The following is a 56026-nucleotide window of genomic DNA, read 5'->3' on the forward strand; positions in this document are numbered from 1 at the left end:
GTTCAGGTCCAGGCTAAGGCGCGTGTTGCTGAGCAGCTTGCCGCCCTGTTGATCGAAGCCGGTCACCGACGCGGTGAGTACGCCCTGGCTGCCGATGCTGCCGGCATCGCTGTTGGTCACCTGGCCGGCGACGAGATCGAGCGTGTCGGCGCTGCTCAGCGAACCGCTGCTGTTATCGAAGTCACCGGTCGTGACCGTGACCGCGCCTTTGCCGCTGAGCGTGCCCTTCTGCCGGTTATCCAGGCCGGTACTTTTCAGCACGAGGGCGCCATCGGTGACGATCCGCCCGCCCTGGTTATCGACCTTGCCAGTGCTGTCGAGGATGAGATCTGCAGCGCTGGACAGGCTGCCACCGGTATTGCTTAGTTGCGCAGTATTGACGGTCAGCGCGCCTTCGCTGCTGACTTTGCCGAGGTGGTTGGTGAAGTCGCCGCTGAGGTTCAGCAGCATGTCCTGCTGGCTGAGCAATTCACCGCTGCTGTTGTCCAGCGTACGACCTTGCAGCTTCAGCAGCGTGCCCGTGTCGATCAGGCCTTTGTTGCGGTTTAACAACTGATCGACCGTGAGCGTCAGTGCCTGGCTGGTGAAGACCTTGCCGCCATCGCTGTTATCGAGTTTTTTACCGGTCAGCAGCAGATCGCTGTTGGTGGAGATTTCGCCGCCACGGTTGTCCAGCTCAGCGACCGTCAGGGTCATCGCCTTGGTCGAACCGAGCAAGCCACCCTGGCGGTTGTCGAGGGTCTCGGCGCTCAGTTTGAGCATACCGGTGGCGATCAGTTTACCGTTCTGGTTGTTCAGGTTTTTGACCTGAACACTGGCATCGGACTTGCCGGCAATGCTGCCCTGCTGGTTGATCAGCGTATCAGCGGTCAGCGTCAGTTCACCGTCGGCGATGAGTGTGCCGGACTGGTTGTTCAAGGTCTTGTCGGTGGTCAGCACCAGGGGGCCACGACTGCTGATCAAGCCATCCTGGTTGTCGAGGCTCACGGAATGGCTGTCGAGTGCCGCCGCAGAAATAACACCTTTGAGGTTATTCAGGGCTTGAGCAATGCGCAGCGTCAGCCCTTGCTGGCTGATCAGCTTGCCGTTGCTGTTGTCCAGCTCATTGGCGCCGAGGGTGAATGCTTGCTGGCTGGAGATCTCGCCGCTCTGGTTGTTCACGCCATTGAGGTTTTTCAGCAGCAGCGTGCCGGGCGCGTTGATCAGACCGTTCTGGTTGTTCAATTGGCCGTGGTTCAAATCAAGGGTCAGGTCGGATTTGCTGAACAGCTCGCCACCCTGCTGATCCAGCCCGGTGACCGATACGTTCAACGCTTGCTGGCTAGCAATCCGGCCAGTGGCGTTGTTGACCTGAGCGGCCTTGAGCGTCAGAGACGCTTCACTGGTGAGTTTGCCGCTCAGGCTGTTATCGAAGTCACCGGTATCGACATGACTGGCGCCTTTGGCGCTGATCAAACCTTTCTGGCTGTTATCGAGGCTGGCGCTGGTCAGGGTCAAGGAGCTGTCGGTGTTGATCGAACCCGCCCGATTGAGCACCGCGCCACGACTGGTTACCGACAATACGCTGGCTGTGCTCAGGCTACCGGCGCTGTTGTCGAACCGGCCAAGATTGGCCGTCAGCGTGCCCTCGCTGCTGATAGTGCCCTGCGCGTTGATCAAGGCATCGTCGAGGGTAATCACCAGACCGTTGAGACTGTTGAAGCGACCGCCGCTGTTATCCAGGCTGCCGCCGGTCAGCGTGGTTGCGCCCTTGGCGTTGATCAGGCCTTGATTCAGGTTGATCAGTTTCGCCACGGCGAGGCCCAGCTCGGTGCCGGCCAGCAGCTTGCCGCTGTCGCTGTTGTCCAGGCGCTGGCCCTTGATGTTCAACAGCAGACTGCTGGAGATTTCGCCGTTGCGGTTGTCGATGTCGTCGACAATCAGGCTCAGCGCTTTTGTGGTGCCGACCAGACCGCCATTGCGGTTGTCGAGCGTCTTGCCGGTCAGGCTCAGATTGCCCTGAGCGACCAGCGCACCACCCTGCTGTTGCAGCAACCCGATGGCCGCAGTCAGATCACCTTGGCTGGAGATCCGACCTGCGGCGTTTTGCACTTCGCCCGCGTTGAGGCTGACTGGACCGACCGCACTGATGAGTCCGCCGCTGTTGTCCAGACGTGTACCGGCGTAAGCGATACCGGACTTGCCGGTGATCTGGCCTTTGTCGCGGTTGTCCAGGCGATCGACGTTGAGCGTCAGTTGCTGATCAGCCTGGATCACGCCTGTGCGGTTGTCTGCCGTATCGCTGCGCAGTGCCAGTGTGGTTTTGCCGATGACTTTGCCGTCGCGGTTGTCGAGGCTGCCGGCTTGCGCATCGATGGCGCCCTTGGCGGTGATCTCGCCTTTGTTGCGGTTGTCGAGTGCGCCGCGCAGACGCACGGCCAGGCTACCGTCGCTGACCAGCACACCGCCATCGCGGTTATCCAGGCTGGCCGCCTGCAGACTCACCCACTGGCCGGAGCCGAGCACGCCGTCACGGTTGTCCAGCGCGCCGCTGAGGTCGATATTCAGCCCCAGATCGCCGAGGATCTGACCGCTGCGGTTGTTCACCGTTGCCGCGTTGAGCCGGGTGACGCCGCTGCTGGAAAACTCGCCGTTGCTGTTGTCCAGCTGACCGAAACTACTGGTCAGATTGCCCGAGCTATGGATCACCCCTTGAGTGTTGAATAGCTGATTGGCGGTGACGTTCAGCGTCGCATTGCCGAGCACGCGGCCGCTGTTGCGGTTGTCCAGCGTGCCCGCCGTGATCGCCGTGGTTTGTCCGCTGAGGGTGCCGCCCTGGTTGCTCAGGGTTTGCGCAGTGCTGACAGTGAGACTGCGGCTGGCCACCAGACTCTTGCCAGTGTTGTCGAGGCCCTGCGCACTCAGGTTCAGATCACCGTTGCCGTTGCGCCCGCCGTCGGCGTTGACCCCGGCTTCGATGACACCGCCGTTGGTCAATTGCCCACCGGCACTCAGGGCAATACTGTCGCGGGCCGCGAGGGTTTGTCGGTTGGTCAGATTGCCCTGGGTCTGCACGTTCAATGCTGTGCCGGCATACACCGGCCCACGCGCATCGAGGCTGGCCGCCTTGACGTTGACCGCGCCAGTGGCCGAGGTATCAACCAGGCTCAATTGACCATTGGCATCAAGCTGAATATCGCCACCGCTGGCGATCAGTTTACCGTCGAGCCTCACTCCGACCCCGGCCTCGGTGCCGACCAGTTTGATCGCCCCGGCATACATGCCGCCCAGCGCCGAAGAGTCAATCGCCAGTTGCGGCTTGGCGCTGCCATCATCGGCGCGGGCCGTGGCGTTCAAGGTCTGCGCGTTGACGTCGTTGCGCCCGGCAACGATGGTCAGGTTCTGCGCCTGGAGCTCAGCGTTGATTTTGGCGCTACGGGTGATGATTTCGAAGCGGTCGACGTTGGTCGCGTTAAGGCCGGCGCCTTCGATGGCCACAGAACCCTGATCAACCTGAAAACGATCCAGCCGCCCCGCGCCATCCAGCACCGGTTTGCCGGTGGTCAGCGTCACGCGCGGCGCGTTGATGAAGCCGCAACCATTACAGGTGATGCCATACGGGTTGGCGACAATCACTCGCGCCGACTGCCCCGCCACCTCGGTGTAACCGCGCAACTGGCTCGGGTTGCCGCTGATGACTTCGTTGAGAATGGCTTGCGCCGAGCCGCTGTTTTTCAGGTTCGGGTTGCCGATGATGTGCCCGGCCAACTGGGTGTTCGAGGTTTGCGTCGAGCCGTTGTTGAGGATGACGCCCTGCGCGCCGACGTTGTAATCGTGGAACTGGTTATGCGACAGCCCGCTGCCGTTGGGCGTGGCGATGTTGATGATCGGCACACCGTTACCGGCACGATCCAGCGCGGTGTTCGGGTTGGCCACGACAATGCCGTCGGCCTGCGCCAACATCGGTTGCCAGAACATGACGTTCGCCAGCAGGAACGCCAGCCCGCGCTTGGGCATGCCCAGAAACGACTCACGGTTTTTTACGGCCGCAGAAGGCTGGCCTGCAAGGAAGGCGAACTGACGAACATCCATGTCGATGGTCTCGAAGAATTTGAATTAGATGAAAAAGTCGAGGCGGAAATAGATCGGCGCTTCGCGCTCGGTCAGCACGTCCGGGCGCTCGAGGGAATGCGCAAAGGTCACGCTGGCAGCCACGTGTTGACCACGGGCGAACAGTTCCAGCGAGTTGCTCGACATGCGCCCATGCTGCTCACCGTTGTAACGATCGCCACGAATCACGCCCTGGTCGTAACCGAGGCTGGTGCCGTATTCAGCGAACACCGGGCGCAGCCATTCGGCCGTGACCGGTCGGCTCCAGCGCAGGTCGTTGCGCCAGTAGCCGCCGCTGTCGCCGGACAGCGACTGATCCTTGTAGCCACGGATCGACGACAGCCCGCCGAGGCTGGTGCGTTGTGAACTGAACAGCACGTCCTCGCTGCGCTGGCCGGTCATCAGGCTGCTGAAGGTGAAGGATTCGCCCCACACTTTGAACGGTTGCAGGTAGCTCAGGGTCGCGGTGTATTTGCGGTAGCGTGCGTCCGGTTCGCCCGGGCCTGGATCGTGGCTGCCCTGCGCGTCGAACGCGCCGATGCCTTCCTGCATGCCAGCGTCGAAGTTGACGAAGGCGCTGCCGATGCGGCGACCGTGGTTGAAACCGAACTGCGCTTCGCTGATGCGGTTGCTGCTCAGCTTGAGCTTGCTGTCTTCGATGTAGTTGTTGGTGCGCAGGTAGGACAGCCCGGCGCTGAGCGAAGTCTTGCTCACCGAGTCGCGATGGATCACCCGCTCGGCGCGCAATTGATGGTTTTCGCTGTCGCCGGTCTGCTTGAAGTTGTAGCCGTTGGCGGCGATCTGCGAGCGGTAGTCGCTCTGGCTGTAGGTGTAGCTGAAGTTCCACCAGCCCCACGGCAGGTTGTAATTGAGCATGGCGTTGCTGGAGGTGTGCTGGTGATCGGTCATTGCGTCGTGACCGCCGCGCAGGCTCAACTGATCGGCCAGGCCCAGCGGGCTGTCCCAATCGAAAGTGGTGCCCCACTGCTGTTCACCGGTGCTGCGTTGGCCGTCGTTGCTGCGCGACAGTCCGGCCCGCCATGGCTTCTGCGGGTTATTGGTGACCAGCACTTCACTGCCGCCGACGTTCTTGCCCGGCGCCAGTTCCATCTTGGCCTGATTGGACGGCAGGCGATTGAGCTGATCGACCATCTGCTCGATCTCGCGCAGGTTGACCAGATCGCCGGACTTGCCGGGAAACGCCATCGCCAGTTCACGCTCCGAAAGCTTGCTGTTCTCGGCGCCTTTCATGCCTTCGAGCTTGCCTTCGACCACCAGCACTTTCAGATGCCCGCCAGACAGATCCTGCTGCGGCAGGTAGGCGCGGCTGGTGACCAGGCCTTTCTCGATGTAATGGTCGGTGATGACCTTGAGCAACTCGTTGAGTTGCGGCACCCCGAGGCACTGGTCGATGTAGGGCTTGAGCAAGCGGGTTTTGTCGCTGTCGGACAGACTGTCGGCGCCCTTGAGCTCGATGTCCTTGATCGGGAAACAGCGGGTGTCGGTGGGCGCCGCTGGTTGCGCCGGACCTGCCTCTTTGCCGGGCAGATTTTTCAGGTCTTCAAGACGCCGCTGCTGCTCTTCAAGCAGGCGATTCTGGCGATCGCGGATCAGGTCGGTTTCACCGGGAGTGGGTGCAGCGAAGGCAATCTGAAGTGGAGACAGGCACAGCAAAGCTGCGCACAACCTCGCCGCGAGGGCGGGTGGGTACATGTTCGATCCCTCGATACGGAATGACATCAAAATAGTGGCGCGATATTAGATGGCCATCATTTTGACGTCAAACAATCGTTTCAACCTTTTGTCGGGTTTGTATCAAGGAATTAACAAAGGAAGCAGGAGCCGCTAAGCCATGAAAAAAGGGGCGCATCCATTGGCCAGAATGGATGCACCCCTTTCTTGCGCAGACCGACTCAACCGCGAATACGGTGCTCGGTGAACTCGTAGTCTTCCTGGCAATCGCCCGAAGGGTCCTTCGCCACACTGACGTAATGCACCGTGTCGGCATCGATCAGCGTGTAGGTATAGATATCGGGCAGGGGCACGCCGGCGGTGCGCAACTCGTTCTTGCCATTGGCCGCCTTCCAGATACCGTGTTCGGTCTGGATCGGCTGGGTCTGCTGGGCATCCCGGAAGAAAGTAATGTTGAAGGTGCCGTCAGGCTTGAAGTTGTTTTTCCAGGACAGGAACTGGCATTTGCCGGTTTCCGACCGCACACCTTTCCATGAACCGATCAGGGATGGATCGTTGCCCGGTTTGTTGGCGGCACAGCCACCCAGTGTTGCAGCCAGGACGATGAGCGCCAGGCAGAGATTGCGTTTCACTTGGTATTTCCTTTCTTCAACTGAATTCGATGCATCGCGTATGCAAGGTCAACCTGCTACAGGAATGCGCTGCTGGGGTTGGGTAACGTCGTAGACGTGCTGCTCGCAGAGATCACCGGAGAACTGGAATTCCACCTGGTACACCTTGCCCTGCTGCGGAGTGAAGGTATTTTTCAGCGGCCCACAGGTATAAATGCCGGCGGTCACCCGGCTGCTCGAATACCCCGAGACCTCAAACGGCTTGCCTGCATCGGCCTGTGCTTCCAGTTGCGGAAAGCGTTTGACCGTGGCGCTGTTGGCCACTTCGTTGAGTTTGGCGATCCAGCCGAACACCTTGCCACGACCGGAATCCACAACGGTGCCGAGCACTTCCATGCGGCGGTCGGGATCATCGGCGCGGCGAATGGAAAACTCCACCGGATAGGTGCCGCCAGAAGATTTCATGATGACCTTGGCGTGCTGGGCGTCCACCACCACTTGGTCCTGATGCAACTGGATGCCGTCTTTCAGCAGACTGGGGGAAGAGTTACGCACATTGGAATGGCAGCCTGGCAGCGCGAGCAGCAGGGTCAACATAACGAGCACACGTTTATTCACGCGGAAATCTCTATTGAGCAAGCAGGACGGGGAATGACATCAAAACAACGCCGCGATATTAGATGGCCATCATTTTGACGTCAAACCTATGTTGCGCTCGCCTGTCAGTGTTCAACGCCTGTCTCCGTCGCCACCTCGTGCGGTGCAAGCAAGCGGCCATCAGCCGACATCAACTGCAGCTTGCGAATTGGCTGACGATCTTTTGCATCAACCATCACCGAGCCCGACTCACCCGGCGCATACAGATGCTCCCCGCCCCACTGCGACAGCGCAACGATCACCGTCTGCAAGGCCTTGCCGCGTTCGGTCAGCACGTATTCCTTATAGGCACCGCCATCGGCGGCCGGCACCGTTTGCAGGATCCCCTGCTCGACCAAGGCCTTGAGCCGGGCGCTGAGCATGTTCTTGGCGATGTCCAGATTCTTCTGAAAATCACTGAAGCGGCGGATGCCCTCCAGCGCATCGCGGATGATCAGCAACGACCACCAGTCACCGATCAAATCCAGCGTACGGGCGACCGGGCAGGCGTTGCCGTGCAGGCTTTTGCGCTTCACAGGGTGTATCTCCATCAAAACCGGCGTGTGGTTGCATCTTACAACTGTGACGCTGGAAAAGAACCACGCCACCCGCCATGGCAATTGAGCACTTGCGTACAAGTGACAGCCGCGATTTGCGCCGATAGTGATGGGCGGCCATTGCGGCATCCGGCCTTCCGAACGATCGCCCACAGCAAGGAGTTCCCATGAGCACATTCACTACCGATGACGGCACACAGATCTATTTCAAGGACTGGGGCAGCGGCAAACCCGTGTTGTTCAGCCATGGCTGGCCGCTGGATGCCGACATGTGGGAATACCAGATGGAATACCTGAGCAGTCGCGGCTACCGCACGATTGCCTTCGACCGCCGTGGTTTCGGGCGCTCCGATCAACCGTGGACCGGCTACGACTACGACACCTTTGCCGATGACATCGCGCAACTGATCAACCACCTCGACCTGCGCGATGTCACGCTGGTGGGCTTCTCCATGGGTGGCGGCGACGTCAGCCGTTACATCGCCCGCCACGGCAGCGAGCGCGTTGCCGGGCTGGTACTGCTCGGTGCGGTGACGCCGCTGTTCGGCAAGAAGGCCGACTACCCGCAGGGCGTCGACACCTCGGTGTTCGACGGGATCAAGGCCGGTCTGCTCAAGGATCGCGCGCAATTCATCGCTGATTTCGCCGCGCCGTTCTACGGCACCAATCAGGGCCAGAAAGTCTCCGACGGCGTGCTCACGCAAACCCTGAACGTCGCCCTGCTCGCCTCGCTGAAAGGCACCGTGGATTGCGTTACCGCGTTCTCCGAAACCGACTTCCGTCCGGACATGGCGAAGATCGACGTACCAACCTTGGTGATCCACGGCGACGGCGATCAGATCGTGCCGTTCGAAACCACCGGCAAACAGGCGGCGGCGCTGATCAAGGGCGCCGAACTGAAAGTCTATGCCGGTGCGCCCCACGGTTTTGCCATGACCCACGCCCAGGCGCTGAACGAAGACCTGCTGGGCTTTCTGAACCGCTAAAACGTCGCGCTGACCGAGTATTCACCCGGTCAGCGCACATTGCGATACAGCATCAGCCGCGCGCTCTCGTGCAGCCCCCGCGTCAGTTCCACCAGGCGCTGGAATTCCTCGGGGTTTTGCCCGGCGACGTTATCCAGCGGGGTCTTCGACGCCAGGTCATGCAGGGTCGGCGAGCTGCCGTCATGCTGCATTTGCAGGAGGAAATTCTTGGTCACCCCGCCAATCAACGGGAACGTCCCCTCGCGCAGCACCAGCGGCACTACGCGCTCACCTTCCGGCGCCGGTTGCTGGAAATCGCGGCCCATTGCGCCATTGCGGAACGGCACGCCGGCCATCCCGGCCACCGTCGGCAGCAGATCCGTCAGCCCCACCGCCTCCTCGATGACCTTCGGCGCAAGCATGCCCGGGGCGTGAATCAGCATCGGCACATGATTGCTTTCCAGGCCCAGTTGCTCGAACGCCGGCGGCATGTGCGGGATCTGGCTGATACGCGTGTTGTGGTCGCCGAAGAACACAAAAATCGTGTTGTCGTAATAGCCGCCAGCCTTGGCCAATTCCATCAATTTGCCGATATTGAAATCCAGCAGGCGCACCGCGTTGTACTGCTCGACGCTGCGCGAACCGGCGGCCTGCACCTGCTCCAGCGACAGGTTGCTGACCTCGAAACCGTCGTTGTCCTTGGGGATGGTGAATGGCCGATGGTTGCCCGAGGTTTGCACGTAGGCGAAGAACGGTCGGTCCTTCGGCAAGTCGCGCAGGATGCGGTCGCTCTCCTTGAACAGATCCAGATCGGAAATGCCCCACACGTCCACCAGCGGCGAACGCCAGTCACTTTCCTGATACAGGCGCACGCCGTCGATGCTCTGTTGGATCAGCGCATTGATATTGGCCCAGCCGGCGTTGCCGCCGATCATGTAGAGCTTCTGGTAATCGGTGAACGCGTTGATCAGCGTGTGCTGACGGGTGATCAGCGGATGACGGGTGGCTGTCTCGCGGCGCGTCACGTCGGGAACGCCGGTGATGCTCGCCCACACGGTTTTCGCAGTGCCGGTGACTGGCACATAGAAGTGTTTGAAGAACCAGCTTTGGGCCGCCAATTGATCGAGGTTTGGCGTCGGGTTCAACGGATTGCCGTAGGCGCCAACGGCGCTGGTGCCCAGCGATTCGAGCATGACGAACATCACGTTCGGCGTGCCCGGCAGCCGATACGGCTGCACGCCTTGCTGACGCTCGAAGTTGAGCGATTGCGGATCCGGTCGATCCACGCCCAGATAACGGGCAATCAGCGGATAGTGCTCGCGCACCTGCGCCTCATCGAATTGCGCCTGCCCGGTTTTCAGCGTGTCGTACAGGAACAGCACCGGGTTCAGACCGACCGCGGCGATCTGCGCGTTACCGGAAAAGAACGCATCGCTCCAGCGCAGCGGCACCGGGTTTTCCAGGTTGAGATTGTCGACCCGACCGAGCAACGCCAGCAGGACCGCAACCACGCCCAGCCCGGTGCCGAATGCCAGCGACGGACGCCGGATAACCTCGGGTTCACGGGCCAGCGTCAGCCGTTCCAGCTGCAAAAGTCCGTAGAACCAGACGCCCAGCACCGCCAGCCAGCCGAGGGCAATCCATAGCACCGGGTAGGTTTCCCAGACCATCTGCTGCGAAATCTGCGCATCCTCCAGATAACGCAGCACCGTGGCGTTGATCCGCACGCCGAGGTAGGCGTAATGACCGAAATCGATGATGTACAGAAGGCCGATAACGCCGAGCGCCAGCAGCCAGTAAATCCGCGCGACCCAGCGCAACCACGGCAACCGCGTGAGGTTCCAGCGCGGCACCCAGGCCAGCAGCGCCAATGGCAGGATCAGCAACACGGCGAGGCGCAGGTCGAAGCGCAAACCGATACCGAGGGTTTCGCGCAGCGCCGGGTTGTCGACGAACTCGCTGGGCGCGATCCCGGAAAACCCCAGCACGAACACCAGCCGGAGCACGGCAAACAACAAAAACGCCAAACCTGCCGCGCCCACGCCATAGCGCAGGCGTCGCGATTGCAACCAGCCCATCATTGACCTCAGTGTCGTTGGTTCAAATAGAAGATGTCGCGCCGGCCGGTGCGGCTCGCAGCAGACGCCTGACCTCACGGATGCACAGCGCTGCAGCGGCGATCAGGCAGTAACCCAGCAGCAGCGGATCGATCAGGTAATCCCAATAGTTTTCCGAGGCCTTGAGACGCAAGGCGAACGCCAGCGTGCCCAGCGCAAGCATCGACACTGCCAGCGTATTGCGCAGCCACAACAGCGCCAGTGCCAGCAGGCCGATACAGACGATCATCGGCCGTGGGTTGAAGCCCCAACGGTACGGATCGAAATACGTCAGGCCCATCGTCGCCGGGTACAGCAGCGCGGCCAGCACGGTAAACAGCACCAGCACCTGCACCCGTGCCGGCAATGTCTGCCGCTCGACCACGCCCAGTCGGACCAGACTGGCCCAGCCGAGCAACACCAGCGTGGTGATCGCCAGATCATCGGTGAAGCTACGCACGTACGCCGCCAAAGGCAGTTCGTTGATTGGCACGAAGCTGACCAGCGCCAGCAGCGGCAACAGCCACGGGCGCCAGCGTCGCGTGCATTGCAACGAGCCGAGCAGGACAAAACCCAGCAGGATGAATGTCAAATGGGCTTGCCAGAGCAACAGCATCACAGGCGCTCCTCGAGCCACGCTTCATTGAAGCTGACATGTTTGATGAAGGTGTTATTCCACGAATACACCAGGTGATAGAGGCCATCGCTGCCGCGACTGAAGTACGGATACTCGTACTCGAAATCACAGCCCTGCGGCTTGCACACCCGGTAATCCAGATTGCTCAGAAAGCGTTGCTCCAGCGGCAAGCGCCGGGCACCACTGGAAGCGCGAAAGCCTTCGCCGATGATCGCCTTGTAGGCTTCGGGGGCGAACGGCTGGCCGAGCGGATCGGGCGACTGATCGAGTTCGATCACGTTGCGCCAGTGGTTCAGATTGGCATCGGTGCCATAGAGGCTGAGCTTGAAGCGCCCGTCCTGCAGATCATTGAGCGCCACCAGCAGACCGTTGTCGCCGGTGCCGACTGCCGCGAGCGATGAATTGGGGTTGGCCGGTTCCAGCGGATACGGCTCGCTCCACGTCTGCCCGGCGTCCTCGGTGCGGCTGGCCAGCACTCGATGATGCGTGTCGCCGGCATAACGCAGCATGGCCACGGCACGTTTTCCGTCCAGCGGCACAATGGTCGGCTGCAACGAATGTTTGCCACGGCTGATGCGGAATTTATCGATCACCGCGCCGTCTGCGCTCAGGTACAGGTACTCGGCGAATTTGCCCATGAACTCGTGATACACCGGCAAACCGATCGAGCCGTCGGCATGGAACACCGGCGCGGCGCGCACCAGCGTACTGATGTTGAAAAACGGTGAAGTGATCAGCTGTCGCGGCGCCGACCAGTTGCGCCCGACATCATCCGAGACCATCACGTTGATCGCACTGGTGGCCCAGCCGCCCACGGATACCGAGACATAAAACATCCACAACCGTTGATCCGGCGCGAGGGCGATCACCGGATTGCCCAGTTTGCGGATGTAGCGGCGGGTGCCGTCGCGGGTCGATTCGCGGGTGGCCAACACCTGCTCGGCGCCCCACTCCGCGCTGTCGGCGTCATAGCGGGCGGTACGGATCTGCACGTCGGCGGCGCCTTCGCGGGAACCGGCGAACCACACCGCCATCAGGTCGCCGCCCGGCAGCGCGGTCACCGACGACGAGTGCACGAAATCATTCAGTTGCGAGGAGACGAAGCGACTGCTGTACAGCGGCTCCGGTGCCTGCAGCGAAGCATCGACGGGCGGCGCGGCCACGGCAAATGGCGCCAGCACATGAGCCGGATGACTGCGCCAGGCACCAAAGAAAACCAGGCTCACGGCCAGTCCGCCGAGGATAAGTTTCAAGCGATCGGGAAGCGCACGCATAGTGGACTCACGGCAAAAACAGGATGGAGGGCAATTGGCAAAACATCCCTGTCAGCGCGGCGGATCGTCCGGCAAGCGCCGTCGGCGTCCGGTGAGCATCGACAACGGCAAGTTGTCGCGCAGCAGAAAACTTTCGAACAGCGCGGCGGCGATGTGCAGGCAGACCAGCACCAGCAAGATGTCGGTAGCGGTTTCGTGCACCTGCAACGGCCAGTCGGCGCCCCACAAGGCATCGACCTCTTCCATGGCCCAGCCGCTCAAACCGGCGATGAACATCGCCAGCAACATCAACAGCATCACCAGCGCCCCCATCGGCGAATGCCCAAGACGATGCTCGGGCCGACCGGCAATCAACGAGCGCGCATGGGCGAACAGTCGCGTCGGCGTCGGCCAGAAATCCGCCCAGCGCGCACTGCGCGGCCCGACGAAGCCCCATACCAGCCGCACCAGCAGCCAGCCCATGGCGTAATAGCCGAGCCAGACGTGCCAGGCGTCACCGGCTTCATTGAAGAAGTAATTGGCGACGAAGACGCCCGCGATGGACAGATGAAACAGCCGCACCACGGGGTCCCACAGGCGCACGGACGTGCTCGGCATCAGCCCTTGATCTCGGTTTTCACCGCTTTGCCGCTGACCGGGTCGTGGTAGATCTCGACCTTGCGCTTGTCCTTGTCGAAACCGTAGATCTCGTAGCAGTTGCCGTCGGTGACCTTGAACTTGCTGATCTCGTAGCCCTGAGCCTTGAGCTGCTCCTGAAAGGCTTTCTGGTCTTGCCATTGCGAGCGTTCGGCGGTGGTGCATTGCGGGCCGGCGACGGCCAACGGACTGGCAACGATGAGGGACAACAGCAGAAGTTTGCGCATGGAAACACTCTCGCTCGATGAGGAAGGCCTCACTGTGCAAAAGCAACCTTAGTCGAAGCTTAGTTGGCAACGAGTCGTTACATCTTTCCCGTCGGGTCAGCTGCCACAGCTGGCTGCACAGCGGCATGATGCCGCCGGTCAACCGCCGTGTTTCCTCAAGAGAATCCGTTATGCGCCTACTGCTGGTCGAAGATGATCGCGCCCTCGGTCAAGGCATTCGCGTTGCCCTCGGCAGCGAAGGCTACACCCTCGACTGGTTGCAGGATGGGGTCAGCGCCCTGCACGCCCTGCGCAGTGAGAGCTTCGACTTGCTGCTGCTCGACCTCGGCCTGCCACGGCTCGACGGCCTCGCGCTGTTGCAACGCTTGCGTGGTGAACAACAGGACTTGCCGGTGCTGATCCTCACCGCCCGCGACGGCACTGCCGAACGCATTGCCGGACTGGATGCCGGCGCCGACGACTACCTGATCAAACCGTTCGATGTCGATGAACTGAAAGCGCGGATTCGCGCGTTGCTGCGCCGCAGCCAGGGCCGGGCGCAACCGGTGCTCGAGCATGCGGGAGTGTGTCTGGATCCGGTCACGCAGCAGGTCACCTGGCACGGCACCGACGTGGTGGTGACGCCGATGGAATATCAACTGCTGCATCAACTGCTGGCCCGCCCCGGCAAGGTCGTCACCCGCGAACGCCTATCGCGAGCGCTGTATGGCTGGCAGGATCGGGTCGAGAGCAACACCCTCGAAGTGCTGATCCACAACCTGCGCAAAAAACTCTCGAGCGATTTGATCCGCACCGTGCGCGGTGTCGGCTATGTGGTGGAGCTCAAACCATGATTTCCATACGCGCGCGGATTCTGGTGCCGGTGCTGATTCTGGTATTGATCGGCGACCTGCTGATCAGTTGGCTGGTGCTGCGCGACAGTCACCATGAAATCGAAGAGGTCTATGATGCCCAACTGGCACAAAGCGCGCGCCTGTTGCAAGGCGTGCTGGCCCAGCGCGCGCCCGGCGACAACGACTGGAGCCGGCTCTATCAGGCCTTCGATGAAGCCATGAGCCGGGTCGGCGACGGCGAGGCCGCGCACCCTTACGAAACCCGTCTGACCTTTCAGGTATGGCGCAGCGACGGGCAGTTGCTGGTGCGCTCGGCCGAAGCGCCGGAGCTTGCCGCACCGCCCACCACCCTCGGCTCCCATGACCTGATGGAGAACGGCCACGACTGGTGTGCGTTCCTGCTCAAGGATTCGCAACAAGGGCTGCTGATCTGGGTCGGCGAGCGCGACGACATCCGCCAGGATCTGATCGAGCGCATCGTCGGCCACACCGTCTGGCCGAGCCTGATTGGCGTACCGCTACTGGCTGCGTTGATCTGGCTGACCATCGGCTGGGGCCTGCAACCGTTGCGCGCCATGGCGCAGAGCATTCGCGGCCGTGACACCGAAACCCTGAAACCGCTGCACCTCAGCCCCCTGCCCCACGATCTGGAACCAATGCAGACCGCGCTCAATCGCCTGTTGCAGCAGATCGACAATCTGCTGGCGCGTGAGCGGCGCTTCATTGCCGACGCCGCGCACGAGTTGCGCACGCCGCTGGCGATCCTGCGGATCCACGCGCAAAACGCGCAACTGGCGGCGACCCCGCAACAACGCGAAGAAGCGCTGGAGTATCTGGTCAGCGCAGTGGATCGGGCGACGCGCATCGCCAGTCAGTTGCTGACCATGGCGCGCATCGAACCGCACCTGGCCAATCCCGAAACCCGCAGTGTGGAGCTGACCGAACTGGTGCGCGAAGAACTCGCCGAACTGGCACCGCTGGCCCTGGAAAAAGACGTCGAACTGATCCTCGACAGCGACCACCACTGCCCGGTCGACACCGACCCGGTGGCCCTCGCCATCGCCTTGCAGAACCTGGTGACCAACGCCCTGAACTTCGCCCCGCCGGGCAGCGAGGTACGGGTTCAGGTGCAACCGCAGGCGGGCGGCGCGGTGTACATCAGCGTCGAGGACAGCGGGCCCGGGATCAACGAATTGGACTACGCGCGGCTGTTCGAGCGTTTCTACAGCCACGGCCACGGCAATGGCGCGGGACTGGGGCTGGCGATCGTGCAGATGATCGTCAGCAAGATCGGCAGCACGTTGCAGCTGTACAACCGACCGCAGGGCGGGTTGTGTGCGCAGTTGCGGATCAATGAACTCTCGAGTCAATAACATCGCCCGGCCCCTGCACAAGCATTGTGGCGAGGGAGCTTGCTCCCGCTGGACTGCGCAGCAGGCCTTCTGATGTTCGGCAACGAAAGGGCCGCTGCGCGACCCGGCGGGACGGTGCGACGATTCGACAAGCTCCCTCGCCACAGAGTCTGGTGTTGATCGATTGTCTCGATGCTTTTGACAAAATTTTCATGTTTGCCCCCATAAGATCCGCAGCCTCGTTGGGGAGTAGCCTGTTTCCGAGTCCCTCGGAAGCGTTCGTATCAACATTCTCGGCAACTTGCCGTGGTACGAACACCTTTTTGGTTGGTGAGACCGACGACACATCCATGCCTGAAGTCGGGCGTGTGGTTGTGTCGTTGACTCATAGCCCGACTGGAAGTGTGCCCCCGTGAATCCTGTTTCCCTCATATTCCTCGCTCTGGCCATGTCCACGGACGCGTTCGCCGCAGCCATCGGCAAAGGCTCCAGCCTGCACAAACCACGTCTGACCGAAGCGCTGCGCACCGGTCTGATCTTCGGCGTGATCGAAGCCATCACCCCGATCATCGGCTGGCTGATCGGCCGGGCTGCCACCCGCTGGGTCGCCGAATGGGACCACTGGATCGCCTTCACCCTGCTGCTGATCCTCGGCCTGCACATGATCTACAACGGCCTGAAGCACGAAGACGAGGAAGAAGAAAAACCCGGTCAGCACTCGTTCCTGATTCTCGCGGTTACCGCGTTCGCCACCAGCATTGACGCGCTCGCGGTCGGCGTCGGCCTGGCGTTTGTCGACGTGAATATCTGGGTGGCGGCAGCGGCCATCGGCCTGGCAACCATGACCATGGTGACCATTGGCGTGATGCTCGGCCGGGTGCTCGGTGCGGTCGTCGGCAAGCGTGCGGAAATCGTCGGTGGCGTGGTGCTGATGATCGTCGGCGCGACCATTTTGTACGAGCACTTGTCAGCCTGATTCAGGCCCGGATCAGCGCCGCCAGTGTCATCGCGTTGCCCAGCGCGGCGCCACTGGCGGTGTTGTCGAAAATGCACCAGACGCTGGCGCCTTCAGCAGCACAGAGCTGCATGTCCTGCGCAAGCTGCCGCAGATAAGGCAACTCGTAAGCACTGTGATAAATCCGTGGTGCGCCATGCAGTCGCCAATAGCGCACACCCGCCCAGCCCTGCGCCGAACCGTCGGTACTGATCCGCGACGGATCGACCACGACCTGGGAAATCCGATACGCCTGCAACATCGGCGCCGCCACCACCCACGACTCATGCCGTGGCTCAAGCACCACGTCACCGGCGAAGCGTTGGCACAACGCCACGAAAAACGCCTCTGCGCGTGCCGGCTCAAAGGCCAGCGACGGCGGCAGTTGCACCAGCAAACACCCCAGCCTATCGGCCAGGCCTTCGCACTGCCCGAGAAACTCATCCAGCGCTTGCTCACAGTTTTGCAGACGCAACTCATGAGTAATCTGCTTTGGCACCTTCACCGAAAAACGAAAACCCGGCGGCACCGATTCCGCCCAGCGCGCATAGGTCTGACGCCGATGCGGGCGATAGAACGAGCTGTTGATTTCCACGCAGTCGAACCGCGCGGCATAACGCTGCAGATGCGTGCCCTCGGCCGGAAACTGCGGCCAATACTCACGCCCCAGACTCCAGCCCGCGCAACCGATGAACATCAAAAAAGCCCCTTCGCCGCTTCACGCATGAAAATCTCCACGGTCTCGTTCACAGATTTCAGGCACAACGCAATACCTGTGGGAGCTGGCTTGCCAGCGAAGGTGTCGATACATCCACAAACGCTGCGCCTGACACAACGCTTTCGCGAGCAAGCCCGCTCCCACAGGGTTCAGCGGCGCTCACAGATTTGGAGCACGACGAAATACCTGTGGGAGCTGGCTTGCCAGCTAAGGCATCGATACATCCACAAACGCTGTGCCTGACACAACGCTTTCGCGAGCAAGCTCGCTCCCACAGGGTTCAGCGGCGCTCACAGATTTGGAGCGCGACGAAATACCTGTGGGAGCTGGCTTGCCAGCGAAGGCGTCGACACATCCACAATCGCTGTGCCTGACACACCGCTTTCGCGAGCAAGCCCGCTCCCACAGGGTTCTGCGGCGCTCACAGATTTGGAGCGCGACGAAATACCTGTGGGAGCTGGCTTGCCAGCGAAGGTGTCGATACATCCACAAACGCTGTGCCTGACACAACGCTTTCGCGAGCAAGCTCGCTCCCACAGGGTTCTGCGGCGCTCACAGATTTGGAGCACGACGAAATACCTGTGGGAGCTGGCTTGCCAGCGAAGGCGTCGACACCTCCACAATCGCTGTGCCTGACACAACGCCTTCGCGAGCAAGCCCGCTCCCACAGGGTTCTGCGGCGCTCACAGATTTGGAGCACGACGAAATACCTGTGGGAGCTGGCTTGCCAGCGAAGGCGTCGATACATCCACAAACGCTGTGCCTGACACAACGCTTTCGCGAGCAAGCTCGCTCCCACAGGGTTCAACGGCGCTCACAGCTTTGGTGCACGGCGAAATACCTGTGGGAGCTGGCTTGCCAGCGAAGGCGTCGATACATCCACAATCGCTGTGCCTGACACAACGCTTTCGCGAGCAAGCTCGCTCCCACAGGGTTCTGCGGCGCTCACAGATTTGGAGCACGACGAAATACCTGTGGGAGCTGGCTTGCCAGCGAAGGCGTCGATACATCCACAAACGCTGTGCCTGACACAACGCCTTCGCGAGCAAGCCCGCTCCCACAGGGTTCTGCGGCGCTCACAGATTTGGAGCGCGACGAAGCGCCTTCACGATTATTTTTTGCCGGGGAGGACGCTGGCCAGTACTTGCTTGGCGGCTTGCACGATCACGCCCGCCTCGTCCGGGTCGCCTTTGAGCAAGGTCGTGGCAAATTTCTTCGCCTGTTCGAGCTTGATGTGCGGCGGCAATGGCGGCACGTTGGGGTCGGTCTTGAACTCGATCAGCACCGGTACGTCCGAGGCCAGTGCCTGCTCCCAGGCGGCGGCGACGTCTTCTTCGCGGTCGACGAAAATTCCTTTCAGGCCGATGGAAATGGCGAACAGGTGATACGGCACGTCGGGAATGCTTTGCGAGGCTTCGAACTTCGGATCGCCCTCCATCACCCGCTGCTCCCAGGTAACCTGATTCAGGTCCTCGTTGTTGAACACCGCACAGATCCACTTCGGGCTGTCCCACTGGCGCCAGTATTTGGCGACGGTGATCAGCTCGGCCATGTTGTTCATCTGCATCGCGCCGTCACCCACCAGCGCAATCACCGCGCGCTCGGGATGGGCGAACTTGGCGGCGATCGCGTACGGCACGGCAGCGCCCATCGAGGCCAGGCCACCGGACAACGAACATTGCATGCCGCGACGAATTTTCAGGTCACGGGCGTACCAGTTGGCACAGGAACCCGAGTCGCTGGTGATGATCGCCTGATCCGGCAGGCGCGGTGACAGCTCATACACCACCCGCTGTGGATTGATCGGATCGGCTTTGGACATCGCGCGTTTTTCCAGGGTCTTTTCCCAGGTGCTGCGCCAGCCTTCAATTTTCTTGCGCCACTTGTGCGAAGTTTTCGGTTCGAGCAACGGCAGCAGTGCAGCGAGGGTTTCGGCGGAGTCGCCGACCAGATTGACCTCCATCGGATACCGCAGGCTCAGCATGTCGGGCTGCAGGTCGATCTGCACGCCACGCGCCTGACCTTCCTTGGGCAGGAACTCGGCATAGGGGAAACCCGAGCCGATCATCAGCAAGGTGTCGCACTCGTGCATCATCTTGTAGCTCGGTTCGGTGCCCAGCAGGCCGATGCTGCCGGTGACCCACGGCAAATCGTCCGGCAACGCAGCCTTGCCGAGTAACGCCTTGGCGACGCCAGCACCGAGTTTTTCCGCAACCGCAATCACTTCATCCGTTGCCTGCAGTGCGCCAGCGCCCACCAGAATCGCGACTTTTTCACCGCTGTTCAGCACATCAGCGGCGCGCTGCAGATCGGCCTCGTAGGGCAGCACTTTCGGCTTGGTGTAACCGACGCCGGAATGCGCGGTGCCGTGTGCCCGCGCCGGAGGTTCATACTCAAGATCCTGCAAATCATTGGGCAGGATGATCGCCGTCACACGCCGTTCGCCAACCGCCGTACGCACGGCGCGGTCGAGCAAATGCCGAACCTGCGACGGCGCCGACGCCTGCTGCACAAACGCTCCGGCCACATCCTTGAACATCGAGACCAGATCCAGCTCCTGCTGGTAATGACTGCCGAGCGCCGTCCGCGCCTGCTGGCCGACAATCGCCAGCACCGGTTGGTGATCCATGCGGGCGTCGTATAACCCAGTGATCAGGTGCGAAGCACCCGGCCCCGAAGTGGCGATGCACACACCCAACTCGCCCGTGAACTTGGCGTGGGCCGAGGCCATGAAAGCGGCCATTTCTTCGTGCCGCGCCTGAACGAATTCGATCTTGCCATTGGCTCGGGCGAGCGCACCGAAAACACCATTGATGCCATCCCCCGGATAACCAAAAATCCGCGTGACACCCCATTGGCTGAGCCGCTCAACCAGAAAATCTCCCACTGTCGTCGTCATCTCGTTCCTCGCCTGTCACCGATGCATGAAGCCTGCCCAGCGAGATATCCGCCGGGCGGTACATGGGTCTGGACAGCTTGGGAGCGCGCGAAGTTTCGATTGTTTTTACCCGACGGCGTTGCCGAGCCGATCCCTGCAGGAGCTGCCGCAGGCTGCGATCTTTTGCTGTTGTTTTTGAAGATCAAAAGATCGGGGTTCATCAACGATGCGGGTGCACCGTCATCGCCACCAGTTTGATCACGATCGGCCGCACCACGAGGATGCAAAGGAAAGCCACCGGCATCGCCAGCTTGTAGGCGTGCAGCGCATTACTCAGGTAGTCGTTATCAATCCCGGAGTTGGCCGCAGTGATCACCAGCGACATCAGGAACGCCATGATCGTCGCCATATACAACGCAAACACATACGGCGTCGCCCGTGCAGAAAGCTTGCGTCGACCGAGATACAAGGCATCGGTAGTGGTTCTTTGATTCATATGGCTTTTCCATCCATTGACAGGGAGCCGGCACCTTAGCAAAGCCCCCTGCCCTCAACTAGACGGCCCGCCACAGGTACTTTATAAAGCAGAACTTACGAATCAAACCCACGCGGCGGGACACGGATGAATCTGTTGGCGGCGATTGCCAGTTTTATCAAAGTGGTCGAAGCAGGCTCCATCGTCGGCGCCGCCAAGACCCTGGGCGTCAGTGCGGCCGCGGTCAGCCAGACCCTCAATCGCCTGGAAACGCACCTCGGCGTTCGCCTGCTGCAACGCACCACCCGCAGCATGGCCCTCACCGAAAATGGTGCGCTGTATTACGAAAAGGTCCGACGCATCGCGGCTGATCTGGAGTCGGCGCAAAGTGCGATCGTCGGCGATGAAAGCGAACTGCAAGGGCGTTTGAGCATCGCCTCCACCAGCGCGTTCGGCCGCCACGTCCTGGCGCCGTTACTCGCCAGTTTCGCCGCGCTGCATCCGCGCCTGCTGGTCGAGCTGTCGACCACCAACGGCAAGATCAATCACATCCAGGACGGCATCGACCTGAGCCTGCGGATCAAGCCGCAACTGGAAGACGGCATCGTCGCGCGCCGGATCGTGTCCCTGCCCTTCGTCTTCTGCGCCGCTCCCGCCTACCTTGCGCGCGCCGGCGTACCGCAAACACCGCAAGACCTGCAGCATCACGCCTGCCTCGCGTTTCGCTATCCACTGGATGGACGCTTTCTGCGCTGGGGCCTCATCCGCGACGGCCAACGCTACGACGCCCCGATCAACGCCACCGCCATCAGCGACGACATCGATGCCTTGGCGCAAATGGCAGTCAACGGCGCAGGTGTCACGCGCCTGGCCGAATTCGTCGCTGCGCCCTATCTCGAGAGCGGTCAACTGGTGCAACTGTTCGAAGATCTTCCGGGTGATACCCACGGGCATGTCGAACCGATGGACATCTATGCATGCGTGCAGGAACGAGCAGCGATGACGCCGAAGGTCAGAGCCTTCATGGATTATTTGACGGAGCACTTGAATAGGCGCTGGCCAGTGCAAGCTGGTTGATCCACAGCAGCTCTTGCACTTTCAAGGCTGCAGATCACCCCCGAGCCATTGGCTGCACGCACTCATCTGCTGGGTAATCCACTCGCGAAAAAGCATGGCATTGGCACTCTGTTCGAAGGGTCGCGGTGACAGCAGGCAATAACTCGAACCGTCGCGAACGAAGCCGAACGGCGCGATCAACTGGCCGGACTTGAGTTCGTCTTGCACCATCAGAAACGACGCCATACCGACGCCCAGCCCGGCCAGCGCGGCCTGAATGCACAGGTAGAAATGCTCGTAATCGACCCGACTGACACCCGACGCATTCATGCCAACCAGTCGCACCCAGTTGTCCCACGCCTGCGGGCGGGTCTTGCTGTGCAGCAGGCAGGCGCCGCGCAAATGATCGCCGTCAGGACGACTGGACGGCACGCAGACCGGGCCGATCCACTCTTCACAAACAGTCACGGCGTGCACGGTCTCGTCCCAATGGAAATCATCGCGGCGGATCGCCAGATCCACGCCTGAACGAGCGAAGTCGATCGGCCCGCCAGCCGTCAGCAATTGCACCTGCAACTGTGGGTGTGCGCTGTGGAAGTCAGGCAAGCGCGGGATCAACCACTTCATGGCGATGGTTGGCTCGCAGGACACCACCAGCACATCGTCGTGGACTTCACGCTGCAGGCGATAAACCGTGTTCTGCAATTGCTCGAACATCGGCGCGGTGACGTTGAACAGCAAGCGTCCCGCGTGATTGAGAAAAATCGCGCGGTTACGCCGCTCGAACAACTCGACCCCGATCGCCTCCTCCAGCAAGCGCACCTGGCGGCTGACCGCGCCGTGGGTGACGTGCAGCAGCTCGGCGGCCTTGACGAAACTCTGGGTCTGGGCGGCGGTGTTGAAAAAGCGAAAGGCAGCCAGCGGAGGCAGGTTCATATAGGCGATGATTTCTCACAGATTTTCGCGACTATAAATCGTTTTTTTTGCCAAAGACACTTCTCCATCATGTCGCCGCTCAGGGCCTGTTAATTCCATCCACGCTGTTGGCGGCGATGCTGCAGGCGCTGTATCTGTGAATTCAAGTAGCGCAAATAACGCGATGGAGCGTATGGATGAATGAATTGTTTCTGGTAATCGCCATCACTGTTCTGGCGGTGATCAGCCCCGGCCCGGACTTTGCCATGGTCACTCGCAACAGTTATGCCTACGGGCGGCGCAGTGGTTTGCTGGCTGCGCTGGGCATCGCCTGTGGCGTGCAGGTTCATGTGTTCTACACGGTGTTCGGGGTGGCGCTGATCATCACTCAGTCACCAATGTTGTTCTGGATGATGAAACTGCTGGGTGCCGGCTACCTGGTCTATCTGGGCATCAAGTCCTTTACCAATAAATCTGTGCTGACATTTGCCGATGCGAGCGCTTCGGCACCCCGTGCCTGGAAGGTGTTCTGCTCAGGTTTTCTGACCAATGCACTGAATCCGAAAACCATGTTGTTCGTGGTGGCGGCGTACAGTCAGGTGGTGGAGCCAGGCAGTTCGCTGACGATGAACTTCGCCTATGGCCTGTTCATGTCGGTCATTCATTGGCTGTGGTTCAGCCTGGTCGCGCTGTTTTTCTCCACCGAACGGTTACGCCGGCGCCTGCTGGAAAAACAGCGGCTCCTCGACAAGGTCATCGGGATCGCGTTGATGGGTCTGGCGGCGTGCTTGATCATTCCGGGGGTTGCGCAGTCTTGAGCTAGAGCGTTTATGCTGTCTGGTCTGATACCCGTCAGGTCATTCTCGGCAAGTTCACCATGAGGCCCATTTCATGAGTAAAGCGCCCTACGTACCACCCAAGATCTGGAAACACGAAGCCCCGTCCGGCGGCCATTTCGCCAGCATCAACCGCCCGATTGCCGGGCCGACGCATGAAAAAACCCTGCCCGTGGGCAAACACCCGCTGCAGCTGTATTCACTGGCGACGCCCAACGGCGTCAAGGTGACCATCCTGCTGGAAGAATTGCTCGCACTGGGGCACACCGAGGCCGAGTACGACGCGTGGCTGATCCGCATCAACGAGGGCGATCAGTTCTCCAGCGGTTTTGTCGAGATCAATCCGAACTCGAAGATTCCGGCGCTGCTCGACCACAGCGTACAGCCGCCGATTCGGGTATTCGAATCCGGTTCGATCCTGCTGTATCTGGCAGAGAAATTCGGCGCCTTCCTGCCGAAAGATCCCGCCGGCCGCACGGAAACCCTGAACTGGCTGTTCTGGCAGATGGGCGCCGCACCTTATCTGGGCGGCGGTTTCGGGCACTTCTACGCGTATGCGCCGGAGAAGCTCGAATACCCGATCAACCGCTTCACCATGGAGGCCAAGCGTCAGCTCGACGTGCTCGACCGACGCCTCAAGGAAAGCCGCTACCTGGCCGGCGACAGCTACACCATCGCCGACATCGCGGTCTGGCCGTGGTACGGCCAACTGGTGCGCAACAACGTGTATGCGGCCGCCGAATTTCTAGCGGCTCACGAATACACCCACGTACAACGCTGGGCAGAAGAAATCGCCGAGCGCCCGGCAGTCAAGCGTGGCCAGCGGGTCAATCGCACCTGGGGTGACGAGGCGAGCCAGGTTGCGGAGCGACATCAGGCCAGCGATCTAGACTGACGCCACATACCCACAAAGATTTGTGTTGGACATGGGCATCCGCAATCACCAGCAAACTTTGTGGGATCTGTGCTGGACAGGGACATCCCGGTTCACAGCAACCTTTGTGGGAGCGGGCTTGCTCGCGAAGGCGCCAGGTCAGGCAACACTGACATCACAGTCCTACCGCTTTCGCGAGCAAGCTCGCTCCCACAGGGTATTCGGGTTGGATATGAGAATTTGTGAACCTCAGCAATTACATTGAGACCACACCACCACTGTCGTCAAAGGATCTGCAATGCCCCTTGGAAAACGTGAACTGGCGCAAATCGAGCGGCGCTTGATTGCCACGCTCACCAACGCGTGTGAAACCGCAAAAGCTGAAATCCAGGGCTTCACCTGGCTGACCCACACCGCTGACCTGAACGCGTTGGCGGCGACCCTGAATGTCACTTGGGTGTTCGACACCGAAGCCGACAAAAACCTCGCCCTGACTGACGCCAAGGCACGCCTGCTTGAGCTGACGGCCACTGCGCTGAGGGAGGCCGATATCGACCTGCTCCCATCAGAGCGCAACGTGCGTTTCGACTCCGAGGAAGCGTGCCAGCGCACGCACGGTGGCAACTGGCGTGAACGTCTGAAACGGTACTCCTGACCTTTGCGTTGCCGCTGAGACTGCGCTTCAGGTCCATCTGCTCATAGGCGCTGGTACGAAGCGCAACCCGCTGTTGAGCGAAACGACGATCCAGCGTTGCCTCAGACCGTCTCCTCGTCAACCGGCAACGAAGCCAGCATTTCAGCGCGGCACACCTCAAGGATCTCGTCAGCCAGCGCGGAATCATCCGGACAGGCGCGCGACAGCACAATCGCGCCGACAGCCCGCGACAGCAGGTCGATCATTTTCTTTCTCCCCTCGCCCACCACGGCGTCCGGCCCGGTTGGATATTTGTCTCCGAGGGTCTGCAGGGTGCGCTCGATCCCTTCGGCAAACGTCGTTTTCACCTCATCCGATTGACGCGCCGCGTCGCCACACAGCGCGGCCATGGTGCAACCGCTGCCACGTCCATCGCGATGTTCTCTCGTCACATAGACATCGATGAAGCCTGGCACGTCGAGCGCTTCGGCACCTGCCAGCGACTTGGCAAGACTGCAGGACGCGGCTTCAGCCATCAGGTCGGCCTTGGAGCCGAAATGCTTGTAAAAACCACCGTGGGTGAAACCGGCAGCCGCCATGAGATCCGCCACACCGACGCCGTCAAAGCCACGCTCACGGAACAGCTCGGAAGCGGTCTCGACGATGTGTTCTCGATTGGCCTGCGCCTGGGCCTTGGTCACTCGCACGTGCAGTACCTCGTGTTCATTGGGAATGATTGTGCCAATCATACATAGATGCTGGTCATAATCAAAACCGTTGACAGTTTAGATTTCGATCATCATCCTAATTGCACGCACACCGATCTCCACCAACGGGCACGGAAGAAATACCAGATGAGTAACCAGACTCTGTTCACCCCTTACACACTTGGCGACCTGACGCTGTCGAACCGCGTCGTCCTCGCACCGCTGACTCGCAACCGTGCAGGCGCAGGCTTCGTACCCAGCGAGTTCGCCGCCACCTATTACAGCCAACGGGCCAGCGCAGGTTTGCTGATCAGTGAAGCCACGCAGATTTCCCGACAAGGTCAGGGCTATCAGGACACCCCGGGAATCTACACGCCGGCGCAGATTGACGGCTGGCGCCAGGTGACCGATGCAGTCCATGCCAAGGGCGGAAAAATCTTTCTGCAACTGTGGCATGTCGGCCGCGTGTCGCACGTTGATCTGCAAGAAAACGGCGCCGCCCCCGTGGCCCCTTCTGCGCTACGCGCCGCCACCAAAGTCTTCGTCAACAATCGCTTTGAAGATGTCTCGGCGCCGCGCGCGCTGGAGACCAGCGAACTGCCGGGCATCGTCAACGGTTTTCGCCAGGCTGCGGCAAACGCGATTACCGCCGGGTTCGATGGCGTGGAAATTCATGGCGCGAACGGCTATTTGCTCGATCAATTCCTCAGGGACAGCGCCAATCTGCGTACCGATGCGTATGGCGGCTCGATTGAAAACCGGGCGCGTCTGTTGCTTGAAGTGACGGCGGCCGTCGTTGATGAAATCGGCGCCAATCGCACCGGTGTGCGCCTGTCTCCGGTGTCGCCGGCCAACGGCGTCTCCAGCAGCGATCCGCAGGCGCAATTCGATTACGTCGCCGAGCAACTCGATGCCCTCGGCGTGGTTTATCTGCACGTGGTCGAAGGCGCGACCGGTGGCCCGCGCGACGTGGCGCCCTTCGACTTCGGCGCACTGCGCCAGCGCTTCAAAAACACCTACATCGCCAACAACGGCTATGACCTGGACCTGGCGACCTCGAAGCTCGCCGATGACCAGGCCGACCTGATCGCCTTCGGTCGCCCGTTCATTGGCAATCCGGATCTGGTGGAGCGCCTCAAGCAGGGCGCGCCGTTGTCCGCGTTCGATCCCGCCACCCTCTATGGCGGCGGTGCGGCGGGCTACATCGACTACCCGACGCTGGCTGAATCAAGCGTCAGCGCCAACTGAGCGCGTTCTGTTTCTCACACCCTGAAAGAGAGATCCCCCATGAGCACTCGCCCTACTGTTCTGATCACTGGCGCCTCCACCGGCATTGGCGCGGTCTACGCCGAGCGCTTCGCGCAACGCGGCCACGATCTGGTATTGGTCGCCCGCGACCAGGCACGCCTGGACGCACTTGCAGCCCGCTTGCGCAGCGAACACGACGTCACCGTCGATGTGATCCCGGCGGACCTGACCCAACTCGCTGATCTGAGCACCGTTGAAAACCGCCTGCGCGAGGACGCCCGTATCGGCATCCTCGTCAATAACGCCGGCGCCGCCCTCTCCGGTAACTTCATCGACCAAAGCACCGACGGCGTTGCGCAACTGGTCGCCCTCAACACCACCGCACTGGTGCGCCTGGCCAGCGCCATCGCTCCACGTCTGGTCAAGGCCGGTGACGGCGCGATCATCAACATCGGTTCGGTGGTGGGTCTGGCACCGGAGTTCGGCATGACCGTCTACGGTGCGACCAAGGCCTTCGTCCTGTTCCTGTCCCAGGGACTGAGCCTGGAACTGTCACCTCAGGGCGTCTACGTGCAAGCCGTACTCCCCGCCGCCACCCGTACGGAGATCTGGGATCGCTCCGGCATCGACATCAACACCTTGAGTGACATCATGGAAGTGGGCGATCTGGTGGATGCCGCTCTGGTCGGTTTCGATCGCCGCGAACCGATAACCATCCCGCCGCTGCACGAAGCGCAACGCTGGGATGATCTGCAAGGCGCACGTCAGGGCCTGATCGGGCAAATCCGTCAGTCTGCGGTTGCCCAGCGCTACCTGGACCCACAGTGATTGTCTGGTAGCGAACACGCGCGGCGGATTCGATGCAGGCGCAAGTCACTGCATCGAATCCGGCCCGCGATCCGGAGCAGAAATGAATCAAACCCTGGCAAATAACCACACTGGCGCGTCGACGCCATTCAGCAACGCGGCGAACCAGTCGATCACGGTCAACAGCGTGCGCTTCGCTTACCGCGACATCGGCCCCGCGATCGGCGTGCCGCTGGTGCTGTTCAACCATTGGGGCGCCGTGCTGGACAACTTCGATCCCGCGATCATTGATGGCTTGGCACGAACCCGACGGGTCATTACCACTGACTATCGCGGTATTGGCGGCTCTGGTGGAACCGCGCCACTGACTGTCGGTGAAATGGCAGACGATGCCATTCAGTTGATCCGGGCGCTGGGCTTGGAAACCGTTGATGTACTGGGATTCTCGCTCGGCGGCTTCGTTGCTCAGGACATTGCCCTGAAGGCGCCTGATCGGGTGCGTCGCTTGATTCTGACCGGTACCGGTCCGGCCGGCGGCAGCGGTATCGACAAGGTCGGTTCGGTGACGTGGCCATTGATCCTCAAAGGCTTGCTGACCTTGCGCGATCCCAAGGTCTACCTGTTCTTCACCTCGTCAGCCAATGGCCGTCGATCTGCGTCGCAGTATCTGCAACGCCTGAAAGCACGCAAAAACAATCGCGACAAAGGCCCGACACCGAGCGCTTTTCTGCGCCAGTTGAAAGCGATCACCGCGTGGGGCCAACAACCGCCGCAAGACCTCGGACGCTTGCGCATACCCACGCTTATCGTTAACGGCGACAGCGACATCATGGTGCCCAGCGTCAACTCGATGGCGCTGGCCAAGCGTATTCCCAACGCACAACTGGTGATTTATGAGGATGCCGGCCACGGCGGGATTTTCCAGCACTGCGTTGATTTTGTCGCCAAGGCCCAGGCATTCCTCGACGCCTGACGACACGGCGCAGCAACACCGCAACGCGCCAGCCACCCTCCTTACAACCGCCAAGAGCAGCACTACGATGAAAGCATTTCTGATTGATCGCTATGGAAAGAACAGCGGGCGCATTGGCGAAGCGCCTGCCCCTGTGGTGGGTGCCCGTGATGTCTTGATCGAGGTACACGCCAGCAGCGTCAATGTGCTGGATTCGAAGATCAGCAGTGGCGAGTTCAAGCTGATTCTGCCCTATGCATTACCGCTGATACTGGGCAATGATCTGGCGGGTGTGGTGGTGGAGGTTGGCTCACAGGTGACGCAGTTCAAACCGGGAGACGAGGTCTACGCTCGCCCGCCGGAAACGCGGATCGGAACGTTTGCCGAATTGATCGCCGTGGACGAAAACGCGGTCGCCCGAAAACCCGCCAATACCAGCATGGCGCAAGCCGCATCCCTGCCCTTGGTCGCGTTGACGGCGTGGCAAGTACTGATCGAAACCGCACAACTGAAAAAGGGTCAGAAAGTACTGATTCACGCGGGATCCGGTGGGGTTGGCAGCATTGCCATCCAGTTGGCCAGACACCTCGGCGCCTTCGTCGCCACGACCACCAGCACCGCGAACGTCGAATGGGTCAAGGCACTGGGGGCCGATCTGGTCATCGACTACAAACAGCAAGACTTCGAAAGCGTCCTGCACGACTACGACGTGGTGTTGAACAGCCTTGGCCCGGACGTTTTGCAAAAATCACTCAAGGTCCTGAAGCCCGGCGGCCAGCTCATTTCCATCTCGGGCCCGCCCACTGCACAGTTCGCCCAAGAACAAGGCTTGTCCTGGCCATTGCAACAGGTCATGCGCCTGTTGAGCTTCGGTATCCGGCGCAAGGCGCGCAAGCAGGCGGTCAACTACACGTTCGTCTTCATGCGGGCCAATGGTGCACAACTGCAAAAAATCGCCACGCTGGTCGAGGAGGTAATCATCCGACCGGTGATTGACCGCAGCTTCTCGTTTGCCTCGACGGCAGAGGCGTTGAAGTACGTCGAGCAGGGGCGCGCCAAGGGCAAGGTCGTCGTTACGCTCAAATGACAACGTGCCCCCCGGCGGCCGGCTGAACTCGTCAGCCGGCCGCGTTCGACTCGACCAGATGAACTTCAGTCGCACTGCGACCGGCGCACCAGGCGAGTACCGACGCAATCACCAACACCGCCGCGCTGAGTTCGAAGGTGGCTTTATAACCGCTCAGATCAAACGCCAGGCCACCGACGATGGCCCCTCCGGCGATGGCCAGTTGCACGATGGCCACGAGCAGCCCTCCGCCGGCTTCGGCATCGTCCGGGAGTGTCTGCGCCAGCCAGGTCCACCAGCCCACGGGGGCCGCCGTGGCGACCAGCCCCCACAATCCGAGCAGCACCGCAGTCAGCAGCGGCGATGCGCCGAAGTTGACCAGCGCCAGCGCAATGACCGCCATTATCAGCGGGATAACTGTCAGCGTGCGGTACAGGCCAGTGCCGAGGAATCTTTCGATCACAAAGGTCCCGATAAAACCGGCAAGCCCCAGCCCCAGCAGCATCAAGGACAGGGTTGCAACGCTGACCCCGGTGACCCCCTCCAGAAAGGGCCGCAGGTAAGTGAACAGCATGAACTGCCCCATGAAAAATACGTTGACGGCGACCATCCCCAAGGCGACCGGCCATTGCTTGATCAACCGCAGGGCATTACCGCTACCGGCCTGACGCTCAAGCTTGAAGGACGGCAGACTGATCAGCAGCCACACGGCCGCCAGCGCGGCGACCGGAACCACACAGAAGAACGCGCCGCGCCAGCCTATCAATGCGCCGAGGAAACTCCCCGCCGGAGCGGCGATTACCGTGGCCAGCGCGTTTCCGCCGTTGACGATCGCCAGTGCCCGGGACACTTGGTCAGGCGGCACCAGACGCATCGCGGTTGCCGCCGACAACGACCAGAAACCGCCAATGGCGATGCCGATCAGGGCCCGCCCGAACATGAACGACGGATAGCCCGGCGCGAATGCGACCACCGTCCCCGAGACGATCATCAGCAAGGTCAGACCCAGCAACAGCTTCTTGCGCTCGACGCGAGCAGCGACCGCTGCAATCAACAGGCTGGTCATCAGGGCGAATGCACCGGACACGGAAATCCCCTGCCCGGCCTGGCCCTCGGTGATGTGCAGTTCGGCGGCAATCGGCGTCAGCAAACTGACCGGCATGAACTCTGAAGCGACCAGCGCGAAGGCGGCCAACGACATGGCCAGCACGGCGCTCCAGCCGCGTTGTTCTGTAGAAAGGGAAGTCATTGGGATTACCTGTATTGCGATAGGCGTCCGGGCGATTGCCCGGACCCACTGTTTTTCACGGTGCGAGGATCGCGTTGTCGAATCGCGGCTCTCCTGTAATGGTTTGACACATTCTCCCGGTCGATTCACCTCTGCCCTAGTGCATTCCTCTTGAATGCTTGCCTGATCCTCTGAGGATGCAGGGTGGTGTATAGGAATCGCCTGTGCAGCGGATTAGAGTTCGTTCAACAGGAGTTGCCCGACATGATCCCTACCCCGCTGCGCCACCAATCACCTTTGGCGTTGAACATTGACTCGCGCGTGAGCGTAGCGGGCGACTTCGCCACGTCGATAGCCGGCCTGTCGCTGTTTCGTCGCGATCAGCCGGCGCCACCGACGGTGTGCATGATCGAGCCGAGCCTGATTCTGGTGGGCCGTGGGGAAAAGCGCTTGTGGGTCGGCGGTGAGGGTTACCGCTACGACCCTTCGCGGTTTCTGGTCACCTCGCTGGATCTGCCCGCCAATTCCGAAGTGATGCTTGCCAGCCCCGAACAGCCCTGTGTCGGGCTGGTGCTGAAGCTGGATGTCGGCATGCTCGCCGAGATCCTCAGCAAAGGTGGCTTGCCTGCGAAACGGCAGCCGTCGACGAACACCGGCGCTGGCATTGGCAACATGTCTTCCGCTCTGGAAGGCGCGCTCGAGCGCCTGCTGGCATTGCTCGACGAGCCTGAGGCGATCCCGGTGTTGGCGCCGCTGGTGCTGCGGGAAATCCACTATCGGCTGCTCCATACCGATCAAGGCGCGCGGCTGCGGCAGATCACGGCCGTCGATGGCCAGGGTTATCGCATCGCCAAAGCCATCGACTGGTTCAAGGTCAACTACACCGAGGCGCTGCGCATCGATGAACTGGCGGCGCGGGTGCAGATGAGCGCACCGACCTTTCACCATCACTTCCGCCAACTCACCGGCATGAGCCCGCTGCAGTACCAGAAGTGGCTGCGACTGAACGAGGCGCGCCGGCTGATGTTGATGGAGCGTCTGGACGTTTCGCGAGCGGCATTTGCGGTCGGTTATGAAAGTCCCTCGCAGTTCAGCCGCGAATACGCACGCCTGTACGGCACCGCACCCAGTCGGGACATCGCGCTGCTGCGTGGCGACCCCTTCGCCGCAGAAGCACTGGGCAACGCGGCCAGTTGAGCAAAGAACACGCTTTACCGGTGAGGCGCCACGCAGCGTTTCACCGCTTATAAAAATGCACGTCAACCGATGATCGAGCGGGTGAACCATGGAACTACGAATCAACCAGAAAACCTATCAGGTCGATGCCGACGCCGATACGCCCCTGCTGTGGGTGATCCGCGATGATCTGGGCATGACCGGCACCAAATACGGCTGTGGACTGGCGCAGTGCGGCGCCTGTTCCGTGCTGGTGGACGGCAACGTGGTGCGCTCGTGCGTCACGCCGGTGGCCGGCGTGGTCGGCCGCGAGGTCACCACCATTGAGGCGATCGAGGCCGATGATGTCGGTAAACGGGTGGTCTCGACCTGGGTTGATCTGCAGGTCGCCCAGTGTGGCTACTGCCAGTCCGGGCAGGTGATGGCGGCCACGGCGCTGCTCAAGCAAAACCCCAAGCCAAGTGACGCGCAGATCGAGGCGGCGATGGTCAACCTGTGCCGCTGCGGCACGTACAACGCCATTCATGCCGCCGTGCATGAGCTGGCCGGCAAGGGAGATGCCTGATGAACGTGCGTATCGATCCGTCCCAGGAAGCATCAGCACTGGCTCTGCATGAACCGATCAATGTGTCGCGCAGACGTTTTCTGACCGGCACCGCCGTCGGCGCACTGGTGCTCGGTTTCGGCCTGCCGCTGGGCACGACTCGCGTGCAAGCGGCAGTGGCGGCCGCGACTGCCGAGCGTGGCACGCAGGTACCGGCGTTTCTGGAAATTCGCCCGGACAACCGCGTGCGCCTGCTCTGCCCGTTCATGGAAGGCGGACAAGGTACGTTCACCGCGATGGCGCAGATCGTCGGTGAAGAACTGGATGCCGACCCGTCGACATTCCTGGTCGAAGCCGCGCCGCCCGGCGAAGCCTATGTGGTGATGGAAAACGGTATGCGCATCACCGGCGGCAGCATGTCGGTGCGCATGAGTTACCCGGTGATGCGCCGCCTCGGCGCCCTCGCCCGCGCCATGCTGCTGCAGGCCGGTGCGCAGAAACTTGGGGTGCCGGTGGGTGAACTGAGCACCGAACCCGGCAAAGTCGTGCACGCCAAGTCCGGGCGTTCGGTGGCCTACGGCGAACTGGCCGAGCACGCCATGGATCTGCCGGTGCCCGATCCGGCCTCGGTGCAGCTGCGTGATCCGAGCCAGTTCCGCTGGATCGGCAAACCGGTGAAGCGCGTCGATGCCTACGACAAGTCCACGGGCAAGGCGCTGTACAGCATCGACCTGAAGGTCGACGACATGCTGCATGCTGCCGTTCAACATGCCCCGCGTTTGGGCATGACCGTGGGTAACCTGCGCAACGAAGAGCAGGTCAAGGCAATGAAAGGCGTGCATTCCGTGCATCGCCTGCCGGGGGCCGTGGCGGTGGTCGCCGAGCGCTGGTGGCACGCCAAACGTGCAGTGGAAGCGATTCAGGTCGACTGGCAGGAACCCACGGCCGACAGCAAAGTACGGCCGATGCCCGCAAATTTTTCCAGTGATGCCTGGCTCAAGCGCCTGGCTGAAGACAAAGGCCCGGCCAGGGATGATGAAAATGAGGGCGACGTGGCTGCAGCTCTGGCGAACGCCAAAACGCGGATTGACGCCACTTACAACAACCAGTACCTGAACCACGGTCAGTTGGAGCCGCCGTCGGCGCTGGCCCGATTCAATCCCGACGGTTCGCTGGAAGTCTGGCTGCCGAATCAGGCGCCGGACATGTTCCGTGCCGACATCGCCAAACGCACCGGGCTGGATCCGTCGCGCATCACCTTGCATTCGCCATTGCTCGGGGGCTTCTTCGGTCGGCATTTCCTCTACGACGCCGCCAGTCCCTACCCTCAGGCGATCGAGTTATCGAAAGCGGTTGGTCGCCCGGTCAAACTGATCTGGAGCCGCGAAGAAGAGTTCCTGCGCGATGTGCTGCGTCCGGTGGCAGCGGTGAATTTCCGTGCGGCGCTGGATAATGACGGCTGGCCGCTGGCGATCGAAGCAATCAGTGCCACCGAAGGCCCGACCGAGGCGCTGGCCGGCAAACAGGGTGAAAAACTCGACCCGACGGCACTTGAAGGCTTGTCGGGCAAGTCCTATGCAATCCCCAACAAGCGCATCGCGCAGATCTACGCCAAAGGCCCGGCGATGCTCGGTTACTGGCGTTCGGTGGGCAATTCGCTCAACGACTTCTTCTACGAATCGTTCCTTGACGAACTGGCCGACAAGGGTGGCAAGGACCCGTTCGAATTGCGCCTGCATCTGCTGCGCGACAACCCACGACTGACCACGCTGCTGCAAGCCGTGGGCGAGCTGTCGGGTGGCTGGAAGCGTGGGCCGTTCACCGCGGCGGACGGCAGCAAACGTGCGCGAGGCGTGGCGATGGCTTCGCCGTTCGGTACCCAGACGGCGGTGATCGCCGAGGTCTCCATCGAGCACGGTCAGGTCAAGGTGCACGACATCTGGCAGGCGATCGACCCCGGTAGCATCGTCAATCCGGCGATTGTCGAAGCACAGGTCAATGGCGCGGTGGCGCTGGGCCTGTCGCAGACCCTGGTGGAGGAAGCCGTGTGGATTGATGGCAAACCGCGCGCGCGCAACTACGACTTGTATCCGATCCTGCCGCCTGCGCGGATGGCCCGGGTCCACGTGCGTGTTGTCGAGAGCGGGGAAAAAATGGGCGGCATCGGCGAACCACCGTTGCCCGCTGTCGCGCCCGCCGTCGCCAATGCGGTGGCAACGCTGACCGGGCAACGGGTGCGCAGCCTGCCCATGAGCCGACACACCTTCACTTGATCAGCGCCGGAGCGTCCATGAATAACAGCCGATTCGCAAGAACCGCTGGCTGGCTGGCAGTGCCGTGCCTGGTCGCGGCAGGCCTGCTGGCCTGGTATGTCACCCGCGAGCCTGTCTCGCGCCTTGAAAACAACCACACCGCCGTGGCCGATATCGACCCGGCGCTGGTCGCTCGTGGCGAATACGTCGCCCGACTCAGCGATTGCGTGGCGTGCCACAGCGTGCCGGGCGGTGCGCCGTTCGCTGGCGGCCTGGAAATGGCCACACCACTGGGCGCGATCCACGCGACCAACATCACCCCGGAGCCGGAAACCGGCATCGGTCGCTACAGCCTGGCGGACTTTGACCGTGCGGTGCGCCACGGCGTGGCACCTGAAAGCCGTCGTCTGTACCCGGCGATGCCCTACCCGTCCTACGCCAAGCTCAGTGACGACGATGTGCGAGCGCTGTACGCGTTTTTCATGAAAGGCGTGGCACCGGTCAAGCAGGCGAATATCCCGAGTGCGATTCCTTTTCCGTTGAACCTGCGCTGGCCGATTGCGTTGTGGAACGGTGTGTTTGCCGATACCGAACCTTACGTGGCCAAACCGTCGCAGGATGCCGTGTGGAATCGCGGCGCTTATCTCGTGCAAGGCGCCGGGCACTGCGGCAGTTGCCATACGCCGCGCGGTCTGGCGTTCAACGAGAAGGCTCTGGATGAATCCGCCACGCCGTACCTCGCCGGCGCCTTGCTCGATGGCTGGTACGCGCCAAGCCTGCGTGATGATCACAACACCGGTCTGGGCCGCTGGAGTGAGCCGGAGATCGTGCAGTTCCTCAAGACCGGGCGTAACAAACATGCAGTGGTTTATGGCTCAATGACCGAGGCGTTCAACAACTCGACGCAGTTCATGAGCGATGACGATCTGACCGCGATCGCCCGCTATCTCAAGTCATTGCCGGGGGATCCTCAGCGCGACGGCCAGCCATGGCAGTACCAAACGGTTTCGGCGACGGAACGTCTGGACGCGCCCGGTGCCCATACCTACGTCACGCGCTGTGCTTCGTGCCACGGTTTGGACGGCAAGGGCCAGTCGGAATGGATGCCGCCGCTGGCCGGCGCCACGTCGGCACTGGCCAAGGAAAGTTCCTCGGCGATCAACATCACCCTCAACGGTTCGCAACGGGTGGTGGCCGCCGGAGTACCGGACGCCTATCGCATGCCAGCCTTCCGCGAACAGTTGTCGGATCAAGAGATCGCCGAAGTGCTGACCTTCATGCGCAGCACCTGGGGCAATCAGGGCGGTGCCATTGAACCGCAGGCCGTCAACAAGCTGCGTGAACGTACGGATCCGGCCAGCAGCAGCCCGATCATCCTGCAAATGCGTTAGAGGAACTTTGATGGAAAGCATCGACTTGCTGGTCCTGCGCACCGCGCGGGACTGGCTCGCCGCCGGCGAGCAAGTGTTGCTCGCCACGGTGGCGCGCACATGGGGCTCTTCGCCGCGCCCGACAGGCTCGATGATGGCCTTGCGTAACGACGGGCGTGTGGTCGGCAGCGTGTCCGGCGGCTGCATCGAGGACGACCTGATCGATCGCTACACCACCGCGCATGGCGGCAGCGGCCTCAAGGACAGTGCGCCCGAGGTGGTGCGCTACGGCGTCAGCGCCGACGAGGCGCATCGTTTCGGTTTGCCCTGTGGCGGCACGCTTGAGCTGATTCTGGAGTTCAATCCCTCATGGCAGGTGCTCGACGAGCTGCTGGTGCAACTGGATGCCGGGCAACTGGTGCGCCGCTGCCTGGCACTGGATAGCGGTCGCGTCACACTGCAAGCCACGGCAACTCCTGAGCAATTCAGTTTCGACGGCCAACAGATGCTCAATACCCTCGGGCCGGGGTATCGGCTGCTGATGATCGGTGCCGGCGCGCTGGCCGAGTATCTGGCGACCATGGCGCTGTTCAACGGCTTCAAGGTCGCGGTGTGCGACCCACGTGCCGAATACATCGACACCTGGGCGGTGAACGGTGTGGAGCGCATCATCGGCATGCCGGATGACGTGGTGCGCGACTTCGCGGTCGATCTGCGCACCTGTATCGTCGCCTTGAGTCATGATCCGCGACTCGACGATCTGGCACTGCTCGAGGCCCTGCACAGCCCGGCGTTTTACATCGGCGCCATCGGTTCGCGGCGCAACAGTCAGCTGCGCCGCGAACGTCTGATCGAGCATTTCGGTGAGACCCAGGCATCACTCGAACGGCTGCACGGGCCAATCGGCATCTACATTGGCAGCAAGACACCGGCGGAGATCGCGGTCAGCGTGATGGCCGAGATCCTGGCCGCGAAGAATGGCGCCAATTTGCCGAAGGCGTTTTCGATTGCCAGAGCCAAGGCGCAACAGGGTCTGGCGCAATCGCATTGAGCCCCGTTGCTTGGCCCTGTGCCTATATCAGGCGACTTTGATCACCACTTTGCCAAACGCGCCCTTCGCCAGATGCTCGTACGCCTCGCGCGCTTTCTCGAACGGATACACCTGATCGATCACCGGGCGAATCTTGTGCTGGTTGAGGAAGACGTTCATCCGGTCGAAGGATGAGCGCGGTGCCACGGCGATACCGCGAATGGTGGTCTGGCGGAAAATCAGCGGCATCAGATTGAGTGCAACGGTCTGCCCGGTCAAAAAACCGATCTGTGCAATGCGCCCGGAAGCCTTGGTCGCTGCAACCGACTGATTGATGCCGTTGCCACCGGCCACGTCGAGCAGCAGATCCACGCCTTTGCCGTCAGTCAGCCGCAACACTTCATCGGCCCAGTTCGGTGTCGTTCTGTAGTTCACGCCCGCGACCGCTCCCAGTTCCTTCACGGCTTGCAGATTGTGCTCGCTACTCGATGTGGCGATCACTTTGGCGCCCAGCGCCGTGGCGATCTGCACGGCAAAAATCGACACCCCGCCCGTGCCTTGAACCAGCACGGTCTGGCCGGGCTGGATCTGTCCAAAGTCGACCAGTGAGTACCACGCCGTGAGCGCAGCAATCGGCAGCGTCGCCGCCTCTTCGTCGCTCATGTTGTCCGGCGCGGCAACGGCGCTGTCTTCATGGATGATCATGTATTCGGCCAATCCGCCGGGCAACGGCGAACCAAAGCAGTAGTCCGGTTCATTCGGCCCCGGCTCGCCATCCAGCCAGCGGGAATACAGATGCGAGTTGACCCGATCGCCGACCTTGAAGCGGCTGACGCCGTCACCCACCGCGACCACGGTGCCCGCTGCGTCGCTCACCGGAATCAACGGTTTGGGCACCATGTGCGGCTCGTAGATGCCGTCAACAATCGCCTTGTCGCGAAAATTGAGGGACACGGCGCCGACCTTTACCAGCAATTCGCCGGACTGTGGCTGCGGGGTCGCTGTCTCTTCCAGGTGCAGATTGTCGAGGCCGAAATCTTTCAGTAACCAGGCTTTCATTGCGAATCTCCAAAAACGGATCAATGGCTGCAAACCACCAAGGGTTTGCCTGGGCACATCTTTCGCTGTTGGCCTCGCGCAATAAATACGCAAAAAGGCACATGATTATTCTATCCTCAAGCAACAATTGAATTCCGTCAGGTCCCGATCATGGAATTGCTGCAATCGATGCGACTGTTCGCTCGGCTTGCCGAGCTCGGCAGCTTCACCAAAGCCGCCGAATCGCTGGACATCGGGCGCCCCCAGGTCACCCGTTACATCCAGGAGCTGGAAACATCCCTGGGTGTGCGTCTGTTTCAGCGCACCACCAGAAAAGTCGCGCTCACCACCGAAGGCCAACTGTTCTATGAGCGAGTGCAGGAAATTCTCGCGGATATCTCGGCCGCCACTTCGATGTTCGACCGCAGCGGAGCAACGCTCGAAGGCCGGCTTCGGGTCGATATCCCGACCGCGTTCGCGCAACTGGACTTCATCAAAAACCTGAAAGCCTTCACCAGCGCCTTCCCCGGGATCGACATGGTGCTGGGCGTGACTGATCGGGCGGTCGACCTGATCGGTGAAGGTATCGACTGCGCGTTACGAATTGGCGAGTTACCGGACTCGACCTTGATCGCTCGCCCGATCGCCATGGCGACCATGGTCACGTGCGCAGCCCCCGAGTATCTGCAGGAACACGGCGAACCGCGGACACTCGACGATCTGAATGCCCATCGCGGGGTGAATTTTCTTTCCGGCCAAAACAACAGGACATTGCCCTGGCACTTCTCGGTCAAAGGCAAAGACCGCGCGTTCATCAGCAACGCCGGCATCACCGTCACCGAGTCGAATGCCTACGTGCAGTGCGGCGTAGCGGGCTTTGGAATCATTCAGGCGCCAGGCATCACCGTGGCCGAATACCTGGCCAGCGGCACCCTGGTGGAAATCCTCAGCGCCTATCGGCCCACCCCGCGCCCGGTATCACTGCTGTACCCCAGCCGCACGCACCTGGCTGCGCAAGTTCAGGTATTTGTCGAATGGCTGCAGCAGCACTTTGTGCAGATCTATCCTGACTGGCTGGAACAATAACGATCAACAGCGCCGTTCGCGGCTTGCGCGTAATCAAGGAGCACCGCACGACATGGAACAAATCACTTACCGCACCGCGACGGGCGCAGACGCGTTGAGCATGTGTGAGCTGGGGCAATTGCTTAACGACGTGCATCACACTGCCCGCCCCGACATCTATGCCCCGCCCACCGCGGAATTTTCCCGCGACCTGCCCCACTGGTCAGCGCTGTTCGAGAAACCCGGTCACGTTGTGTTCATCGCCCATGTCGACGATCAACCTGCGGCGTTTATCACGGCCAGCCTGTCGGCCAGTTCAGGGCCGTTGATGCAACCGCAGAATGTCGTTCGCATCGGCTCGGTGTGTGTCGCCGAACAGTTTTCGGGACAGGGTATCGGCCGTGGGCTGATGAATCTGGTGAAAAACTGGGCGATCGAACAGGATGCCCAGGATCTGCGTTTGACCGTCTGGCCGTTCAATAACCGTGCAGCGCGGATGTATGCGGAGTTCGGCTTTGAGACTCGGGCTGTCGAAATGGGCATGCGTTTGTAGCGGTTTGCCCTCGTCCAGACTTTTCCGGGACTGTGCGCAGCGATCTGGAAATCACGGCCTTCGCCGACCGGCTGGCGGACATGTTCAGCGCCTACGTGATGACGCTGAATCAACCTTCAACGTGAGGCGGCTGCACGGGTGAACTGCTGTTCCGTCACCACGCTGCCCCACTGACTGCCCGGCTCTTCCATGGTCAATTCGAACCCGGCCGCTTCGTACAGTCGGCGCGCGGCGTCCAGGCCCTTGAAGGTCCAGAGCTGAATCGCATCAAAACCCTGCTGATCGCAAAACTCCACCGCCGCGCTCAGCAGTTGCCGGCCGACGCCACTGCCGCGGCAGCCGTCGTCGAGGATGAACCAGCGCAAATGCGCCTGATTGCTGCCCAGATCCTGGCCGTCGATTGCGATCGAGCCGACGATGCGCTCATCAAGCGTGGCTACCCAGATCTGGTTGCAGGGCTGATCGAGGCGCCCGACAAACTCCGCCACTCCACTGGCGACGCGGCTTTCAAAGATCGCGCCGAAACCGGAATGTCGCGAATAATAATCCGCATGCATTTGCGCCACGCGGCCGATCAGGCCGGGGCGATAGCCGGCGCTGATGTGCAGATTCGGCGCGAGCGGCCGGTCAGCACCCAGGCGGATGGTCTTGAGCGCATGCGCGTAGGTTGAAAGGCCCTGCGCCACGCTCTGTTGCTGCGACGGATTGAGCGTGTCCAGTGCCTTGCTGACCTGGGCCTGGCCGTAGGCATGAATGTCGGCGACGGTCTGCCGGCCCTGCGCCGTCAGGTGCAGATGCTTGACCCGGGCGTCCTCGGCGGCGCGCTCTTCGATCTCCCCGGCCTTGATCAGTTTGCCGACCATACGGCTGACACTGGACTTTTCAAGGCCAAGGCTTTGCGCCAGTTGCGCAGCGCTGACGCCGTCCCCGGCTTCGATTTCCAGCAATGCGTGCACGCCGGAGGCTGAATAATCGGTCGCCGCCAAGGTGGCGCGCAGGAAACCGAACTCACGCACCATCGTGCGCGACGCTGTACGGATTTCTTCGATCAAGGCTGTAGGGATACTCATGACACATCACCGCTGAAATTTAGTTGTACCATACAACCATGTTTAAATATGACGGTGCAAGAAGCCGACGACTCCGGGCGAGCGGTCGATTGTCGGCGTCGCCACAGCAGCAAACGTCAGACAAAAAAAGCCCCGCAACCGAATGAGGTGCGGGGCAAAATATTGGTTGGTTGCGGCCAACCAAAGGAGCTCGGTTAAAACGGGTTGCGCAGCCGGTTCAGATGCAGTCCTGGGCGGCGCGTTCAAAACTGGAAGGCAGGAAGTTCGAAGCCAGCAAGTGGCGCTCGTAGATGAACACCTTGCCGCCGTTGCCGGCCTTGTAGGCTTCCAGCACGTTGTCTGCCGACACCTTGCTTGGCACCACGATCCGGTAGCTGCGCTGGGTCTGCGAAACGGTCGGGTTCAGCGCACTGCCCTGCAGCTTCGGCACCACGCAATCGGCGTATTGCGCCGGAGTCTTGTTGGTCTGCAAGGTCAGCGTCGGGTCGTTCGGTGCGGAGGCGCAACCGGCGAGCAGCAAGGAAGCAACGGCCAGGGTCGGGGCAAACAAAGCACGCATCGGGGTCATCCTGAAAATAAAGGTTCGGTTCATCTGGCAGCGATTCAGCGTCACGGCGCCGCCGCTGCCCTTTTGGTTTTGAGTGTTCAGCTGGAAGCCACCAGCGCCTTGAGCGAGGCATCGAACTGCTTCAAGGCATTGAGTTGCAGGTCACGTTGCTGCTCGATCTGCGCGGCAATCTCGTGCGCCGCTTTGTCGTGTACCCAGACCGACGAAATCTGTTTCTCCACCGAGCCCTCGGCTTTGCCGATGTACTGCAGGTCGGCATCGTAGAAACGCGCGATGAAATGCGCCTCGTACAGGCTGTTCTGCTGAGTCAGCAAGCGGTTGAAGGTGTCGAGTTTCACCACTATGTCCGGGTGTGCCTGAATCAGCGCATCAAGGTCGTCGTAAACGGTCACCGACAGAAACTGGCGTTGCAACGAGCTGAGCAACCAATCGATCGCCAGTTCCGGGTCGGAGCTGCTGACAAAGGCTGCGCGAATTCGCGGATCCAGTGCATCCTTGGCCCCGTGCAGCGCCATATCGTGGTAGCGCGTCAGGTATTGCAGGTTTTCCCGGGTGTTTTCGCTGTACAACACACCCACGGTCTGTGAATGCTGCAAAGTCGCGCTGCTGCCGGCGATTGGCTGAAGATGACACGCACAGGCGTCGTCGGCGTAAGACGGTGCCGTGGCTACCATGCCGCTCATCAGCAGAGCGGTCAGCGCCAGTCGGGTCAGGGTCTTCATCGCGCAATTTCCTTGAGCTGCGTTTTCAATGAGGGCAATTTTCCGCCTATTGCCAGCAAAGCTGAACTTGCGTTTCGTGATGGTCACTATTACTTCTAGCGATAGTTGCGCACGATAAAGACGGGTACACACTCATCCCCAATGACTAAAACAACAGTGAGGAAGCCGATTTGAGAACCTTTGACCTGATCCGCGACGCGGTTCTGCCCGACTTTCGCGAGCGGGTGGCGGAATACCTGGTGCAGTACGAAAACGTGTTGCTGGACAAGGACATCACCGATGCGCAGCTCAAGCGCGATACCGCCAACCAGTTGCGCGGTTATCTGCGCGGGCTGAACACCACGCGCGTGCTGGGCATGGCGTACTGGGAAGAACTGGATCGGCGGGTCGTCGACACTTGGCTCACGCCTCACGAATGAGCGTGGACGCCGGTCGGTGACGATCGTATGCGGCGCCTGCCAAAACGGCCCCGAACGCTTACAATCGGCGGCCTTATCGACCTTCTGACAGGCTCCCCCGGAAATGCCGCTCGATCCACCAACGATGCTGACCATCTCGATCGCTCTCGCAGCCGCTGCCGCGCTGTATCTGGCGGTCGAGTGGCGCAGCATTCGTGAGCCTTCGCTGCTGTTCTGGAGCGCCGGTTTCGCAACCATCACCATCGGTTCCACCCTGGCCCTGCTGCGTGGCAACGGCTTTTTGCTGATCGGCATCTGGTTCGCCAACGGCTTGCTGGTGACCGCGCACTTTCTGTTTCTGCTGGGGGTGGCGCGCTTCACGCAGATCCGCCTGTCACGCGCCTGGTACCTGATTTTCGTCACCTGGCTGGTTTTTCTGTTGCTGCCGGACGGGCCGTTGTGGTCGAAAGTCATGCTGGCTGCCAACTCGCTGCTGGTTGCCGCCTCGACGCTCAAGGCCAGTTTGCTGCTGCGCCCGCATGGCAAATCGCTGAGCGTCGGTGCGGTGCAATTGCGCTATGTGCTGCTCGGTCACGGCATCTTCTATGTGGCCAAGGCCCTGACCGTGGTGATCCCCGGCACGCTGATCGACCTGGCTGCATTCCGTGGCGTAATCATCCAGATCTCGCTGGTCGAGGGCGCGATGGCGATCATGCTCATCGCACTGTCGATGACCGGGACCGAACGCTACCGGCGCGAGGAGCAGATCGCCCGACTGGCCGCCCGCGATCCACTGACCGCGCTCTACAACCGCCGCGCCCTCGACATGCGCGCGCCGGGCCTGCTGCGGGGCGTGTCCGCGGCGCATCCCGGCGCCTTGCTATTGATCGATATCGACAACTTCAAATCGGTCAACGATCAGTACGGCCACAGCGCCGGCGACCGTTTGCTGGTGGCGTTGAGCGAAATGATCCGCGCCGAGACCACCGATGAGGCGCTGGCCGCCCGTTTGGGCGGCGACGAGTTCGTGATTTTGCTGAGCAACGCGCCCAGTGATCACATCGTCAGACTGGGCGACGCCCTGCGCGATCAATTTCAGCGCAGCGCCGCCCAGACCTTCCCCACCGCCGAACCAGTGACGCTGAGCATCGGCGCCACCCTGTTCAACCAGCCACCGGCCAGCCTCGCGGCATTGATCGAACAAGGCGACGCCGCGCTCTACGAATCCAAGCGCGGTGGGCGCAACCGCCTGCGCCTGACCGGGCTCACCACTTCAGGATGATCAGACCCATGACCCGTTCCGAAACGCCTCTGCAAGACCTCGCCGCCCCCGAAGGCGTCTGCTACGGCTGCGGCAGCCGCAACCCCCATGGCCTGCACGTCAAAAGCTACTGGCACGAGGACGGCGTGCACGTCATGGCCGAACACCTGCCGGACGACAAATACTGCGGCTGGCCGGACCTGGTATACGGCGGCCTGCTGGCGATGCTGGTCGACTGCCATTCCAACTGGACCGCGATGGCTTACCACTACCGCGCCGAACAGCGTGCACCGGGCAGCCTGCCGCGCATCGACTGCGTCACTGGCAACCTCGGCCTCAAGTTCATCAAACCCACACCGATGGGCGTCACCCTGACCTTGCGCGCCAGGGTCGAAGGCGACGTCGGGCGCAAAACTCGGGTGATCTGCGAGGTGTACGCCGGAGAAGTGCTGACGGCGGTGGGCGATTCGGTGTTCGTGCGGGTCGATACCGGGCAACTGGCGGACGCGGCGCACGGCCGCTGACTCCACACGCGCCCCTGTAGGAGTGACACTTGAGCAAACCCGGCTAGGCGTGCCGACCCGGAAATCGACGAGGCTATAGCAGACCGCACTTCCAGGAGCTTTCAACCCGTGTCCGACCTGCCGACCCACCGCGCCTATACCCGGCGCTTCAACAGCGTGCTCGCCTACATCGATGCCCATCTCGAAGGTGACCTGTCGGTGAATACGTTGAGTCAGTTGGCGAACTTTTCGGTGTTTCACTTCCATCGGCAATTCAGCGCGTTCGTTGGCGTGCCAGTCTCGCGCTACGTGCAGCTGATGCGCTTGCGCCGGGCTGCACATCGGCTGGCCGCGCAGCCGGATCATTCGATACTGGAGGCAGCGTATGGCGCCGGTTTCGAAAGTCCGGAAGCGTTCAGCCGCGCCTTTCGGCGCGACTTCGGCATGACGCCGAGCGCCTTCAGGAAGCAACCGAACTGGCAGACCTGGAATGCGGTATTCGCCATCCCTCACTTTTCCAGGAGCGTCATCATGCAAACCAGAATCATCGACTTCCCATCCGTGCGGGTCGCCGCGCTTGAGCACCGCGCCGCGCCGGGGGAGGTTCAACAAAGCGTGCAGACATTCATCGCCTGGCGCATGCACAGCGGGCAGTCACCGGTGGCCTCGAGTCGCACCTTCGGCATTCCCTACAGCAACCCCGACACCACACCTGCAGAGGATTTTCGCTTCGCCATCTGTGGCGAGATCGACGAAGCCGTGGCGCCCAACACCTTTGGCGTACGCGAAACGGTCATCCCCGGCGGACGTTGTGTGGTGGTTCGGCATGTGGGTTCACCGGATCACATTGGCGAAACCATCTATCCCGTCTACCGCGACTGGCTGCCGGCCAGCGGTGAGGAATTACGTGATCATCCGCTGTTTTTCCATTACCTGAGCGTCTTTCCCCAGACGCCGCAGGAGCAATGGCAGACGGACGTGTACGTGCCTTTGCAAGGGTAAAGGTCACCGAGGTGTTTTTTCGCTTGTCGTGTGCAATGCCAAGCCCTTATAAGAGCGCTCTTTCTCTCTCGAAATAAAGGATGCGCACATGAGCAATGCCTGGAACGAAGGGTATTTCACCGACGAGGGCTACACCTACTCGTACAGCCGGGAAATCAACCCGGTGTTCCAGCGCTTTTGCCTGTTGCTGCGTGGCTTTGCCACGCTGGAGAACGCCGGCGGCTACCACTGCGAACTGGGCTTTGGCCAGGGTGTTTCCATCAACATCCACGCCGCCGCCAACCCGGGCAACTACGTTGGCACCGACTTCACGCCATCTCAGGCCGCGCATGCCATCGCATTGGCGAACGACTGGAACAGCCAGGCCCGTCTATATGACGACAGCTTCGAGCAACTGCTGGCCCGCGATGATCTGCCGGCGTTCGACAGCATCAGCCTGCATGGCATCTGGTCCTGGGTCAGCCGCGACAATCAGCAACTGATCGTCGAGTTCGCCCGTCGCCACCTCAAGCCCGGCGGCATGTTGTACGTCAGCTACAACTGCTTCCCGGGCTGGTCACCTTCGGCGCCACTGCGCAATCTGTTCAGCCTGCACAACCGCTTTGCCAGCCAGGCCTCGACCAGCCCGGCCAAACGCATCGATGCCGCGATGGAGTTTTCCGAAACGCTGTTGGCGGCCAATCCGAAGTACGCCAGAGCGGCGCCGGCTCTCGGTGCACAGTTGCAGAGCATCAAGGGGCAGAACCGTCAGTACGTGGCCCATGAGTATTTCAATCGCAACTGGGACTGCATGTATTTCATCGACGTGGTCGATGCCATGACCGCAGCCAAACTCGACTACGCCACCACGGCCGTACCGCTGGACACTGTGGCTGCGCTGAATCTGAGTGCAGAAGGCATGGACTTTCTGGAAGGTATCGAGCACCCGATCATGCGCGAACAGGCGCGCGACTACTTTATCAATCAGAACTTCCGCCGGGATCTGTACGTACGTGGCGCCAATCGGCTGTCTGCCGCCGAGCAGCGCGACAGCTTGCTGAGAAGCCGGTTTGTCCTGCTGCAAGCGATTGAGAGCATTCCCGGCACGGTCACTGGTCCCGCCGGCGAGGCTGCGCTGCAAACAGAGATTTACAGCCCGGTGCTCGAAGCGCTCGCTGCCAGTGCCTACGCACCGAAAACCCTGCAGCAGTTGTCGATGGCCGTCGGCTCCGTGTCTTACGACGACCTGGTGCAGGCTGTCACCGTGCTGATCGGCATGGGCGTCGCCGCCCCGTGCCAGAGCGAAGCCGCCGAAAGGCAGGTGCAGGAACGTTGCGACACTCTCAACCTGCAACTGTGCAAACGCGCGCTGTTCAACAACAACATTCAGGTGCTGGCCAGTCCGGTCACCGGCGGTGGCGTACCGATCAGCCGCGTGCAGCAGTTGTTCCTGATTTCGATCAAGCAAGGCATGACCGACCCGCAAGACTGGGCGCAGTTGGCGTGGGCCGTCATCGGTGATCAGGGCGAAGTGCTGCACAAGGGTGACCAGCCGCTGCTGACGGCCGAAGAAAACCTTGCCGAGATGACCGAACAGGCCCGGGCATTTGCCCAGACACCGCTGGACATTCTCATGGCGCTGAAAATTGCTTGAACCAGATATACGCCGGACGACTGGCCGCGATAGAAGCGGCCAGTCGTCTGCGTGTATGGCCCTGACTGCCGCCTCCTGAGCCATCCTGCCCCCACCTGCCACGCAGCGCCCCGTTAAAAAAGCAAAATTGCCATGTGTTTCCGTCGTTCCTTCTTGCGTCGCACTGTTCATTGCCCGTTCCTGTCTGCCTGGAGTTTCTTCGATGCCGTCGCCCAAATCCCTGCCCTCTGCCCTGCTGGGCCTGGCCCTCGCCTGCCCGGTCATGGCCGAGGAACCCAAAAGCATGGAGTTGGGACAGGTGCTGATTTCGGCTGAAGAACAAAGCGGCGCCGATGCCTCCGTCGCCGAGGCCCAAGCGCGTCTGGCGCAGGTGCCCGGCGGCAGCAATGTGGTCGACATGCGCCAGCCGTTGCAGGGCCGTGTGGCGAGCAATCAGGATGTGCTGGCGTATCAGCCCGGGGTCTACGCGCAGTCGGCGGGTAATGAAGGGGTAAAAATCTCGATCCGTGGTTCGGGGATCAACCGCGCACCGGGCGCGCATGCCTCGGGGTTGTACACGATGCTCGACGGCCTGCCGCTGACCGGCCCCGGCGGTACGCCCTACGAATTGCTCGAACCGCTGTGGCTCGACCATGTGGAGGTGCTGCGCGGCGCCAACGGCTTTGATCGCGGTGCACTGGCACTGGGCGGCGCTGTCGATTACGTAAGCCGCACCGGCTATGACGCGCCGAAATTGCAGGTGCGCTATGCCACCGGCAGCCACGGTTATCAGCAGCGTCAGGTGAGTTCCGGGCAAGTGCTGGGCGACTTCGATTACTACGTGTCGCTGACCGATGCGAACGCCGACGGCTATCAGGATCACACCGCCAGCGAGAGCAAAGGCGTGATCGCCAACTTCGGCTATCGCTTCAATCCGAACCTGGAAACCCGCTTCTACTTCCGCTATCGCGAGACCGACAACGATCTCGCCGGCCGCGTGACCAAACACTCGATCGAGCACACTCCAAGGGCGGCCAACCCGGCTTATGTGTCGCGCGACGACAGCCGCAAACAACCGGGCAGCACCTTCATCGGCAACAAGACCACCTACTACGTCGACGACGATTCGAGCATTCAGACCGGCCTGGTCTATCACGATTACCCGATGGACCTGCGCGAAGGCCCGAACCGTCTGAAAGTGGCCTACACCGATGTCAGCGGCACCTTCGACTACAAGCGCCGCGATACCGTGTTCGGCATGGAAAGCCGCAGCACCGTGGGCCTGCGCACCACCAAACACCTGCCCAACGACGGCGCCAGTGAATTCGTGCGCATCCCGTCCGGCAACACCGCCGCGTATGCGCCGGGCACCCGCATGCGCAACTTCACCTATCAGGGTTCGGACACCGTTCTGCACGTGGGCAACGACCTGGAAATCGCCGACGACCTGTGGCTGACCACCGGCCTCGCCGCCATTTACACCCGCCGCGAAAGCGCCGTCACCTACCCGCAAAGCGGCGGCAAGACCAGCCTGAACGACTGGGATTACGCGCCACGTCTGGGCCTGCGCTATCAGGTCACGCCGGACCTGCAACTGTTCGGCAACCTCAGCCGTTCGGTCGAAGCACCGCACCCGTGGTCGCTGATCTACAGCTCGAACATCCGCTTCCCGGCCGGCAACGGCGCGGCGACCGGCACCCAGAGCGACCCGATCAAACTGCAGAACCAGACCGCGACCACCCTCGAACTCGGCGGTCGCGGCGACAGCGCGCTCGGCCAGTGGAGCCTGGCGTGGTACTACGCCCAGGTGCGCCACGAATTGCTGTCGGTACTGCCGGACGCCAATGCCGTCACCCCGTACGAACTCAACGCCAGCCCCACCGTGCACCAAGGCGTGGAAGCCAGCCTGCAAAGCACACTGTGGTCGGCCGCCGACGGACGTAAATTGAGCCTGCGTCAGGCCTACACCTTCAGCGATTTCCACTACCGCGACGACCAGCGTTTCGGCGACAACCGCCTGCCCGGCCTGCCGATGCACTATTACCAGGGCGAACTGCGCCACGACTGGCCGCAGGGCTTCTTCGCGGCGGTCAATACGCAACTGGTGTCCAAGGTCGCGGTGGATTACGCCAACAGCTACTACGCCGATCCCTACGCATTATTCGGCGCCACCGTCGGCTACAACGCGCCGAAAAACGACTGGCAGACCTGGCTGGACCTGCGCAACCTGACCAACAAACACTACGCCGCGACGGTCACACCGGGGTATGACGACAAGGGTCAGGATGCGGCGCGGTCTACGCCGGGTGAAGGGTTGGGGGTTTATGTCGGGGTGTCGTGGAGTTTGCTCTGACGGTTTGCATACTCGGCAACCCGCCGGGTTACTACTCCAACGTAGGCAAATGATTACGCAAAATATTCTCCAGCCCCGGCCGCGTATGTTTCTCCCAAGGGCAAACATCCTGCGCATCGCCTGTGTGCAGATACTCGCCGGCATCAAATGCCTGATAGATGTCAAAGGCTGGCTGGGGCATTTCTGCGTGCATCGACACATCAACGATGGGGTTGATAAGTGCATTCATCACTTCATCGCCAAACTCAAAATCACGCGTGTTTGATAGGAAATCTCTGGCTACGGCGATCGCGACTTGATTAAGCAGATCGCGACGCTCGACCTGCAGCCGCTCACAAAAGGGTTGCAGATCGATGTTCAAGCCTTCTTCAATCGCTTCCAGCATGACCAGATAAAGATCGGCTTCACTCAACGGCCTACTCATCACACATTTTCCTGCTCTGTTCTTGATGCTCGCCCGGTTCACTCATAAAACTTGCCGGCCAGCAAAATGCTCGCACAGCGCTGCCATACGTTGGCCGAAGATTCCTCTGCTGCCACCTGCCTGGAACTGTCGATTGCCCAGGCACCTGCAGCCTCAAGAAACGCATCCACAGATCCATTTTCCCAACCCAAGGCGCCCGGACCATAGGGTGACAGCGGTTCGTTCATTGTCCGCTCACGGGCGAAATCGGCACCCAGTGCCTGAATAAACGTAATGAACGATTGCTCGTCGTTCACGCGTTCCAGCAACTCATCAAGATCATCAGGCGCAGACATCGTGGCAAATTCCTGTTGGTGAATGGGTTTGCCCGGGATGCTGCTATGCATCGACCAGAGGGTCAACCCGTCCGTCAAAACGGCCCCTGCGTCATCACCCGCGTCTCGATGATGCTGCGCAGCGCAACGACCCGCTTCTGATACAGATCGGTCAAACAATCGAGCTTCGCGCCACAGGCCTTGCGGCCTTTGAGGAAGTCCTGCTGCTCACCGATCAGAGCATCACGCCCGCCCATCGGCAGCAGGCGTTTATCGAGGCTGAACAGCTCGCCCATGGTGACGTCCAGGTCGTTCAAGGCGCGGTTGGCGCAGACGGCTTTTTCGTCCATGGATTTTGCCTTGCCGCAGTCAAAACTGGCGGCTTGAGTTGAATTGGCAGCGATCAGCAACGCACAGCCGAGGGCGGCTGCGGTCACCCGTGAAATTTCTCGAACTCCCGTCATGGCTTCGTATCCAACGTTGTAGGTCAATGGAGGTATGAAAAATGAAAAGCACCGACGATATCAAGCCTGCAACACCTCATAACGCGCCACCGCTCGACTCCTCGGGCAAACCGGTGGATGTGGTGAACCGCGATCTGCAGGACAGCGACGACGACACCCGCGCCGTGGACGAGGTGATTACCCCCACCTCCACCCGCGTCATGGAACAGGACACCGAGGAGCTCAAGCGTAAGACCGATGCGATCGAACGCAAGGTCGCCGACGGTAACTGACGCGACGCTCCCCCTCCTTAAAGTGAATTTTCACCTTCCTGTCCCGGGTTTTCCTGCCCGGGACAACCCTCCCCCTGCCCTGCAAGCCGCGTTTTTACTGGCTTCGCCCCTTCTGCTTCAGCAATTTGTATTCACATCCCAGCTTAATAATATTTTACCGATACCCCCCTCCTGCCTAGTCTGACCGCAAGCAAAACGGACCAGCCTGAAGCGATCCGAATCCACTTGCCTTGCCAGGAAGGATGTAGAAATGACCACTGAAATAATAAAAACAGACACGCTTGTCGTGGGTGCCGGACAGGCCGGTGTGGCGATGAGCGAGCACCTGAGCAAACTCGGCGTGCCGCACCTGGTGCTGGAGCGCAGCCGCATCGCCGAACGCTGGCGCACCGGGCGCTGGGACTCGTTGGTGGCCAACGGTCCGGCGTGGCATGACCGCTTTCCGGGGCTGGAATTCGATGATGTAGATCCCGATGGTTTCGCCCCCAAGGAGCGTGTGGCGGACTATTTCGAAGCCTATGCGAAGAAATTCAACGCGCCGATCCGTACCGGCGTTGAAGTCAAAAGCGTGGTGCGCAATGTCGGGCGTCCGGGCTTCACCGTCGAGACTTCCGAAGGAGTGATCGAGGCCAGCCGCGTGGTCGCGGCGACCGGCCCGTTCCAGCGCCCGGTGATCCCGCCGATTGCGCCGCAAGACCCGCGTCTGTTGCAGATTCACTCCGCCGACTATCGCAATCCGCAGCAACTACCCGCAGGCGCAGTGCTGGTGGTTGGCGCCGGTTCGTCAGGCGTGCAGATCGCCGATGAACTGCAGCGCTCCGGCAAGCAGGTGTACCTGTCGGTAGGTGCGCATGACCGTCCGCCGCGTGCCTATCGCAACCGTGATTTCTGCTGGTGGCTGGGGGTGCTCGGCGAGTGGGATCAGGCGGCGATGAAACCCGGCCGCGAGCATGTGACCATCGCGGTCAGCGGCGCGCATGGCGGGCGCACCATCGATTTTCGTGGTCTGGCCCATCGCGGCATGACCTTGGTCGGCGTCACCGAGTCGTTCAACAACGGCGTGGTGACCTTCAAGCAGGACCTGCGCGACAACCTCAAGCGTGGCGACGAAAACTATCTGGCGCTGCTGGATGCCGCGGATGCCTACATCGAGCGCAACGGTCTCGACCTACCGGAAGAACCCGAAGCACGCGAAACCTATGCGGATCCCGAGTGCGTGAAAAATCCGCTGCTCGATCTGGATCTGGCCAAGGCCGGGATCACTTCGATCATCTGGGCCACCGGGTTCGCCGTGGACTATTCCTGGCTGCAGGTCGCAGCGTTTGACGACAAGGGCAAACCGCAGCACCAGCGTGGCGTGTCCAGCGAGCCGGGGGTGTATTTCCTCGGGCTGCCATGGCAGTCGCGCCGTGGTTCGTCGTTCATCTGGGGCGTGTGGCATGACGCCAAACACGTGGCCGACCACATCGCCACCCAGCGTAAATACCTCGATTACAAGGATGCCGAGCAGCGTGAAGCCGCCCTGCATTCGACCGCCAGCACGAAAGCCGCCGATACCGTCGACGCTTGATTGCCCTCTTTCGCGGCGGTGCCCGGTGCGCCGCTGAACACTCAGTCTGGAGCTGTACATGAGCAAGCCAACCCACACCCGCATCCGTATGTTCAACACCAAGGACACCTACCCGAATCAGACGCTGGACAACGACCTGTGCCAGGCCGTGCGCGCCGGCAATACCGTGTATGTGCGGGGTCAGGTCGGCACTGATTTCGACGGCAATCTGGTGGGCCTCGGGGATCCGCGCGCGCAGGCCGAACAGGCGATGCGCAACGTCAAGCAACTGCTGGAAGAAGCCGGCAGCGACATGAGCCATATCGTCAAGACCACCACCTACCTGATCGACCCGCGCTACCGCGAGCCGGTGTATCAGGAAGTCGGCAAGTGGCTCAAAGGCGTGTTCCCGATTTCCACCGGGCTGGTGGTGTCGGCACTGGGGCAGCCGCAGTGGCTGATGGAGATTGATGTGGTGGCGGTAATTCCCGAGTAAGTCGGCAGACCGAGTCGCGGCCTTCGCGAGCAGGCTCACTCCTACAAGGGAACGCATTTCAAGGTAGGAGTGAGCCTGCTCGCGATGAGGCCAGTCAAGACACACAAGGAGTAAACAGATGACCTTTTCAATCGCAGCCCGTTGCCCTGAAACCGGCCAGTTCGGTGTCGCCATCAGTTCCTCCAGCATCGCCGTCGGCGCGCGTTGTCCGTGGCTGCTGCCGGGTGTCGGCGCGGTGTCGAGCCAGAACATCACTCTGCCCTCCCTCGGCCCGGAAGTCCTCGCATTGATGGAACAAGGTCAGGCGCCCGACGCGGCGCTGGACCAGGTGCTGACCCGCAACGGCTACAGCCAGTACCGGCAGATCACCGCGATCAACCACCTCGGCCAGACCGCGCATTTCAGCGGCGCGCAGACCCTCGGCGTGCACAACGCCGTGTCCGGCGAACAATGCGTGGCCGCTGGCAACATGCTCGCCGGGCGCTCGGTAATCGAAGCGATGGTCAGTGCCTTTGAGGACGGCGAAGGCCAGTTGGCCGACCGCTTGCTCAAGGCCTTGCACGCCGCACAAGCCCTCGGTGGCGAAGCCGGGCCGGTGCATTCGGCAGCCGTGGTGGTGGTCGGCGAACAGACCTGGCCGATCGTCAATTTGCGCGTTGATTGGGCAGACGCAGACCCGATCGGCCAGTTGCAAAAACTCTGGGACGCCTATCAGCCGCAGTTGCAGGACTACATCGACCGCGCCCTCGACCCGGCCAAGGCACCGGGCTATGGCGTTGCCGGGGATGATCGATGAACAGCAGCGTCGCGTTGCTCAAGACGCTGGTGGGCTTCGACACCACCAGCCGCGAATCCAACCTGCAGTTGATCGAGTTCGTGCGTGATTACCTCGCAGGCTTCGATGTGCCGTGCGAGCTGATCTACAACGCCGAGCGCAGCAAGGCCAACCTGTTCGCGACCATTGGCCCGGCCGAGCAACCGGGCATCGTGCTCTCGGGGCACACCGATGTGGTGCCGGTCGATGGTCAACCATGGACAGTAGCGCCGTTCGAACTCAGCGAGCACGACGGCAAGCTGTTCGGGCGCGGCACCGCCGACATGAAGGGCTACATCGCTTGCGTGCTGGCGCTGGTGCCGGCGCTGGTCGCTGCAGAGCTGCGCATGCCGGTGCACATCGCCCTGTCCTATGACGAAGAAGTCGGCTGCCTCGGGGTGCGCTCGTTGCTCGCCGAGCTGGAGCAGCGGCCGGTCAAACCGCTGCTGTGCATCATCGGTGAACCGACCGAGTTGAAACCGGTGCTCGGCCATAAAGGCAAACTGGCGATGCGCTGCGACGTGCACGGCCATCCTTGTCATTCGGCCTACGCACCGCTGGGGGTCAACGCCATCGAGTACGCCGCCGAGCTGATCGGTGAGCTTGGGCGCATCGGCCAGCAACTGAAAGCACCCGAGCATCACGACGCACGTTTCGATCCGCCCTACAGCACGGTGCAGACCGGAGTGATCAGCGGCGGTAAAGCGCTGAACATCGTCCCTGCCGACTGTCGCTTCGACTTCGAAATCCGCGCCCTGCCCTCGCAGGAGCCAACCCAGGTCGCGCAGCAGTTGCAGGCTTACGCCGAGCAGCAAGTGCTGCCGCGCATGCGGGCAGTGAGTGAGCACAGTGCGATTCGTTTCAGTGAGCTGTCGGCCTATCCGGGCCTGGCTACCGATTCGCAAAGTCAGGCCGCGGAGTTGATCGCGGCGTTTTGCGGTTCACGGGAATTCGGCACCGTGGCGTTCGGCACCGAGGGCGGGCTGTTCGATGCGGCGGGTATTCCCACCGTGGTCTGTGGCCCCGGCAGCATGGATCAGGGGCACAAACCTGACGAGTTTGTCAGTCGTGCGCAACTCGATGCCTGCGATGCGATGCTGCAACGGATGCTGGCCTCGATTCGCGCCTGATCCTTTCGGCCTGACTGCCTGCCTTCAAGCGTGCAGTCGGGCCAATTCCTCACGGCAATGATCAACGAACAACTGCACCGGTTTGGTCAGTTGCACCCGACGCAGCCAGGCTGCCGACAAGCCCGAGCCAGTCACGGTTTCCGCCAGCGGCACGCACACCACTTTCTGCCCGTCGTAGGTGTACTCGCCGAACGGTCGGGTCACCAGAATCGAAAAGCCGAACCCACGCCCGACCATGCCGCGCACCATCTCGATCGACGGCGAGCTGAAGACGATGTGCGGGGTCAGTCCGCGCTCCTCGAAAATGCTCACGAAGTAGGTGCGGCTGGGCACCACGTCGAGCAGGATCATCGGCTCCAGCACCAGATCGTGCAGCGAGACTTTAGCCTGTTGTGCAAAGCGATGGTCGGCCGGCAGCAAGGCGTAAGGCTGCTGCGGCGGCATCAGCGGCGTGGTGTCGATGGTGGTGTCGAGGTCGTGCTCGAACAGCATCGCCATATCGATGCTGCCGGCGGTCAGCGCCTGCACCAGTTCCTGTTGCTCGCCATCGCGAATGCGGATTTCCACGCCCGGCCAGCGCTGCTTGAACCCGGCGATCAGGCGCGGCAGGTACAGCGGCGCGACGGTTTCGAAACAGCCGATATCGATCTGCCCGGAGACCACATCGTTATCCGCCAGCGCGTTCTGCTCGAACTCATGCGCCACTCGCAGCAATTCCAGCGCCTTGCGATAGAAACGCGAACCACTGGGCGTCAGCGATACGCCTTGGGCGTGATGGCGGATGAACAGCTGCACGCCGAAGCTTTCTTCCAGATGCTTGATCGCGGTGGAGACCGACGGCTGGGCGATATAGAGCTTGCGCGAGGCTTCGGCGACGCTGCCGCAATCGGCGGTGGTGACGAAGTATTTGAGCTGGCGCAGGTTGTAGGCGGCCATATAAAAACCTCTGCAAGTGAGACAACGCTTTTGTGGTGAGGAGATTTATCTGTTGTCAGGACATTTATCTGTTGTCAGGACATTTATCTGTAGTCAGGGGTTCTGTGGTGAGGGGAT

54 protein-coding genes and 1 riboswitch (1 of these 55 cut by a window edge) are annotated in these 56026 nt (G+C 61.4%); of the genes, 30 read left to right on the forward strand and 24 right to left on the reverse strand.

Annotation, left to right across the window (positions count from 1 at the left end; genetic code table 11):
• The 5 genes from ACOYXI_RS07475 to ACOYXI_RS07495 form a co-directional block, all read right to left on the reverse strand.
• Positions 1 to 4071 carry the 5' end (the start) of a two-partner secretion domain-containing protein gene (locus ACOYXI_RS07475; RefSeq protein WP_461674640.1) on the reverse strand. The gene continues 7428 nt to the left of window position 1, outside the view, so only the first 4071 of its 11499 coding nucleotides appear in the window; the start codon lies at positions 4069 to 4071; the stop codon falls past the left edge of the window.
• A gap of 24 nt (positions 4072 to 4095) precedes the next feature.
• Positions 4096 to 5802 carry a ShlB/FhaC/HecB family hemolysin secretion/activation protein gene (locus tag ACOYXI_RS07480; protein WP_461674641.1) on the reverse strand — a complete coding sequence of 569 codons (1707 nt, stop codon included), beginning with the start codon at positions 5800 to 5802 and terminating at the stop codon, positions 4096 to 4098.
• Positions 5803 to 6002: 200 nt separating this feature from the next.
• Entirely contained in the window at positions 6003 to 6413 is a 411-nt protein-coding gene (locus ACOYXI_RS07485) for a hypothetical protein (RefSeq protein WP_461674642.1), read from the reverse strand.
• A gap of 48 nt (positions 6414 to 6461) precedes the next feature.
• The gene (locus ACOYXI_RS07490; protein WP_461674643.1) at positions 6462 to 6989 is read right to left on the reverse strand and encodes a hypothetical protein; all 528 of its coding nucleotides are present in this window, start codon (positions 6987 to 6989) and stop codon (positions 6462 to 6464) included.
• Positions 6990 to 7114: 125 nt separating this feature from the next.
• Positions 7115 to 7564 carry a winged helix-turn-helix transcriptional regulator gene (locus tag ACOYXI_RS07495; RefSeq protein ID WP_461674644.1) on the reverse strand — a complete coding sequence of 150 codons (450 nt, stop codon included), beginning with the start codon at positions 7562 to 7564 and terminating at the stop codon, positions 7115 to 7117.
• 188 nt (positions 7565 to 7752) lie between these two features.
• Here ACOYXI_RS07495 and ACOYXI_RS07500 point away from each other — a divergent pair, with 188 nt between their 5' ends.
• Complete coding sequence (locus tag ACOYXI_RS07500) at positions 7753 to 8571, forward strand: alpha/beta fold hydrolase (protein ID WP_098964313.1); 819 nt, start codon at positions 7753 to 7755, stop codon at positions 8569 to 8571.
• A 29-nt stretch (positions 8572 to 8600) separates the two neighbouring features.
• Here ACOYXI_RS07500 and ACOYXI_RS07505 read toward each other — a convergent pair whose 3' ends face one another.
• The 5 genes from ACOYXI_RS07505 to ACOYXI_RS07525 are packed head-to-tail and all read right to left on the reverse strand — an operon-like array spanning position 8601 to position 13420.
• Complete coding sequence (locus ACOYXI_RS07505) at positions 8601 to 10628, reverse strand: LTA synthase family protein (protein WP_461674645.1); 2028 nt, start codon at positions 10626 to 10628, stop codon at positions 8601 to 8603.
• Between the two features lie 22 nt (positions 10629 to 10650).
• Entirely contained in the window at positions 10651 to 11262 is a 612-nt protein-coding gene (locus ACOYXI_RS07510; protein WP_098964315.1) for a hypothetical protein, read from the reverse strand.
• Entirely contained in the window at positions 11262 to 12557 is a 1296-nt protein-coding gene (locus ACOYXI_RS07515) for a sialidase family protein (RefSeq protein ID WP_135296015.1), read from the reverse strand. The genes ACOYXI_RS07510 and ACOYXI_RS07515 overlap by 1 nt, the downstream gene beginning before the upstream one ends.
• Before the next feature lie 51 nt (positions 12558 to 12608).
• Entirely contained in the window at positions 12609 to 13154 is a 546-nt protein-coding gene (locus ACOYXI_RS07520) for a cytochrome b/b6 domain-containing protein (RefSeq protein WP_282412470.1), read from the reverse strand.
• Positions 13154 to 13420 (reverse strand): PepSY domain-containing protein, encoded by a 267-nt coding sequence (locus ACOYXI_RS07525; RefSeq protein WP_007960465.1) that lies wholly within the window; start codon positions 13418 to 13420, stop codon positions 13154 to 13156. The genes ACOYXI_RS07520 and ACOYXI_RS07525 overlap by 1 nt, the downstream gene beginning before the upstream one ends.
• Before the next feature lie 170 nt (positions 13421 to 13590).
• Between ACOYXI_RS07525 and ACOYXI_RS07530 the strand changes: the two genes are divergently transcribed.
• From ACOYXI_RS07530 to mntP, 3 genes are all read left to right on the forward strand, one after another.
• Positions 13591 to 14253 carry a response regulator gene (locus tag ACOYXI_RS07530; RefSeq protein WP_461674646.1) on the forward strand — a complete coding sequence of 221 codons (663 nt, stop codon included), beginning with the start codon at positions 13591 to 13593 and terminating at the stop codon, positions 14251 to 14253.
• A complete protein-coding gene (locus tag ACOYXI_RS07535) occupies positions 14250 to 15626 on the forward strand; it encodes an ATP-binding protein (RefSeq protein WP_461674647.1) in 1377 nt (458 codons plus the stop codon). Before ACOYXI_RS07530 ends, ACOYXI_RS07535 begins: the two co-directional genes overlap by 4 nt.
• Positions 15627 to 15836: 210 nt before the next feature.
• A riboswitch (yybP-ykoY riboswitch) is annotated at positions 15837 to 16009 on the forward strand.
• An 8-nt stretch (positions 16010 to 16017) separates the two neighbouring features.
• Positions 16018 to 16581 carry a manganese efflux pump MntP gene (gene mntP / locus ACOYXI_RS07540; protein WP_461674648.1) on the forward strand — a complete coding sequence of 188 codons (564 nt, stop codon included), beginning with the start codon at positions 16018 to 16020 and terminating at the stop codon, positions 16579 to 16581.
• A gap of 1 nt (position 16582) precedes the next feature.
• Here mntP and ACOYXI_RS07545 read toward each other — a convergent pair whose 3' ends face one another.
• From ACOYXI_RS07545 to ACOYXI_RS07555, 3 genes are all read right to left on the reverse strand, one after another.
• A complete protein-coding gene (locus tag ACOYXI_RS07545; protein WP_461674649.1) occupies positions 16583 to 17296 on the reverse strand; it encodes a DUF72 domain-containing protein in 714 nt (237 codons plus the stop codon).
• Positions 17297 to 18428: 1132 nt separating this feature from the next.
• On the reverse strand, positions 18429 to 20216 hold the full coding sequence (locus tag ACOYXI_RS07550; RefSeq protein WP_461674650.1) for a thiamine pyrophosphate-requiring protein: 1788 nt from the start codon (positions 20214 to 20216) through the stop codon (positions 18429 to 18431).
• A gap of 199 nt (positions 20217 to 20415) precedes the next feature.
• The gene (locus ACOYXI_RS07555) at positions 20416 to 20691 is read right to left on the reverse strand and encodes a DUF2798 domain-containing protein (protein ID WP_134786637.1); all 276 of its coding nucleotides are present in this window, start codon (positions 20689 to 20691) and stop codon (positions 20416 to 20418) included.
• Between the two features lie 126 nt (positions 20692 to 20817).
• Between ACOYXI_RS07555 and ACOYXI_RS07560 the strand changes: the two genes are divergently transcribed.
• Positions 20818 to 21747 (forward strand): LysR family transcriptional regulator, encoded by a 930-nt coding sequence (locus ACOYXI_RS07560; RefSeq protein ID WP_135296017.1) that lies wholly within the window; start codon positions 20818 to 20820, stop codon positions 21745 to 21747.
• 21 nt (positions 21748 to 21768) lie between these two features.
• Here ACOYXI_RS07560 and ACOYXI_RS07565 read toward each other — a convergent pair whose 3' ends face one another.
• Positions 21769 to 22662: a LysR substrate-binding domain-containing protein gene (locus tag ACOYXI_RS07565; RefSeq protein ID WP_461674651.1), complete on the reverse strand. Its 894-nt coding sequence runs from the start codon at positions 22660 to 22662 to the stop codon at positions 21769 to 21771.
• Positions 22663 to 22838: 176 nt separating this feature from the next.
• On the opposite strand from ACOYXI_RS07565, the gene ACOYXI_RS07570 reads away from it, so the two are divergent.
• From ACOYXI_RS07570 to ACOYXI_RS07580, 3 genes are all read left to right on the forward strand, one after another.
• A complete protein-coding gene (locus ACOYXI_RS07570; protein WP_134786640.1) occupies positions 22839 to 23459 on the forward strand; it encodes a LysE family translocator in 621 nt (206 codons plus the stop codon).
• 73 nt (positions 23460 to 23532) lie between these two features.
• Positions 23533 to 24372 (forward strand): glutathione-dependent disulfide-bond oxidoreductase, encoded by an 840-nt coding sequence (gene yghU / locus ACOYXI_RS07575; protein ID WP_461674652.1) that lies wholly within the window; start codon positions 23533 to 23535, stop codon positions 24370 to 24372.
• Positions 24373 to 24649: 277 nt separating this feature from the next.
• On the forward strand, positions 24650 to 25006 hold the full coding sequence (locus ACOYXI_RS07580; protein ID WP_134786642.1) for a hypothetical protein: 357 nt from the start codon (positions 24650 to 24652) through the stop codon (positions 25004 to 25006).
• Positions 25007 to 25107: 101 nt separating this feature from the next.
• Here ACOYXI_RS07580 and ACOYXI_RS07585 read toward each other — a convergent pair whose 3' ends face one another.
• Entirely contained in the window at positions 25108 to 25734 is a 627-nt protein-coding gene (locus ACOYXI_RS07585) for a TetR/AcrR family transcriptional regulator (protein ID WP_134786643.1), read from the reverse strand.
• A gap of 105 nt (positions 25735 to 25839) precedes the next feature.
• On the opposite strand from ACOYXI_RS07585, the gene ACOYXI_RS07590 reads away from it, so the two are divergent.
• The 4 genes from ACOYXI_RS07590 to ACOYXI_RS07605 all read left to right on the forward strand — a co-directional run bounded on the left by ACOYXI_RS07590 (position 25840) and on the right by ACOYXI_RS07605 (position 29786).
• Positions 25840 to 26940, forward strand: coding sequence for an alkene reductase (locus ACOYXI_RS07590; RefSeq protein WP_135296024.1), 1101 nt, complete (start codon positions 25840 to 25842; stop codon positions 26938 to 26940).
• 39 nt (positions 26941 to 26979) lie between these two features.
• Positions 26980 to 27768, forward strand: a complete 789-nt coding sequence (locus ACOYXI_RS07595; protein WP_134786645.1) for an SDR family NAD(P)-dependent oxidoreductase — start codon at positions 26980 to 26982, stop codon at positions 27766 to 27768.
• Positions 27769 to 27850: 82 nt separating this feature from the next.
• Positions 27851 to 28720 carry an alpha/beta fold hydrolase gene (locus ACOYXI_RS07600; RefSeq protein ID WP_134786646.1) on the forward strand — a complete coding sequence of 290 codons (870 nt, stop codon included), beginning with the start codon at positions 27851 to 27853 and terminating at the stop codon, positions 28718 to 28720.
• A 67-nt stretch (positions 28721 to 28787) separates the two neighbouring features.
• Positions 28788 to 29786 carry an NADP-dependent oxidoreductase gene (locus tag ACOYXI_RS07605; RefSeq protein ID WP_461675558.1) on the forward strand — a complete coding sequence of 333 codons (999 nt, stop codon included), beginning with the start codon at positions 28788 to 28790 and terminating at the stop codon, positions 29784 to 29786.
• 31 nt (positions 29787 to 29817) lie between these two features.
• Here ACOYXI_RS07605 and ACOYXI_RS07610 read toward each other — a convergent pair whose 3' ends face one another.
• The gene (locus ACOYXI_RS07610) at positions 29818 to 31014 is read right to left on the reverse strand and encodes an MFS transporter (protein ID WP_134786648.1); all 1197 of its coding nucleotides are present in this window, start codon (positions 31012 to 31014) and stop codon (positions 29818 to 29820) included.
• Positions 31015 to 31257: 243 nt separating this feature from the next.
• Between ACOYXI_RS07610 and ACOYXI_RS07615 the strand changes: the two genes are divergently transcribed.
• The 5 genes from ACOYXI_RS07615 to ACOYXI_RS07635 all read left to right on the forward strand — a co-directional run bounded on the left by ACOYXI_RS07615 (position 31258) and on the right by ACOYXI_RS07635 (position 37386).
• A complete protein-coding gene (locus ACOYXI_RS07615; RefSeq protein ID WP_461674653.1) occupies positions 31258 to 32190 on the forward strand; it encodes an AraC family transcriptional regulator in 933 nt (310 codons plus the stop codon).
• Positions 32191 to 32278: 88 nt separating this feature from the next.
• The gene (locus ACOYXI_RS07620) at positions 32279 to 32734 is read left to right on the forward strand and encodes a (2Fe-2S)-binding protein (RefSeq protein WP_027613020.1); all 456 of its coding nucleotides are present in this window, start codon (positions 32279 to 32281) and stop codon (positions 32732 to 32734) included.
• The gene (locus ACOYXI_RS07625) at positions 32734 to 34986 is read left to right on the forward strand and encodes a xanthine dehydrogenase family protein molybdopterin-binding subunit (protein ID WP_461674654.1); all 2253 of its coding nucleotides are present in this window, start codon (positions 32734 to 32736) and stop codon (positions 34984 to 34986) included. The genes ACOYXI_RS07620 and ACOYXI_RS07625 overlap by 1 nt, the downstream gene beginning before the upstream one ends.
• Before the next feature lie 17 nt (positions 34987 to 35003).
• A complete protein-coding gene (locus ACOYXI_RS07630) occupies positions 35004 to 36356 on the forward strand; it encodes a c-type cytochrome (RefSeq protein WP_134786651.1) in 1353 nt (450 codons plus the stop codon).
• A 10-nt stretch (positions 36357 to 36366) separates the two neighbouring features.
• Positions 36367 to 37386, forward strand: coding sequence for an XdhC family protein (locus ACOYXI_RS07635; protein WP_135296032.1), 1020 nt, complete (start codon positions 36367 to 36369; stop codon positions 37384 to 37386).
• A gap of 27 nt (positions 37387 to 37413) precedes the next feature.
• Here the strand turns inward: ACOYXI_RS07635 and ACOYXI_RS07640 are convergent, their stop codons facing one another.
• On the reverse strand, positions 37414 to 38424 hold the full coding sequence (locus ACOYXI_RS07640) for a zinc-dependent alcohol dehydrogenase family protein (protein ID WP_097090345.1): 1011 nt from the start codon (positions 38422 to 38424) through the stop codon (positions 37414 to 37416).
• A gap of 168 nt (positions 38425 to 38592) precedes the next feature.
• Between ACOYXI_RS07640 and ACOYXI_RS07645 the strand changes: the two genes are divergently transcribed.
• Together ACOYXI_RS07645 and ACOYXI_RS07650 are read left to right on the forward strand one after the other, a co-directional pair.
• Positions 38593 to 39489, forward strand: a complete 897-nt coding sequence (locus ACOYXI_RS07645) for a LysR family transcriptional regulator (protein ID WP_178083245.1) — start codon at positions 38593 to 38595, stop codon at positions 39487 to 39489.
• Between the two features lie 52 nt (positions 39490 to 39541).
• Entirely contained in the window at positions 39542 to 40021 is a 480-nt protein-coding gene (locus ACOYXI_RS07650) for a GNAT family N-acetyltransferase (RefSeq protein ID WP_098964342.1), read from the forward strand.
• Positions 40022 to 40137: 116 nt separating this feature from the next.
• Here ACOYXI_RS07650 and ACOYXI_RS07655 read toward each other — a convergent pair whose 3' ends face one another.
• The 3 genes from ACOYXI_RS07655 to ACOYXI_RS07665 form a co-directional block, all read right to left on the reverse strand.
• Entirely contained in the window at positions 40138 to 41091 is a 954-nt protein-coding gene (locus ACOYXI_RS07655) for a bifunctional helix-turn-helix transcriptional regulator/GNAT family N-acetyltransferase (protein WP_461674655.1), read from the reverse strand.
• 217 nt (positions 41092 to 41308) lie between these two features.
• Complete coding sequence (locus ACOYXI_RS07660) at positions 41309 to 41650, reverse strand: YajG family lipoprotein (RefSeq protein WP_095136448.1); 342 nt, start codon at positions 41648 to 41650, stop codon at positions 41309 to 41311.
• A gap of 86 nt (positions 41651 to 41736) precedes the next feature.
• Positions 41737 to 42381: a class II glutamine amidotransferase domain-containing protein gene (locus ACOYXI_RS07665; RefSeq protein ID WP_135296037.1), complete on the reverse strand. Its 645-nt coding sequence runs from the start codon at positions 42379 to 42381 to the stop codon at positions 41737 to 41739.
• Positions 42382 to 42551: 170 nt separating this feature from the next.
• Here ACOYXI_RS07665 and ACOYXI_RS07670 point away from each other — a divergent pair, with 170 nt between their 5' ends.
• The 6 genes from ACOYXI_RS07670 to ACOYXI_RS07695 all read left to right on the forward strand — a co-directional run bounded on the left by ACOYXI_RS07670 (position 42552) and on the right by ACOYXI_RS07695 (position 49510).
• A complete protein-coding gene (locus ACOYXI_RS07670; RefSeq protein WP_027613011.1) occupies positions 42552 to 42800 on the forward strand; it encodes a hypothetical protein in 249 nt (82 codons plus the stop codon).
• 103 nt (positions 42801 to 42903) lie between these two features.
• On the forward strand, positions 42904 to 44061 hold the full coding sequence (locus tag ACOYXI_RS07675; protein ID WP_461674656.1) for a GGDEF domain-containing protein: 1158 nt from the start codon (positions 42904 to 42906) through the stop codon (positions 44059 to 44061).
• A gap of 8 nt (positions 44062 to 44069) precedes the next feature.
• Positions 44070 to 44564: a PaaI family thioesterase gene (locus tag ACOYXI_RS07680; protein ID WP_098964346.1), complete on the forward strand. Its 495-nt coding sequence runs from the start codon at positions 44070 to 44072 to the stop codon at positions 44562 to 44564.
• A 108-nt stretch (positions 44565 to 44672) separates the two neighbouring features.
• Entirely contained in the window at positions 44673 to 45545 is an 873-nt protein-coding gene (locus ACOYXI_RS07685) for an AraC family transcriptional regulator (protein ID WP_461674657.1), read from the forward strand.
• An 88-nt stretch (positions 45546 to 45633) separates the two neighbouring features.
• Positions 45634 to 47178: a methyltransferase regulatory domain-containing protein gene (locus ACOYXI_RS07690; RefSeq protein WP_461674658.1), complete on the forward strand. Its 1545-nt coding sequence runs from the start codon at positions 45634 to 45636 to the stop codon at positions 47176 to 47178.
• Between the two features lie 202 nt (positions 47179 to 47380).
• A complete protein-coding gene (locus ACOYXI_RS07695) occupies positions 47381 to 49510 on the forward strand; it encodes a TonB-dependent receptor family protein (RefSeq protein ID WP_134786660.1) in 2130 nt (709 codons plus the stop codon).
• Between the two features lie 31 nt (positions 49511 to 49541).
• On the opposite strand, the gene ACOYXI_RS07700 is transcribed toward ACOYXI_RS07695, so the two are convergent.
• From ACOYXI_RS07700 to ACOYXI_RS07710, 3 genes are all read right to left on the reverse strand, one after another.
• Entirely contained in the window at positions 49542 to 49934 is a 393-nt protein-coding gene (locus tag ACOYXI_RS07700) for a hypothetical protein (protein ID WP_098964350.1), read from the reverse strand.
• Between the two features lie 38 nt (positions 49935 to 49972).
• On the reverse strand, positions 49973 to 50269 hold the full coding sequence (locus ACOYXI_RS07705) for a DUF7660 family protein (protein ID WP_098964351.1): 297 nt from the start codon (positions 50267 to 50269) through the stop codon (positions 49973 to 49975).
• Between the two features lie 74 nt (positions 50270 to 50343).
• The gene (locus ACOYXI_RS07710) at positions 50344 to 50712 is read right to left on the reverse strand and encodes a lysozyme inhibitor LprI family protein (protein WP_098964352.1); all 369 of its coding nucleotides are present in this window, start codon (positions 50710 to 50712) and stop codon (positions 50344 to 50346) included.
• Positions 50713 to 50753: 41 nt separating this feature from the next.
• Here ACOYXI_RS07710 and ACOYXI_RS07715 point away from each other — a divergent pair, with 41 nt between their 5' ends.
• The 5 genes from ACOYXI_RS07715 (at position 50754) to argE (ending at position 54973) form a co-directional block, all read left to right on the forward strand.
• Positions 50754 to 50984 (forward strand): hypothetical protein, encoded by a 231-nt coding sequence (locus tag ACOYXI_RS07715; RefSeq protein WP_096796409.1) that lies wholly within the window; start codon positions 50754 to 50756, stop codon positions 50982 to 50984.
• Positions 50985 to 51234: 250 nt separating this feature from the next.
• Positions 51235 to 52554, forward strand: a complete 1320-nt coding sequence (locus ACOYXI_RS07720; RefSeq protein WP_461674659.1) for a flavin-containing monooxygenase — start codon at positions 51235 to 51237, stop codon at positions 52552 to 52554.
• Between the two features lie 58 nt (positions 52555 to 52612).
• Positions 52613 to 53029, forward strand: coding sequence for a RidA family protein (locus ACOYXI_RS07725; RefSeq protein WP_003225869.1), 417 nt, complete (start codon positions 52613 to 52615; stop codon positions 53027 to 53029).
• A gap of 118 nt (positions 53030 to 53147) precedes the next feature.
• Complete coding sequence (locus ACOYXI_RS07730) at positions 53148 to 53825, forward strand: DUF1028 domain-containing protein (protein ID WP_461674660.1); 678 nt, start codon at positions 53148 to 53150, stop codon at positions 53823 to 53825.
• On the forward strand, positions 53822 to 54973 hold the full coding sequence (gene argE, locus ACOYXI_RS07735) for an acetylornithine deacetylase (protein ID WP_461674661.1): 1152 nt from the start codon (positions 53822 to 53824) through the stop codon (positions 54971 to 54973). The genes ACOYXI_RS07730 and argE overlap by 4 nt, the downstream gene beginning before the upstream one ends.
• A 24-nt stretch (positions 54974 to 54997) precedes the next feature.
• On the opposite strand, the gene ACOYXI_RS07740 is transcribed toward argE, so the two are convergent.
• The gene (locus tag ACOYXI_RS07740; RefSeq protein WP_096796405.1) at positions 54998 to 55909 is read right to left on the reverse strand and encodes a LysR family transcriptional regulator; all 912 of its coding nucleotides are present in this window, start codon (positions 55907 to 55909) and stop codon (positions 54998 to 55000) included.
• Between the last annotated feature and the right edge of the window lie 117 nt (positions 55910 to 56026).

It is taken from the genome of Pseudomonas sp. G3-19, from assembly GCF_054855875.1.

Coding starts and splice junctions, on each gene's coding strand:
- yghU (WP_461674652.1), top strand. CDS start 23,533: ATGAGTAAAGCGCCCTACGTACCACCCAAGATCTGGAAACACGAAGCC.
- ACOYXI_RS07560 (WP_135296017.1), top strand. CDS start 20,818: ATGAATCTGTTGGCGGCGATTGCCAGTTTTATCAAAGTGGTCGAAGCA.
- ACOYXI_RS07585 (WP_134786643.1), bottom strand. CDS start 25,734: ATGATTGGCACAATCATTCCCAATGAACACGAGGTACTGCACGTGCGA.
- ACOYXI_RS07480 (WP_461674641.1), bottom strand. CDS start 5,802: ATGTACCCACCCGCCCTCGCGGCGAGGTTGTGCGCAGCTTTGCTGTGC.
- ACOYXI_RS07535 (WP_461674647.1), top strand. CDS start 14,250: ATGATTTCCATACGCGCGCGGATTCTGGTGCCGGTGCTGATTCTGGTA.
- ACOYXI_RS07680 (WP_098964346.1), top strand. CDS start 44,070: ATGACCCGTTCCGAAACGCCTCTGCAAGACCTCGCCGCCCCCGAAGGC.
- ACOYXI_RS07505 (WP_461674645.1), bottom strand. CDS start 10,628: ATGGGCTGGTTGCAATCGCGACGCCTGCGCTATGGCGTGGGCGCGGCA.
- ACOYXI_RS07710 (WP_098964352.1), bottom strand. CDS start 50,712: ATGACGGGAGTTCGAGAAATTTCACGGGTGACCGCAGCCGCCCTCGGC.
- ACOYXI_RS07525 (WP_007960465.1), bottom strand. CDS start 13,420: ATGCGCAAACTTCTGCTGTTGTCCCTCATCGTTGCCAGTCCGTTGGCC.
- ACOYXI_RS07705 (WP_098964351.1), bottom strand. CDS start 50,269: ATGTCTGCGCCTGATGATCTTGATGAGTTGCTGGAACGCGTGAACGAC.
- ACOYXI_RS07650 (WP_098964342.1), top strand. CDS start 39,542: ATGGAACAAATCACTTACCGCACCGCGACGGGCGCAGACGCGTTGAGC.
- ACOYXI_RS07570 (WP_134786640.1), top strand. CDS start 22,839: ATGAATGAATTGTTTCTGGTAATCGCCATCACTGTTCTGGCGGTGATC.
- ACOYXI_RS07500 (WP_098964313.1), top strand. CDS start 7,753: ATGAGCACATTCACTACCGATGACGGCACACAGATCTATTTCAAGGAC.
- ACOYXI_RS07590 (WP_135296024.1), top strand. CDS start 25,840: ATGAGTAACCAGACTCTGTTCACCCCTTACACACTTGGCGACCTGACG.
- ACOYXI_RS07600 (WP_134786646.1), top strand. CDS start 27,851: ATGAATCAAACCCTGGCAAATAACCACACTGGCGCGTCGACGCCATTC.
- ACOYXI_RS07665 (WP_135296037.1), bottom strand. CDS start 42,381: ATGAAGACCCTGACCCGACTGGCGCTGACCGCTCTGCTGATGAGCGGC.
- ACOYXI_RS07695 (WP_134786660.1), top strand. CDS start 47,381: ATGCCGTCGCCCAAATCCCTGCCCTCTGCCCTGCTGGGCCTGGCCCTC.
- ACOYXI_RS07620 (WP_027613020.1), top strand. CDS start 32,279: ATGGAACTACGAATCAACCAGAAAACCTATCAGGTCGATGCCGACGCC.
- ACOYXI_RS07510 (WP_098964315.1), bottom strand. CDS start 11,262: ATGCTGTTGCTCTGGCAAGCCCATTTGACATTCATCCTGCTGGGTTTT.
- ACOYXI_RS07610 (WP_134786648.1), bottom strand. CDS start 31,014: ATGACTTCCCTTTCTACAGAACAACGCGGCTGGAGCGCCGTGCTGGCC.
- ACOYXI_RS07550 (WP_461674650.1), bottom strand. CDS start 20,216: ATGACGACGACAGTGGGAGATTTTCTGGTTGAGCGGCTCAGCCAATGG.
- ACOYXI_RS07545 (WP_461674649.1), bottom strand. CDS start 17,296: ATGTTCATCGGTTGCGCGGGCTGGAGTCTGGGGCGTGAGTATTGGCCG.
- ACOYXI_RS07530 (WP_461674646.1), top strand. CDS start 13,591: ATGCGCCTACTGCTGGTCGAAGATGATCGCGCCCTCGGTCAAGGCATT.
- ACOYXI_RS07490 (WP_461674643.1), bottom strand. CDS start 6,989: ATGTTGACCCTGCTGCTCGCGCTGCCAGGCTGCCATTCCAATGTGCGT.
- ACOYXI_RS07565 (WP_461674651.1), bottom strand. CDS start 22,662: ATGAACCTGCCTCCGCTGGCTGCCTTTCGCTTTTTCAACACCGCCGCC.
- ACOYXI_RS07655 (WP_461674655.1), bottom strand. CDS start 41,091: ATGAGTATCCCTACAGCCTTGATCGAAGAAATCCGTACAGCGTCGCGC.
- ACOYXI_RS07580 (WP_134786642.1), top strand. CDS start 24,650: ATGCCCCTTGGAAAACGTGAACTGGCGCAAATCGAGCGGCGCTTGATT.
- ACOYXI_RS07555 (WP_134786637.1), bottom strand. CDS start 20,691: ATGAATCAAAGAACCACTACCGATGCCTTGTATCTCGGTCGACGCAAG.
- ACOYXI_RS07515 (WP_135296015.1), bottom strand. CDS start 12,557: ATGCGTGCGCTTCCCGATCGCTTGAAACTTATCCTCGGCGGACTGGCC.
- ACOYXI_RS07730 (WP_461674660.1), top strand. CDS start 53,148: ATGACCTTTTCAATCGCAGCCCGTTGCCCTGAAACCGGCCAGTTCGGT.
- ACOYXI_RS07595 (WP_134786645.1), top strand. CDS start 26,980: ATGAGCACTCGCCCTACTGTTCTGATCACTGGCGCCTCCACCGGCATT.
- ACOYXI_RS07715 (WP_096796409.1), top strand. CDS start 50,754: ATGAAAAGCACCGACGATATCAAGCCTGCAACACCTCATAACGCGCCA.
- ACOYXI_RS07675 (WP_461674656.1), top strand. CDS start 42,904: ATGCCGCTCGATCCACCAACGATGCTGACCATCTCGATCGCTCTCGCA.
- ACOYXI_RS07520 (WP_282412470.1), bottom strand. CDS start 13,154: ATGCCGAGCACGTCCGTGCGCCTGTGGGACCCCGTGGTGCGGCTGTTT.
- ACOYXI_RS07720 (WP_461674659.1), top strand. CDS start 51,235: ATGACCACTGAAATAATAAAAACAGACACGCTTGTCGTGGGTGCCGGA.
- ACOYXI_RS07645 (WP_178083245.1), top strand. CDS start 38,593: ATGCGACTGTTCGCTCGGCTTGCCGAGCTCGGCAGCTTCACCAAAGCC.
- argE (WP_461674661.1), top strand. CDS start 53,822: ATGAACAGCAGCGTCGCGTTGCTCAAGACGCTGGTGGGCTTCGACACC.
- ACOYXI_RS07630 (WP_134786651.1), top strand. CDS start 35,004: ATGAATAACAGCCGATTCGCAAGAACCGCTGGCTGGCTGGCAGTGCCG.
- ACOYXI_RS07640 (WP_097090345.1), bottom strand. CDS start 38,424: ATGAAAGCCTGGTTACTGAAAGATTTCGGCCTCGACAATCTGCACCTG.
- ACOYXI_RS07660 (WP_095136448.1), bottom strand. CDS start 41,650: ATGCGTGCTTTGTTTGCCCCGACCCTGGCCGTTGCTTCCTTGCTGCTC.
- ACOYXI_RS07740 (WP_096796405.1), bottom strand. CDS start 55,909: ATGGCCGCCTACAACCTGCGCCAGCTCAAATACTTCGTCACCACCGCC.
- ACOYXI_RS07725 (WP_003225869.1), top strand. CDS start 52,613: ATGAGCAAGCCAACCCACACCCGCATCCGTATGTTCAACACCAAGGAC.
- ACOYXI_RS07635 (WP_135296032.1), top strand. CDS start 36,367: ATGGAAAGCATCGACTTGCTGGTCCTGCGCACCGCGCGGGACTGGCTC.
- ACOYXI_RS07605 (WP_461675558.1), top strand. CDS start 28,788: ATGAAAGCATTTCTGATTGATCGCTATGGAAAGAACAGCGGGCGCATT.
- ACOYXI_RS07700 (WP_098964350.1), bottom strand. CDS start 49,934: ATGAGTAGGCCGTTGAGTGAAGCCGATCTTTATCTGGTCATGCTGGAA.
- ACOYXI_RS07690 (WP_461674658.1), top strand. CDS start 45,634: ATGAGCAATGCCTGGAACGAAGGGTATTTCACCGACGAGGGCTACACC.
- ACOYXI_RS07615 (WP_461674653.1), top strand. CDS start 31,258: ATGATCCCTACCCCGCTGCGCCACCAATCACCTTTGGCGTTGAACATT.
- ACOYXI_RS07625 (WP_461674654.1), top strand. CDS start 32,734: ATGAACGTGCGTATCGATCCGTCCCAGGAAGCATCAGCACTGGCTCTG.